The organism is Flavobacterium frigidimaris, from assembly GCF_002217275.1.
GTDB lineage: Bacteria > Bacteroidota > Bacteroidia > Flavobacteriales > Flavobacteriaceae > Flavobacterium > Flavobacterium aquidurense.
The window spans coordinates 1-57671 of record NZ_MUGV01000021.1; the positions used below are offsets into that span (position 1 = coordinate 1).

Below are 57671 nucleotides of genomic sequence, written 5' to 3' on the forward strand. Positions count from 1 at the left end.
ACTCTTGTAATATGGTCTAAAGCTACCAAGCGGGTTTTAGAGTTTTGAAGTGAACCTGATTCGTTAAAACCGATATGTCCGTTTCCTCCAATTCCTAAAATCTGTAAATCGATACCGCCCAAAGCTTCAATTTTGGCTTCGTAATCGTGGCAATAGTCGGCAATTTGTTGTTTTGTTAAAAGTCCGTCGGGAACGTGGGCATTTTCAGGTAAAATATCGACATGGTCAAACAGTAATTCTTTCATAAAACGAACATAACTGTTGATAGAGTTGGGTTCCATCGGATAATATTCATCCAGATTGAAACTGATTACATTCTTAAAACTCAATCCTTCTTCTTTATGCAAACGAACTAATTCAGCATACAATCCTTTTGGTGAAGAACCAGTTGCTAGCCCTAATATGCACGATTCGTTATTTTCCTGCTTTGATTTGATAAGTGTTGCGATTTCTCTGGCAACTGCTTTAGATGCATCAATTGAGTTTTCAAAAACAACTGTATTAATGTTTTCAAATCTTTTTTCGAACCCTGTTGCTTTGTCAATTATACTTTTTATCATTTTAATCTCTTTTGAAATTTATACTAATCTTCATTAGATGGTTTTCCGATCGTAGCTAATATTCCACCATCAACATAAACAATATGACCGTTTACAAAATCACTTGCTTTTGAACTTAAAAAGATGGCAGCTCCTTGCAAATCCTCTGGATCACCCCAACGTCCGGCAGGTGTTCTTCCCATAATAAATTCGTTGAACGGATGGCCGTTTACTCTAATTGGTGCTGTTTGGCTTGTAGCAAAATATCCCGGACCAATTCCATTCGTCTGAATATTAAATTTTGCCCATTCGGTTGCCATATTTTTGGTCAGCATTTTTAATCCGCCTTTTGCTGCTGCATAAGCGCTTACCGAATCTCTGCCTAATTCACTCATCATCGAGCACATGTTTATAATTTTTCCACCACCACGCTGAATCATTCCTTTGGCAACGTTTTTAGAAACGATAAATGGGCCTGTTAAATCTACTTTTATTACGGCTTCAAAATCGGCAACTTCCATTTCTATGATTGGTGTTCTTTTGATGATTCCTGCATTGTTGATCAGAATATCTATTGGGCCAACTTCAGCTTCTATTTTGTTAATTGCGGCAATTACAGCGCTTTCATCGGTCACATCAAATAAATAACCGTACGCTTCAATTCCTTCCGATTTATATTCTGCAATTGCATTATTTACTGCTTCCTGTGAGGAATGATCGTTGACTACAATTTTTGCTCCTGCATGTCCAAGTCCTTTGGCCATTGCCATTCCTAATCCATGAACTCCTCCTGTAATAAGAGCAGTTTTCCCTGTTAAATCAAATAAGTTAATTGACATTTTTTTAGTTTATAGTTAATAATTGGTTGGTATTATTTTATGTTTACGATTAACGGATTGTTTATTTGCTGTTGAAAATTGTTCAAATAGTCAAACCATTGTTTTGAATTAGTAATTTTTCCAGCTTTATCCCAGGCAGCACCCGAATAATAGACGATAGGTTCGTTGCTTTTAAGTGTAGTTTTGGCTAGTATTTGTTCTTTATTAACCCACATAGTACTTACAGGAGTAGTTAAGATTGATGCCACACCTGTAGTGCCGTCCTTATCAAAAGTTGGTTCCCAATAGCCTAGAATACCTTGTTGTTCATTTAGTGCTATCACTCCAGCTTTCTCTCTTCTGATGATTCCAACAACAACCTCCAGAGCGTTATTGCCGTCGAAACTGTAAACGTTTTCAATACGGTTTAGTTGAGAACCGGCATCTATAGAAATTGTTTTTACTGCTTTAACTTTTATTCCGCCTGCATTCCAGCTATCAAATGTTAATTGAAAAGTTGAACGCAGCGGACCATTGTCCAACACTTTCCATTGATGATAATTGCCAGAATAACGGATTGTATCTTTTACAAATGGAGCCATATTTCCGGCACCCAATGTATAACCAACATGATAATAATCTAAGCCGTCGCCGTGATCTAAGTGATAGTCATTACGTTTATAGCGTTCGTTCAATACTAATTTATCAGTTCGTTTTACCCATACATCAAAACCGTATGCATCGCCTTCTGTTTTTTCTAAAGCTTTACCATAAGCCCTGAAAGCAATTTTATCATTTTCCCAGGCAAAATCATCAAGGCGCTCCGGTACATAACGAGCATATGTTTTGGCAGTAAATGTTTCCGGTTTCCCTTTTTGAATGAATAGGTTTAAAGATGATTTTGCTTTGATGTCTATCTGAACTAACAAGTTTTGAATAGCAGCGTTTCCATGATGTTCCAACTGATATGGCACTTGTTTTTTTGTATTGGCGTTGATTACTACAAAATTCAATGTATCTATATTTGAATAGGAGGAAAGGACAGTTGCCCATTTTATAGCAAGAACAGTTTCCTTTCGATCGAGAGCCGAATTATTCTGAATAGTTACTGTCGCTTTTGTTTGCGCATTAGAAGAAAATGGTAAACTTAATGCAAGTAAAAAAAGGATTTTAAATATTTTCATAAGGTCTATTTTAAGTTGTAAATGTTGTACTGTTTTATTTTTATTAAAAAAAAACGTTCAATTAAGGCATGATTCGGGCTTCTCACTCCAAAATGAATATTTCATTTGGGTAAGACTATGGCTTTCAAAATTGAAATTTGTAATTGATTTATGGCCGTACTAAAGGCCTTTTTTTAGCTGATTTCTAACTCAATAGAAATAGGATTGTAGTATTGTTATTCTTTTTTTTTGCATTGTATATTAGTTTGTGTTGTTTCAGTTATTCTTTTGTTTCGTCAAGTTTGGCCAAATATTCACTCGGCATACATCCATAATGTTGTTTGAATGCTGTCGAAAAATACGATGGTGAATTAAATCCGCACATATAGGTGATTTGTGCAATGGTGTATCGTTTACTTTGCATCAGTTCAACTGCTTTTTTAAATCGGATTCTCTTTATAAAATCCATCGCAGATTCGCCTGTAATGGCTTTTAGTTTTAAATAAAGATTAGAACGGCTCATTCCGATTTCTCTACTAAATTGGTCTACTGAAAATTCAGAATCCGCCAGATGATCTTCGACAATTTGGATCGCTTGTTTTAGAAATTCTTCATCAAGCACATTAAACGCGATATTTTCAGGTACCATTTCTTTACCAACCGAATAATATTCTTTTAGTCGTTTACGGGAACGTAACAAATTTGTAATTTTTGCCGCTAATAAAGGAGTAGAAAATGGTTTTGTAATATAATCGTCGGCACCCATTTCCAATCCTTTTAGTTGCTGGCTGGTTTCCGTTCTTGCTGTTAAAAGTATAAATGGAATATGTGATGTATTGATATTCTGTTTTACTCTTTTACAAAAGTGTAAACCATCCAGCTCAGGCATCATAACGTCGCTAATTATAAGATCGAAAGGTTGCATTTCTAAAAGATCCAAAGCCATCTGACCGTCAAAAGCCACCGTAACTTCATATATTTTGCTGAAATAATCCTGTAGATAATCTAAGATTTCTTTATTATCATCTACAATTAAAAGCTTGATTGGCTGATCTCTTTCGATTACTTCATTTTCTTCCGGTAACAAAGCATCGTCTGTTTCAAGTTCATTATCAGATATAATCGACAAATCGTAAGCTGATTCTTCAACATGCTGATCGTCTTTATAAACCTGATCAGCCATTGGAATCATTACTGTAAAAGTGCTTCCTTTCTGCATCGTACTTTCTGCAGTAATTTGGCCATGATGTAATTCGACCAAACGTTTTGTGAAGGCCAATCCAACACCGGAACCCAAATTCATCTCGCGATTATTTACCTGATAGAAACGGTCGAAAACCTTAGACAAATCTTCCTCGCTAATTCCGACCCCCGTGTCGGCTACCTTAATTTGTACTTTATCATTTTTCTTAATCAATTCAACATGTATGGTCTGACCAGCTTTGGTGTATTTAAAAGCATTTGACAAAAGATTAAACAGGATTTTTTCCATTGCATCTTTATCAAAATAGAATAACAACTGCGGTTCCTCGGCATGATACGTATAATGAATGCGGTTTTTATCTGAAAGTGGTTTAAATGATTCGAAAATTTCCTGTGTAAAATTCACTATATCACCTTTACCAACTTTAAGTTGTCGCGTTCCCATTTCGGTTTTTCTAAACTCAAATAATTGATCAACCAGGTTGTAAAGTCTTTTGGCGTTAATGAACATTAATTCGTGTTTCTTTTTAAATGTTTTGTCGATAAAAGGCATTTTTAATAACTCTTCTAATGGAGCTAAAATCAGTGTTAAAGGAGTTCTTAATTCATGAGAAACATTTGTAAAAAAGTCCATTTTTACCTGATTGATGTAATTCACTCTTTCTTTATCTATTCTTTCCAGTTTTAATTGTTGAACGGCTTTAATTCTTTCTTTTATGATTCTGTAACCGATGTAAGCCGCTGTACCAATAATAGTTAATAATAGTAATGAGAACCAGATTGTTTTATACCAGGGTGCCAGAATGATAATTTTTAAGCTTCGAACAGCACTCATTTCACCATTAGGTCCAATGGCTTTGATTTGGAAATTGTATTTTCCTGCGGGTAAATTGCTATAACTAACTTTCAATTCATCAGTGCGTTGCCAATCTTTTTCGATTCCTTCTAACTTGTAATAATAATATGTTCGATTGGAAGAAATATAATTAAAAGTGTTAAATAAGATGTTGAACTGCTTGTATTCCGGGCCAATTTCTAATTCATTTGATTGGTCGATGTGTTCTTCCAGAATATCAGTTTCATCACCAACAGCAACAGTTTTATTTAATACTTCGAGTGCCGTAAAACTAAGTTTCAATGGAAGTGGCTGCTGTTTTACCATTGAAGGATAGAAGTAAGAAAGACCTTTAATTCCTCCAAAAAGTAACATTCCGTCTTTTGCTTTATAAAAAGCATAATCGTTGAATTGCTTATTCTGCAAACCATCACTTTCATCAAATGTTTGTATAGAACCTTTGTCAGGGTTGAATTTAATTAAACCGCTGTTGGTAGAAATCCATAAACTTCCATCATCATCCGGAATAATTCCATAAATAGTTTCTTTGACAAAATCTTTTCGGGCATTAAAACTTATGAAAGATTCCTGAGTTTCATCATACAATCGTAATCCTTCTCTGGTTCCAATCCAGATTCTGTGTTTTTGATCTTCAGTAATACAGTTTACGATATCGTCGCTTAGTTTGCCATGTCCAATATTTCCAAATAAAAGAGTATCCGGATAAAAAAGTGTTACGCCATTTGTGGTTCCAATCCAGATTCGGTGTTTGCTATCTTCAAATAAAAATGTAATATCATCAGAAGCCAGACGCTTGCCTGCTTTATCAAGATGAATATGTGTAAAGGTCTTCGTTTCTGGATGGAACTGATCTAATCCGGATCTGGTTCCGACCCAAATACGACCGTTTGAATCTTTTAATATGCTATAAACCAAATCGCCGGCAATGGTGTTGGGATTATTCTCATCATGACGAAAACGCTGCACAGAACCCGTATTTGGATTGAGTAAATTAAGCCCCCCATTATGAGTTCCAATCAATACATTTCCGCTATCATCAAAAGCAATTGCTTTTATATTATTTGAACTTAAGCTATTAGGATTGTTTTCGCTATTCGAAAAATAACTAATTGTGTTCGCGTTTTTGTTCCAGTAATTTATGCCTTTGTCATTACTTCCAATCCAGAAATTACCTTTTGCATCTTGTTTGATAACGCCAATAACTTCGTCATTTAAAGATGGTTTTCCTGAGTTCTGACTTAGAAGATTAAATTTAATATCACTTTTATGATAATAATTTAAACCGCCATAATAAGTTCCTAACCAAATTCCGTTTTGTTTGTCTTTAAAAAAACAACGAACTGAGTTTTGGCTAATTGTATAAGGCTGTGATATTTGATGGTAATAATTGCTGAAAGACTTTGTATTTGGGTTAAAAATACTAAGGCCTCTAAAAGTTCCAAGCCAAATATTTCCGTCGGTATCTTTGCCAACACACCTGATATTATTATCTGCAATACTATTTGTTCCTGAGCTGTGTAATAAGGAAGTAGTTTGGCCATTTTTAGCATCAAAACGAATTACACCATATCCTTCGGTTGCAACCCAAAGTATTTTTTCATCTATATAAACATCGTTGATATAAGGCTTTTTTACACCCAAATCAATTTTAATCAATTGATGATTATTGGATTTTAATTTAAAAAGGCCAACATCTGTTCCTAAAATAATTTGTTTTTGCCAAAGACCGATGTAAGCAATTTTCTTAATTTCATGAGAAGAAGCGTTAAACTTAATCGAGGTAAAATTTTGGGCTTCCGGAACAAGAACGAAAACTTCACCTGTAATAGAAGTTGCCCATATTTTGTGCGCACTATCTTCTGTTATAGCCGAAATATACCATTCGCCAATACTTCTTGGAAGTTTGTAATTTGTAAAACTATCTGTGTCATAATTGTAAACACTAATTCCTTGATTTCCACCAACCCATAATTGTCCTTTATGATCTGTAAATAGGCTTCGAATGTAATAGGATTGCAAACTATTTTTAACATTCTTGATTGGTCTATAAACTTTAAAACCTTTACTGTCATAACGATTTAGTCCGTCCTGAGTTCCAATCCAGATAAAACCCAATGTATCTTGCTGAATGGCAAAAACTGAACTTTGCGACAAGCCTTTATCGACCGAGATATTACGAAAATACCGGTCCTGAACTTGCGCATGGCTTTTAGTTGTGAAAAGAACTATGTAGAAAAGCGCTAAGAGAGCAATCGTTTTCTTCATAAAAGTTTAAATTATTAATTGTTTTTGCCCGGTCTTTTTCTCTAAATTAGAGTAATTCAACTCTAATTTAGAGAAAAAGTAGACATCTTGTTTCTTAATTCTTGTCATATTTAGCAACGTCCGGCAATTCATCGACAGCTTCTTGCCTGTTTACTTTTGAACCCTCCAGTTCTACTAGTACGGAACTACCTTTTATTTTAGGGACATAAGTTTTACCTTGAAAATTAATTGGTAAATCGCCGTAACTAAATAGTGATTGAACTATTTTATTTGAAACCTGTAAAGAGACCGGTTTTTCTCCATCTAATTGTGCTTTTATTTCCCAATCTCCAACTTTTAATTGCGATAAACCATTTTTGTCTGAAACTGTTTTAACCACTTCTGTTTTACCGTCTTTGATTTGGATAATCGTTAAATATCTGAATTTTTGTTTTGGCTCAGAAGTGATTCCGGCATGCCATTGATCTTTAAATTCCTTAATTTGACCTTCGTCATTTGTTACCTTGTTCCAGTTTACGGCAGCTTCAAAGAACTTGTTATGAACCGTCATTTTTAATGGACTATTAGCAAAAACACTGGCAGTTACATTTCCTAAATCTGTTTTTACAATAAAGTTTTGTTGTTTGGCATTCGCCGAATCTTCTCCTTCAATTGTATAATACGGGCAATGAAATTGAGTGGTCCATTTTACGGGAGTTTTTGCTTCTAATTCATCATAAAGCACAATATAGCCACCCTCTAATTGCAGCATATGCCTGCGGTACAAAGTCACTCCTGAATCTCCGTAACCATTTTCTTTGCTTGGTACAACATTGATTTGTTTGAATCTGTCCAGCCAGAAATCACTTTTAATTTCGCCATAAGCATTGCTCGCATCCCCCAAAGCATATTGAATGTGTTTGCCAGAAATAGCTCTCGGAATCCAGCCATAACCTTCTTCTCCAATTTTTTGATTTAAGCTATCGGCCAAAATCGTATTGTACGCTTTTGATGTTCTATAATACAAAAGATTGTGTTTGTCGCTAAAATTGCTGTAATAACCAGTTCCGCCAAAGATTACTTTTCCTTTATAATTGATAGTAAAAGCATTTTGCGAAGCATGACCATGGCCTGAAGAACCAAACGGACTACTGAACAAATAACTGCTTAATGTTTTATTGGCATTAGCCAAATCTTCGTGCATGGCTACAACTCCTACATCTCCAAATTTGCGTGTTTTAGGCAGGTTTTCGGGTGAGGTCGAAGGCAGTTTTCTATTTGGTTTATAATTTAATAATCTAAAAAATAAGAAATCGTCTGTTCCGTGGTAATAAGCTGGATATTCTTTTTTTATACCTTCAACATACCAGTTTAAATACGGATTGTTCATTTTGTAAGTAAGTGCGTCTGCAAACCAGGCTTCGCCCTTTACGATGTAGGGAATGTTTTCCCACATATCACCAATAGCAGTACTTGCAGCACCGTTTGGATGTGTGTACAACATATAGTACGGTAGGTTTTCCATCCATGGTAATTTGAAATAATCCACACCACTGAAATCACCAAACATTTGTGATAAGTATATAATTGATTTAAAATTTACCCTGAAATAACCATTACCTTCATGCCATCCGCCGTCTGTTGTGCCTAATACCGGAAAGCGTGCTGACCAAACTTCATACATATAAGTTAGCCATTCTTTGGCTTCAGGAACATCGTTAATTACCGCTACCGTTGCAATTGCCAGGTTGCGTAACGTGATTTGCCAAACGTGATTATCGCTTACGTGTAATTCAAAACGATTTGGCAAATGCTCATAAACTCTTCGACCTCTAATAGTGATGATGTTTTTGAATGTTTCTTTTTCTTCTGGCGTTAAAAATTCGTAACCCGTGTCATAAAACCAGCCTAAAGCTTCGAGTACTGCACCACTTGTAAAATCATCACCAGTTGCTAATCCATTCGGATTCATATTGGCTATATTTAAAGCTCTGCGCTTTGCGTCTAAAATAAAACGCTTGTCTTTTGTTAATTGGTAGGCGATGCATAAATTGCGAACCGGATTACCTACAGCATCACCAAATCCGTGATACATTCTTTCTATAATTATTTTTTTCTCTAATTTATTTTTTCCTGTTGTATCAATTACCCTCTGTGGTTGCTCTGTCGGAAGAGGGGCCAACATTAGTTTTTCCGCGAAAGCGATAAATTTTTTAGCTTCCGGATTTTCCAGATTATTGCGATAAAAATCTTCGCCAATACGGTTCATGTCCCATAAAAGAGGATGTGAACCTTCGTTTCTTTTGAGAACTTCAGTTATTGGCGGAGATACTTTTTGATCAGCATATTTGGCATCGACCACAAAATCGTAAACAGATGACCATGTCCATTGATTACTGCCTTTTAAAGCGTAAGCATATTTCCAGTACCATTTTCCAGATTTTAGTGCCTGATGCAACGGATAAACCGCCCAACGCTGTTCAGAACTAGTAAGCAAATCTTTAGTAAAATTTATATCGCTTGCCAACATTATTTTATAGCGGACATTGCCAATATTGGGATCTTCAGGAACTTCACTACCACTTTCCATTGGTTTTACCATTTCCTTACCATTTGTTGCGGGCCAAAGCAGGGCAGGAGCATTGGTTGGCACCGTAATTCCGTTTACAGGATAAGGCCATTCACGCACTCTTGAATGTAGTTTTTCTGCAGTCAGTTTTATTGTAGCAGAAGTTTGCTGACCGAAAGTATGAAGCGTTATAATGGATAAGAATAAGACAAATATATTTTTATTGATCATGATATTTTTTCTTTTAATCGGATTATAATCCTGAATTGAATGTGTCTCCATTGTTTTTGCACCATTGTTTTAGATAACGACGCATACTAATGAGCTTCTTTTTATAAGTTTTGTCTACCGCAAGATTGGTTATTTCACCAGGATCTTTGCTCAAATCAAAAAGCTGTTCTTTAATAACGCCTTTGTTGTAAACTATATATTTGAAATCTTTGGTAATTACAGAACGCCCGCTGATACCTAAAAGGTCTTCATTATCGGCAAAATCAGTTTCGATCACCAAAGTATCCCGTAATTTTTCTTGGGGATTTTCTATTTTTTTGCTGATGTCAATTCCTTTTAAATATGCTGGTTTTGGAACTCCGGTAAAACCGCAAATAGTTGGAATGATATCTGTTCCGTTGCAAACTAACAAATCATCAGTTCTTGGTTTCCATTCGCCAATTTTCGAAATGATGAAAGGTATTCTGGCCGATTCTTCGTATAAAATTTGCTTCTGGTTCCAACTATGTCCTGCATAACCATCACCATGATCTGCAGTAAAAATGATAATGGTGTTTTTTTCGATACCATACTTTTTAAGCGATGCCAGTACCATTTCTATATAACTGTCTACTTTTTCAACTAATCGGTTATAAGCCCAACGATATTGACGCCATTTTTCAGGTGAATAATTTACAGAAGGATAGGTGCGCAGGCCAACTGTTTTTTGCTGATCGCGAACAATTTTAGGTTCATTAGCAGGAATTTGCCAGTTTGCAGGCAGTGCCGGACATTGATCTGGAGGCGGTGCATCTTTTAAAATATCCATTTTTAAATCTTCATCGCGGGCCCATTCGCAAATATCATGCGGATTTAAAAAAGAAGCTACAAGAAGAAAAGGGGTATTTTTATTTTCTTTAATAAAGCGAGCGCAAAAAGAAGGCGTCGCTGCATCATTATAATCCAGAAAATTGGTATTTTCAATGAATTCAAAACCATGTTGGCTTTTCTTAGTTGTGGGAACAGGTAAATGCCATTTACCAACATAACCGGTTTTATAACCTCCGTTTTGAAAAATTTTCCCCACCATTAGGAGATCTTCCGGCCATTGACCGTCTTTTTCCGGTGCATTGCCAATAAAACCTGTTTCAAAAGGCATTTTTCCACTCATTATGGCAGAACGCGATGGCGAACATAATGGCTGCGCACAATAAGCTTTTGTAAAACGAACTCCGTTTTGTGCCAGTTTATCCATTGCAGGTGTATGCAAATCTTTGTTACCGGCAATACTCATGGCATCAGCAGTTTGCTGATCGGTCATGATTATAAGGATATTAGGACGAGAATTGGTTTGTGCACTGGTTAATAACGGAGTATTAAATAAGCTCAACAGACACAAAATCAATATGTTTTTTTGAAACATCATAGCTACCTAATTTTAATAAATTGTTTTCGGTTGGTAAAGGATATAAATTCAAAACGAATGTAATCATCAATATTTTTGTAGAGTTTTGAATTTGTTCAAAATGATATTAATTTTAGCTAAAACCTTTAGTAACGGTTGATTTGAGCGCTATTATTCAAGTATTTAAAGTAATAGATTTATAATTGATAAGATAATTCTTTCAAAGTTTAATTGTATTGAAAATCTAAACTTTAAATTTTTGAAAAGCAATGGCGCAAGCACCTAACAATCCGGCTTTGTTGCCTAAATCTGCCGCTACTATAGTACTGTGGGCAAAAGCAACAGGAATAGCAAAGGTTTTTACTCTTTTTGTTAGTTCATCAATATAAAACTGACCCGCTTCACTAATTCCTCCACCAATAATTACTTTTTGAGGACTAAATATATTTACAAAGTTTACAATACCGGCAGCTAAATAATCAAAATGATGTTGCATGGTGTTGAGGGCATGATCTTCTCCTGACAGATATTTTTCGATGATAGTTTTGCCGTCAATGTTTTCTTCTGATGAAGGATTTTGAGTTTTGTAATAATTGATTAATGCTGTAACCGATGCATAAGTTTCCAGACAACCTCGTCCACCACAATTGCACAACATGCCATTTTGCTGAATTACAGTATGTCCTAATTCACCGCCACGATTTTTATAGCCGCTATAAAGTTTTTTATTAATCATAATAGCGCCGCCAATACCTGTACCAATGGTTAGAAAAACAGCATCAGTACTATCTTTGGCTGCGCCGTAAATTAATTCGGCAAGTCCCATTAGGTTGGCATCGTTATCAATTACAATATTATGCCCGGTTAAATCTTTTAGAATTTTACCCAATGGCAATTGTTCAAAACCAGGCAAATTCACGCCTCCACCAATAATAACATCCTCTTCAATAAGACCAGGAAAACCAATTCCGATACCTACAATAGGTTTTTTTAATTGATCTGTACATTGTGTTATCGCGTTGACCATTAAGCTTATAATTTCAGCTTCGGTTTTGGCATCTTTTAAGGATACTATAAAGGAAAATAAGATTTCTCCCAGTTCATCAACAACACCACATTTAAGTGAAGTACCACCAATATCTATTCCGATTGCGTATGATTTTGAAATTGGTGTATCGTTTAAAGTAATCATAATGGTAATTTATTTTATTATTTCTTTCTCTTATAAACAGTTAATGCAGAACATAGTTCTGCATTAATGTCCATAAACTTATTCAATTCTAAATAATATTCAATCATTTATTTTGTTTCTTTTAAATGACAACTATTATTATTTCGTTTTATCACTCAAAGATTTTCCAAAATCACGCCATGTTTGAAATTGTGCAGGCGTTAAAATTGCTTTTTCTTTTGCAGTAATATCTTTTTTCCAGGTTGCTAATTTTTCTTGTCTTTGATCATAAAATAGTGCAGGATCATCTTTAATAGCCTTTTGACCTTTTCCGTTTTCAGCAATCAGGTCGTGCATTTTTTGTCTGTTGACCTTGCTTAGTTTCATTACTGTAAAGATTGAATCTCGTAGTACTTTCATGTCTTTAGGTTTGTCCTGTGCAAACGTAGTGGTAGCTATTAATAGTAAACTGAATACTAATACTATCTTCTTCATAATTTTGGTTTTTTCGTTTTAAAAAAATTAAAATGCAAAAGCTAGGGCAGCTGTTTGTTTGCCGATTAACTCTTTGGGTACTTCTACAATAATAGTATCTCCTTCCTGTTTCCAGTTTACGTTTTTACCAGAAGAAATCAGTTTTATTTTTTTTCCTTTTACAGGCACATTTCCTTTCCATTGTATTGTTACGGGTATAGTTGTTCCCTCTTTAATACAACAAATAGCATATTTAGTTTTGCTGTCTTTTGATTGTGTAAACCAGGTTGAACCGCTGTTATAGTTTTCTGTAATTCGTGTCCCATAAATTGCTTCACCATTTAGTTTTAGCCAGTCACCAATTTCTTGCAATGGTTTATTTACATACTCCGGAAATTCTCCTTCTGGTGTTGGTCCGAAGCCTAAAAGCAAATTCCCTCCTTTTGCGACTACTTCAACTAAAGTTTGTACAATCCAAGTACCTGATTTTATCGGCGTCTTTTTTGTATAACCCCATCCTTTTGCTAAGGTTAGACAGGTTTCCCAAGGGTCTTTTAGCTGTTCCTTTGGTATGGTCAACTCTGGTGTACGATAGTTTTCGTAAGGTCCGTGAACGGTTCTGTCGACAACCAGAATTCCAGGTTGTTTTTCTCTCGCCATTTTGGCAATACGTGACATATCAACATCTTGTGGATATGGCGGATAATAAGATTTATTACTTTGAACGTACGCTTTTTCCATTTCTCCTGGCTGGGGATTACGTATCCAGCCGCCATCTAACCATAAAATATCAACTTTACCATAGTTGCTTAAAACTTCCCCAATTTGATTATAGGTGAAATCTTTAAATTTTTGCCATTGTTTGGGAAATTCGATAGTATTGTAATTTACATTACGGTTTACAGTTGCAAAACGCGGCCACCAAAAACATTCAGAATGCCAATCGGGTTTTGAAAAGTAGGCACCAATCATCATTCCTTGTTTACGATAAGCTTCAAATATATACTTCGTTACATCGGCTTTCGGATTGTTAGCAAATGGACCATTAGTAATTTTGAAATCATTTTCTTTGGTATCGAACATTGAAAAACCTTCATGATGTTTCGTTGTAAAAACCAAGTATTTCATTCCGGCATCTTTTGAAATCTCAGCCCATTTCTCCGGATTAAACTTTACCGGATTAAATTTTTTAGATTGGTCCCAATACCATTTTTTATATTCTTCATATGTTTTTGTTGTGTCTCTTCGTTTCCAAAGTTCATTAACCAATGGCCAGGATTCGTTCATTGCATTTTGACTGTAAAGTCCCCAATGTAAAATAACGCCAAATTTTAAATCCTGCCATTTGTCTAATTTCTCGCGAACTAATGGATCAGTAGGGTACTCATATTCTGAGGATGCATTATGTACGTCTACTTGAGCCTGGATGAAAGCGGGGAGAGACAAAATGATGAATAGAACTAGTTTTTTTAGCATAAGATAAAAAATTAATATTTTGGATTCTGACGTGTAATCGACTTGTTTACATCAGTTTCATTTTGCGGAAAAGGATATAATTCATGTTTGCCTGCCACAAAATTGGCAATTGACGGATAAAAATAATTGGAACGAATAAGTTTTACAGCCGCGTTTGTTTCGATTATTTTATCAGATAATATTCCCCATCGAATTAAATCGGCTCTGCGCATACCTTCTCCGGAAAGTTCCCAGGCTCTTTCTTGTTGAATTGCCTTAAGAAAATCAATTTTACTCAGTCCTGTTGGCAAATTCATTTCGGCAGCCGTAGGTTTAGGTAAAATTCGTGCTACTGCTGTTGCTCCGGAACCTTTACCGTCTGTAGTTGTAATAGTTACTGTTGGTACAGAAGTATAACCATCTCCAGAACGTAACATCGTAATTGCGCTAATACCACCACTTGCAAGCGTTACCACCGCTGCAGATGCATCGCTACCACCACCGCCGGTAATTTGTATAACAACATTAGCAGCATTGGCATATCCGGTGCCTTTATTTACAATGTCAACAGCAATTCTGCTGCCCGCGATATCTGCTCCAAAACCTCTTTTTCGTACTTGGTTGACAGCGTCATAAGCAACTGGATTTGGACCTTCGTTTAACTCGTTTTCAACTTCAGCACGCATCAATAATAAATCAGAATAGCGCATTACTACCCAATTGATATGAGTATAACTTCTTTCCACAGTAGAATTAGTTTGGTATTCACGACTCCATTTGGCCGCTGTCCAGGCTTCATCTTGTCTGGCAGTTACAAGTGGCAATTTATTTCCAACATTATTGATAGAATAAGTTGCAATAGAAAAATCTCTTCGCTGATCGCCTGTTTTAAAAGTATTATAAAATGGTTTAGGAACTAAACATCTCCCTATTGAATTTGGATATATACCAGCAGCAGTAAGCGGTCCATTAAAATAACCAACCCATGAACCATTCCCCATAGTTCCTGCCGGATTGTAAAAAGCTACCTGAAAGATGTTTTCAGTAGGTTCTAAAACATGTTGACATTGGTTTTTAAAAACTTTAGCATAGGACGTATTCAGCTTGTATGGATTTTGGGCCATAACCTCATTTATTTTTTCCTGTGCCAATTTGTAATACTCTTTGTAATTAGCAGGACGTTTCATAGTTCCGTCCGGACTTAAAGAATATCCTCCGGCAAACAATGCAATTCTGGCTAACATGGCTTTGGCAGCCCATTTATTAATGCGTTCATCGGAAGGTGTTTCTGCCGGTAATACAACAGCAGCTTCCTCCATATCTTTTATAATCTGGGTGTATATTTCCTGACGATCTACTAAACCACCTTTTAGATTATCTCCAGATTGTGAGCTTTTTGTTTTGAATGGAACATCTCCCCAAAGACGGACAAGTTCAGAATAATAGAAACCACGTAGAAATTTTGCTTCACCAATAAATCGGTTCAATTGCTCTTGTTGCGTTTGGGTTCCGTTTTTGTACAATTCCATTTGAGGAATTCTTTCAATCACAACATTTGCTCTGTCGATTCCTTCGTATAATTTACTCCAAACGTTGTAAAATATTGCGGTTTGAGAAATTCCCTGATAATGTGCAATCAAACGCCATTCATCAGCACCCACACCACTCAATTGACTAATATCAGTATCAGCATCAAAAATTAAAGGGATGTTATAACCATAAGTATCAAGAGACGACATTGATTCATATACTCCTAAAGTGGCCATATTAGCTTCTTCTGAATTAGAAAAAAAGTTGGCTGTTGTAAAGTAGGAGTAGGGTGTAACTTCTAATTCTTTATCACAGGAATTAAGAGGCAATAAGAGACAGGCAATACCAGCTGCAATAAGGACTCTGCGGGAAAATATATATTTTTTCATTTTTCGAAACTTTAAAATTATAGTGAAATATTTAAGCCTGTAACAAAAGATTTACTTCTTGGATAAGCACTAAAGTCAACTCCTCTTGTTATGGCGTTATTAAGAACACTTACTTCCGGATCGTAACCAGTATACTTGGTAAACGTATATAAATTATAAGCTGTAAAATAGATTCTCAAATTTGAGATTTTAGATTTTTTCAGCCATTCTTTCGGTAATGTATAACCAAGACTTATATTGTTGATTCTCAAAAATGAACCGTCTTCAATAATATCACTATATAAACGACCAGTTGCATTACCATTATAAACCGGATTGGTTTTACCCACATTTAAAGCTGCCAATTCATCAGGATTTGTTACACGTTGTCCGGCTGCATTAACAGTAGTCCATCTGTCAGCATAGATGGATAATGAATTTAGGTTTTCAAAATTAAGTCTTGAGTTGTTCAGCGTGTTTGCATTGTAAATATCATTTCCTACCGTAAAATCAAGGAATACACTTAGATCTATTCCTTTATAACTAAAAGTATTGTTTAAACCTCCTGTGTATTTCGGATTTGCATCTCCAATAGTTGTTCTGTCTAAATCATTGATCACGCCATCAGGCACTCCATTTGGACCATTTATATCTTTAAATTTTATAAATCCGGGTTGCACGACAAGATTGTCGCTAACTACGCCTGATTTTAAAGTATAAGTGTTAAGTGTCGAATTATAATCAAAATCGCTTACCTGATATAAACCATCACGAACATAACCATACATCGTTCCTACTGGTTTTCCTACCTGTAAAATGTAATCGCTTTTATCTGTATAGCTATTGGTTATTAATGACGTTTCGCCTTCACTTAAGCTAAGTACTTTTGTTTTATTAAAAGCAATATTAAAAGTGGTATTCCAAATAAAATTATCATTTTTGATATTCACCGTATTTAAAGTGAATTCAATTCCTTTGTTAGAAGTTGAGCCAATATTCTGAAATTGTTTTTTGAAACCTGAACTTGCCGGAACACGCGTGTTATAAAGTAAATCTTTAGAACGGTTGTCATACAATTCTGTTGTGAGGGAAATTCTTTGCTTAAAGAATCCTAAATCAAAACCAATATTGGTCGATTTTGTAGCTTCCCATTTCAAGTATGGATTAGGTAGGGTATTTTGAAAAGCGGTAATATTTACCTGATTGTTTAGCGGATAAGATCCGGAATTGAAAATACCTAATGCAGCATAATTGGCAATTCGGTTGTTTCCGGCTTCACCATAACTCAAACGAAGTTTCAAATCAGAGAAAGCAGGTACACTTCTCATGAAATTTTCCTCAATTATACGCCAGGCGGCAGAGACAGAAGGGAAATATCCCCATTGATTTTCAGTTCCGAATTTAGAAGATCCATCAGCTCTTAAACTGGCAGAGAATAAATACCTGTTTTTAAAGGAATAATTTGCTTTTCCGAAAAATGACAGCAATTTATCATCTTCAGCAAATGTTGTCGGAATTCCGGCAATAGTTCCCAGTTGTAATTTGTCCCAACCTAAATTAACGCCGGGAAAAGCAGAAGCTGTGGCTGTAATTCCTTCAGCATAATTATAAATATACTCCTGTCCAACCGTTGCATCAAATTTGTGGTCTGCTCCAAAAGCTTTGCTGTACGTTAAAACGTTATTGTAATTTAAACGGGTCGAAATATTGTGTGTAACTCCTCCGTTTGGTCCCCCGCTTCTGATCGCCTGAATACCGGTAGCATCGTTAAAATATTTGCTTTTATCGCTATTGTCAGTGTAACTAACTAAACCACGATAAACTAAGTCCGGGGTAATGTTATATTGCAACTGCATGCTCATATTAAGAGATCGGTTAACAGCTTCTCTTTTTTGACTTTCAATCGTAATAAGCGGACTTTGAAATGTTGGGGAAGATTGATTGTCTAAAGGATCTACCACTAAATATTTAAGATCTTCATCAGATCCATTTTTTCCAATTGTTGGTCTGTACTGAAGTAAATTCTGCAACATGTTCAATCTGGTATTTCCGCCTTCCTGGGTAGATAAACCTGTTATTTTTTGACTTGAATAATTGACAATGGCAGTTACAGTAAATTTTTTGCTTACATTGTTTGTTACAGCTAGTTTTGCAATGTTTTTTACAGAACCACTTCCTATCATAATCCCCTGATCATTGTTAACAGAATAAAAAGCGTTGTATTTAGTATCGCTCTCTCCACCACTAATACTAATTTTATGATATTGGCTTTCTACTGCATTTCCAAAAACTTCATCTTGCCAATTAACTCCTGCTCTGTTTTTATAAAGTCCTTCCAGTTCATTAAATGTCCCAAAATTATTCTCAAATTTCTGTAATCTTGCCGGATCATCAAGTACGCCTTCGTACATTAACTGAACATATTGATATGGATTCATAACCGGAATCTCTTTAGCAATGGTTTTGATACCACCATACGTATCATAACTTAAAGTAAGTTTTCCTCCTTTTGGTTTTTTAGTAGTAACCAAAATAACTCCATTTGCTCCCTGAGCACCATAAATAGAGGTAGATGATGCATCTTTTAATACATCCATAGACTCAATATCCATTCCATCTAAAAAAGCTAAACCGCCCGTTTGTGCTACACCGTCAACTACGTACAAAGGTTCGTTGCTTTGAGTGATTGAAGTTCCTCCTCTAATTCTCAATGAAGGTTGAGCGCCCGGAGTTCCGTCAGGCATTGTCACCTGCATACCGGCGATACGACCCTGCAAAGCCTGAGCAACGTTTTGAACCGGAATTTTTGCCAATTCATCCCCTTTTATAGAAGATATCGCTCCAGTAAGGTTTTTTCTCGTTTTGGTACCGTAACCCACTACAACTACCTCATCCAGATTATTGGTGTCGTCCAGTAATTTTGTGTCTATAGTTGTTCGGCCTTTAATCTGTTCTTCTTTCGATTTTGTTCCCAGGTAAGAGAATACCAATGTAGCATTAGATTTTAGTTTGATTTGATATTCACCATCTATCGAAGTAGTAGTACTGTTTTTAGTTCCTTTTTCAGAAACTGTTGCTCCTGGCATTGGCATGTTTTGCGCATCAGTTACTACACCCTTTATGGTAATAATATCCTGACCATACATAACTGTACAAGCGGTAAGCAGTAAAAATAAAAATATAGTCCTTTTCATAATTTTTTTTAAATTGAAATAAGTGCGATCTTATTCCTAATTGATATTATTTAAGTTTAGTTTTCGTCTTGTCAAATAAATTGTCCGCTTTCTTGTTGTATTACCAAATGATATTGATCAAATGATTCCGGCAAGATTATGAGCTAAATTTCAAAACTATTTTTGAAATAGAATTGATAAAATGGTACTTGTCATTTTCATTTTATCAATTGTTCAATTTTGTTAGCGGAGAAAATTATAACAATAAATTAACTTGCAAAAGGGGCTGGGGAATTTTTCGTCTCGTAAACAAAAAAAGATTCTGTTCTGTTCGGTTCATTTTTTTTGGATTGGTCATGTTTTTTTTGATTTTAATAAAAACAAATATATAAATCGGCTCTGCAGAAGAGTTTTGAAAACGTCCAAATAACTATTGATTTTGATTAATAATGCTTTAATAATTATTAAAACCCCCTTTGAAATCAGGCTTTTGTGCTGTTTTGTTGGTTTGTTTTTTATAAAGAAAGTGTTGTTTTTACTGAGCTGTTCTGAAATATTTTGTGTTTGATAAAAGTTAAATTAAAGCCAGTACATTGTTAACGAAAACGATGTAATTTTTGATGAAATAAGGTCCGAAAAGTATATGTTCCTTTTTTCTTTTTCAGATAAAACTGATAAAATTAAAGTTGAAATTGCCAAGTGGATTTTAAACTAATTGAAATGAAGTACAGAAAAGCAATCTTTAAATCTGGTTAAGAGAATTTGATGATAAAAAAAGACGCCTAAAAGAAAACTTTTAGGCGTCTGTAGTAACTGTAGAAGAAAAATTACTTACTCTTTCAGTGTCGCTTTTATGTCACTTTTTTTGCCATCAATGATAATGTTTAAACTAATAATTCCGTTTTCAAAATCATTATCTGTATTTGGTTTAATGCTTATTTCTGGCGCTTTATTTCCGTTAAATGGATATAGTACAGTTATGAATTGTTGTGTTGTAGGGTCGCTTTTTGTTTTTTCGAAAACAAAAGCAGGTCTGGCGATTTCTTTCGCATAGGCATACGATACTTTTCCTTCTTCTTCATTCAGTGTTACTTTATCCGAATTTAAAGATTGAATCAAAAGATTATTACCGTCTGCATAAGTCGTATAAACTTTATTATTGGCTTTGTCAAAAACGGGCTTACTGTCTTCTTTTAATTGAAAATGAACACCCAGATTTCCTGTCGCAGAACCAATGGCTTTGTCAATAATCACAAAATATTTCTCATCAATAAAAAGAACAGAACGCTGGTGATTCAAATTCGTATAACTTGGATTTGTATAGGTAAGTAGATCCAGATTTTTACTGGTTTTCCACTTGTTTTGCTCCGCTTTGGTAATGACCATATTCTGATTGTCCAATGTCAATGTCGAGTGACCTTTCGTCTGACGGAACCAATTTCTCATCTTAGTTACTTCGGCATCACCACTATAAATGTAGCAACCTGTATCTGGTGTAAAATTGCGGCCTTTCACAAACAGTTCAAAAGTACCATTATCAGGTTGCGCATGAAATTCACCCGGAGGGCTGGCTTTTAAAATTAATACAGTCGATTTAGCATCCCATCCGTTACGGAAAGTGTAGAAACCTGCGTCTGGCAATGCTGTTGATAAGAAATCAATTGCACCTTCTTTACCGTCTGTAGCAAAATATTTTATAATCTGATTATTTGGAAACACATTTGACCAGCTTTGAAATTGCTTTAACCTCGAAGATTTTTCCTGCACCCAGGAATCACCAAACATAGGATTGTTGTAATCAGGAAAAGATATTTTTGTTATTGCCACCATCATATTTTCGATCGTTTTAACATAACTGTCCGGAAATTCTTTTTCAACGCCAGCGAGTTTTGCCGAATTGTAGGCTTTTAGAAAAATATCGATACTAGCTACGTGGTATACTGGCGAAAGTTCAAACTGAACACCATCAGGATAAACTTGTTTTTTTATTTCTGTAGTAAGTATTTCGATACCACTTTTACGCCAGTTTTCGGCCAGTTTAAACTCAGGGAAAATAGCTCCGGCACCCAAAACGCGTTGTGCTTCAAATAACAAATGATTACCATCTTTGGTATAATGTTGTGTAATATAAGCAACCTGTTTGTTGTACAGGTTTAAAAAGTCAAGCAAAAAGGACGGCGTAAAATTTGGTGAATTCACAAATAGATTAAAGGTACCCGGGAGGCTCTGTATACGATCAGAAACTTCTAGCGGACGCCAGGCGTAGCTGTCGTTTTCTTGCGATTTACCCAATGGATTTTTGGCTTCCCAATCGCTAAATTGAAAAATCCATTCTTTCGCATATTTTTCGTCGCCTGTACTGCGATACGCTATTCCCATTGGCTGCCACCATGTTACACGATGAAGTTGCCAGCGTACCTCATTGTCTTTTACAGGCCAGTATTCCCAGTTAATATTTTTACCATAATCGTAAAAACCATACCCTTTTTGAGGCTGAAATTTATGTAATAAGGCATTGTCAGCTTTTTCCTGATTGGCTTTTCCAATATCTTTTCCTTTAAAACTGGCCTCGTCACCTATGTTAAATTCAGGATGTTTGATGTTTTTTCTATTTCGATAATAGTCTAATAATGTTTTTGCTGCATCCTCGTATTTACCGGACGTATAGAGTTTGTTCACTTTTTCTAAACCAGGGTAATTAAGATTGATAGCATCAAAACTTTCTTTTTTTATTTTTGCTTCTTGTGCTTTGGTCAGACAAACCGTCATTAGCATAAAAAGTAATACTGAAGTTGTTTTTAGATTGATCATTAGATGTTAATTAAAATATAGTATATGTTTTTTTATATAAACAAGAAGCTATTTTTGATATCAAAAATAGCTTCTTAAGTCTTTATGTGTTCGTTAAAACAGTAAAAATTGCATTACTGTTTAACTAATTTAATTGTTTTTGTATTGGTTCCGTTATGTATTTCTGCAAGATATATTCCCGGACTTAGCTTAGCGTCTAATGCTATAGACGATGTGTAATTTGATTTCACTGTATTTATTTTTCTTCCTAAAATATCAAATATATTGATGAGAATATCTTCACTATTATCTCCTCCCATAATGTTTATTTGAAATTCGGTTCTCGTTGGATTGGGCGCTGCAAGTACTATAAAATCTTCAATTTGTTTTGTTATTGAAGCATTGTTTATCTTGCCTGAGCCTAAAGTACTTTCACAATCACCCAAATAACAACCATGAGCTAAATGCGCTGAAACAGCATTAGTCGAAATACAAAGACTGTTATTATTATGGCATATCGTTACTTTTTTAGAAGCACAAGAAACAGTAACAACTTTTATTTGTTTTGTAATTGAAGCTGAACAGCCTAAAGCATCTGTAATTACAACATTGTAATCGTGAATTCCTGCTGTTGATGGATTTACTGAAATCGTATTTGTTGTCGCTCCGTTGCTCCATAAATAGGTAAAGGGGCTTGTTCCGTTTGAAGGTGTAGCTTTTAGTGTTAATGAAGAAGGACCATAACCTAAATAAATTGTATTTGCATTTCCACCTGGATTTACGGCATATACATCGGCAATGCTAACAGAAATTATATTGTTAATGGTAACTGTAGTTATAGCGGTATTACTATTTCCCGAGTTGTCAGTTACTGTCCATATTATTGTAGACGTTCCTACATTAAAATTTCCGCTTGCATCCAATCCATTTCCGCTTCTTGTGGTTGCGCCTGTAATTACGTAAGCAATAGTAGTCATAGCGCAATTATCTGTGGCTGTTGCCAAAGGAATTGTATAATTCCCGCTTGCTTCATAACAAAGAATAACAGATGCAGTTGAGTTTATTGTTGGAGTTTCTGTATCAGTTACAGTTACTGTTTGTGGAGTTGTAGCTGTGTTCCCATTTTCATCTGTAGCGGTCCAGGTTACGGTTGTTGTACCATTAGGGAATAAAGCAGGAGCATTGTTAGTAATACTTGCCACAGCGCAGTTATCAATAACTATTGGTTGAGGTAAAACTACTGCAGCACCACACTGATTTTTATCATTACTGACTGTGATTGGAGTTGGTGCAGTAAAGACTGGCTTTTCAATATCAGTAACGGTAACCGTATACGAAGTAGAACTGCTGCCACATGCGTCGGTTGCTGTACAGGTAACTGTGGTAACCCCTTTATTAAAGATTTTATTTGCTAATGAACCTGTTGCGGTAGCTGTTGTCGCGCCGCTTAACACATAACTGTACGCAATGTTGTCGCAGTTGTCGGTAGCCGTTGCATCAAATTCATTGCCTTGTACAGTATAAGTACAAACGGCATTATCTGTATTTTTTGCTACATTGTTTTTTGTCTGTATTTTCAAGTTTGATTCTACCGCCAAAACACTACCATTAAAAGCGAAATTGTCAATCCCTACAAGAGTGCCAGCAGTAGTAGCTCCATACCAATACATCCTAAAAGTTACTTCGGAGTTTGTCGAAATATTAGCCAGATCATAAATAGAGTTATTTCCAAAATTACTTGTATTAGCAGCATCATCGCTTACAGTAACCGGTGCTGAAATATTGCTGGTAAAATTGTCGAGACTGGAGCGCAATACGTAAGTGTTGGAATTTGTAGCGCCTGCGGTTCTCCAATTAAATGTCATGCTTTTAAGGGTAAGCTGGTAGCCTGGTTTTGGAGCGATTTTAAATTCATAATACTGAGTAGGATCAAACGGGCTGGGCGTAGCAGCTGAACCTGTTGCCCATCCACCCAATAAATATCTGCCACTAAGGATAGCGCCGCCGGCGGGCGTTAGTGTGTTACGGGAAAAATCTGAGCTGGGCGAAGTGCTGTTAGATACTACATTGGCTGTCACGACATCGTTACTAGGAGAATATGGGGCCGGCAGATAAGCCGGATTATTGTCTGTAATAGTGTTATTCCAAAGAGCGGTAGCAGTACTGGTATTGTTAAGCTCAAACACTTTTATATTGTCATGATGGGCTGTAAAAGTAAGTGTAGTATTACCTTCTAATGACTCTCCGGGGTTTCCGGCTCGCGTATAAACTCCCCATTTTAAGTAGCCAATATTTCCTGCCGATTGGCTCACAAAAGTTACAATGTTTTCAGACTGGTCTTTAAGGCTATAATCCTGCTCTCCCGGTAGTTTTGTATATATCTTGATGTAACCGGTAGCATTGGTAGTCCACTTTACATCAATGCGTAAGTGGATCCAATCATTTGCATAATTGCGAAAATCATCCACTAATGGAGTAGAAGTTGTTATCGCATCGCCATTGGCATTTCGTATATCTCTTTTGCTTTCAATGCCGTTTCGCTGCGCAATCACCCTTAACGGTTCGCCCACACCATCGCTCATTTTTAGCTGAAATAGAACTACGCCGTAAAGCGGATCTGTAGAAGTCCAGGCAGGCCAGTCCTTCATTTTAAAGCTTACTTCATAGCGTCGTTCTTCTCCGGGAAAAAATTGATATGCGTCAACAGTAGAAGATTCACTGCGTTGACCACCGTCAGATTCGTAGGCAGGGTTTCCCATTTTTACAGTATGCCCTATGCCGTAGGTACTAGTATACCCGGGCACCATAAAAGCAGCATCTGGTGCGGTAGCGTGTGTAACATCAATACCCGTGAAGCCGGAATTCGTAGCTCCGTTTTCATAATTAACATTAAGAATTGTACCAGTGACAGTAGGCGGAGGTGGCGGAGGTGTAGCAATTAAAAAATTGGAATAACTGATATCATCAAGATACAGTACAGGTGCTGATGAACCCGGTGCGACATTCAGTAAATTCATTCCGTTAATGCTAGTTCCTATTGGGAGCAAACCTGCTCCGGGATCAGCATTGGCCAGCACTTTTACATTGTCGATCCAGATATCAAAAGTTCCTGCGGGAAGGCTATGTGTTGTTGCCGTTGTGCCACTTCCCGTGATATAGGATGCTGTACTGGAACTGTTGTTCATAAAAAACTTCAGTGTGTAAACCTGATTTTTATTAAGTGTAGTTTGAGAAAGTCCGGTTGTTGTATAGTTGGGACTTGTAGCGGATGAAAGCCATTCGAGACTAACAGCAGTAGAAGTAGGAGATAATCGTAATGCGGCAAATGTTTGTGGTAAACTTAATCCGCTAGCACTGGTAAAATTGCTGCCGTTACCAAAATACAATAAGAATCTGCCGTTAGTTCCGGAGCTGATATTGATCTTGCATTCAAAAGTGGCAACGGTAGTAGCTGTAAAAGAAGCCAACCCAAATTTTGCACCCGATACGGTAGAACCACTGGTCATTTTAAGTTCGGCTCCGGTGCCGCCGGCTAAACCGGAAGAGATTAGTTCGATAAAGCCTTCGGTAGCTGATGAAGCCCTTATACCCGCATTTCCGCCACCAGTCGATGGTGCGGGCAAGTAAGTAGAACTATAAGTAGCAGATGTGTATGGCGCGGCGAGGTTAGTGCCAAAGTCATATACCCAATTGGAATTTTGTGCCTTTGCTTCTAACAAAGAAAGTACACAGAGCAAAGCAAGTAAACTTTTTTTCATAATTACTGGATATTTACGGTTTTTGGTTAAGGTAGCAAGTCAGCAATTTTTTGGCTGGATGGTAATTGCCAGCCAAAAAAAGCTGGTGGTTTTCTCTATAATAAATGTGTTTTAATGTTCGTATTTAATTTAACTGGGTTTCCACTTTTTTAAAGTTCAATTTTTTTGATTTCGGCATATCTTTTTAAAGCTTCCAGATAATAATAATCGGCATAGTCAAGCGGAGTATCAATTTCAGAATTGTATAAAAAAGCACCGACACTATGTTTTAAAAGGAAATAATGATTTTCGTCTGGTTTAGCCAAATAAGCATCTGACGATAAGGATTTTAATAGTGTCTCTGCATAATCAACATATTTTTGACCGTCTTTTACCTGTGTACTCAAATCTAATAAGGCAGAAGCTATAACGGCTGCGGCTGAGGCGTCTCTTGGAGCAAGCTCATCCGTTTCTAATGCATTATGAACATCATAATCCCAAACGGGAACTTTATCTTTAGGAGTTCTGGGATTGTTCATAATGAATTTGGCAATATTTTCAGCCTGTTGTAAAAACTTCGGATTTTTGCTGTTTTCGTAACATACCGTATAGCCATATAATCCCCACGCTTGCCCGCGTGCCCAAGCTGATTCATCTGTTAAACCCTGATGAGTAGCTTTACGCAAAACTTTTCCGGTTGCAGGGTCATAATCGACTACATGATAAGAACTGAAGTCTTTTCTGTAATGATTTTTCATGGTTGTTAAGGCATGAGTATCTGCCGCATTTGTATATTCTGGTTTATTGAATTGTTTCGCTCCCCAATATAAATATTCGAGATTCATCATATTGTCAATAATTACAGGATAATGCCACCAGGGAAAATCCCAGGAACGAATTACTCCAATTTTTGGATTGAATCGGGCATAAAGGTTTGCTGCTCCGTCCTTCAACGCTGGGAGATAGATTTCTTCCTTTGTAATTCGGTAAGCATTTCCATAAGAGCAGTACAACATGAAACCAACATCATGTGTGTTTTTTATATTACGGATAGAATCAAGTGCCAATGTGAATTTTTTAGCTTCCTCTGCTAATTTTTTGTCGCCTGTAAGTTCATAACCATACCACAGACTTCCGGGGAAGAATCCCGTTGTCCAATCTGTTAAACCGGCCAATCGTACCGTTCCGTTCGGATTTACAGAACGTGGATTTTTTCCCGGCTTATAGGTTTGGGCGGCTTTGTTTAACTGGAAATGAATTACTTCTGTTGTTTTCTTAAACCAATCATAAGTTGGGTCTCCCTGATTGGATTTTGCAAAAGAGCTTAGAGTAATAGTAGAAATAGCTAGAAATAGGCTGAAGGTTTTTTTCATAGTTTAATCGTTTTATCCGTATTCAGTTTTGGTGAATATTTTATAAAGCGAAGTTAAACGGGAGGTTGAAAACGGTATTTCAAATTCATTTATAAATGTTTTGAATTTGTGTAAACCACTATTTTATGTATTGATAAAAGATTAAATACTGCTTTAAATATCCTTTTAATTTAATTTGGAATAAAAAAAAAGACGGTCTGTTTTTAGACCGTCTTCTTAAACTTATAGTTTTGATTTATTTTTGCTCCGTAATGGTGGAGTGATTAAGTTTAATAACCCTGATTTTTTTATTAGTGTTATCCGATAAAAAAATGCGATCATTTAATTGGGCTGTACTAACGATCGTACCAAAAGGATTTGCTCCCATAATATCATTAGCATTAATCCTTGGAGTATAATTTTTATTCATAAATTCCTCTTTTGGATAAAGACGTAAGTAGTTTAAGCTTCCAACAGTTTCTGTGGTAATAGCCCAATCTTCACTAAAAGAAATCGCGATAGGTTTTGCATCAGTAAAAGGAGCGGTTACTGGTTTTATTGGCTCTGTTAGCGAACTTGCAGCATTTGCTTTAATATCGGCAATGTTGTAGTACAAATAGCTTTTTGCATCTCTTCCCGCAACAACTAAATTTCCTGAAGCAATATCCAAAGAGTAGATTTGATCAAAACCGTTTAAGGTATTCAATTTGGCAATTGGCTTTAGATTCCAGTCACTGGATTCGGTAATTTGTGAGGTCTCAAAAACTTTAATAGAGGTTTCTTTTTCTTTCACAAATACCAATCCGTCTTTTACGACAACAGCAAAAACGTGTACAAAAGTATTCCACCATTGACCATTTCCTACCGTGCTAATTCCGGTATTTGTACTTTCATCAAATACAAAAAGCCTTGAATCAACACTTCCTACGTAGATTCTGCCATTGTCAATACAAACAGACGAAAGTTTAGTAAGGGCAATTGTCGTAGTTCCTTTGGTATAATTTGCAATTGTTTTGATGTATTTTAAAGTTGTCGCATCAAAAATTTCTAATACATCACCATTACAGATATAAAGTTTGTTATTTGCTACCGCAATCCCTTTTGGGTCAAGTGCTCCAGTTCCGGCTCCAATTGCACTCGCTGTAATTGTTGCTTCATCGGTCGGATAGTAATATTTATAGATTGTACCGTTGTTTTCTCCGTCAGCATCTTTACTGCAACTAGTAAAAAGACAAAGTAATAATAGGATAAAAGGTATTTTATTCATGTTTATTTTATTTTTTAGTTCCATTTTCCTTCTCCTTTATACTTTAATAAAAATGGATTTTTTGGGTCGATTGTAAACACTGGTTTTTTATAAGTACCTGTCAGATAGCTTGTTTTTGTATACGTTTTAAGTATCTCCGGATCTGTAAACGGAAGATCATTTAAATAAATCAAATATTTATAAAAATGGGTTAACATTTCCTGTTGTCCGCCACCTTCACCACTATTGGCTAAATTACTACTATGGCTGTAGCCACTATGATGTGAATATTCGTGTGACCAAACAGACATTTCTCCCTTCCAATGTCCGGTAACATAACCAGATTCCCATTGAGAAGCTAAGGCACCACCGCCCCAGGCAGAACCACCGCCAACCATAGCGATATTAAGTTGTCGTTTATCAATATAGGTTGTATAAGCTTGTTCAATTTGAACTTTAGTTAAATAATCATAAACACCATCTACATCATCAGCATTGCCATGCCAGTTAAGCGCACCATTTACAGCAGTGCCGGCGGTTGCAGCTTGCTCTCGCTTGTATCGGTCAAAATTAATAAAAGTGTCATAGTATAAAGGATGACTGATTGCGTACGAAAAATTAAGAATCATAGCAATGGCTTCTTTGGCCAAAACCGGATTCATCGGCAAATATTTTTTAGGATCATCTACGGGATTATTTAAATGATAAGAATCGCTGAACCCAACTAAACGGGAAGATTTTATTTTTTTGAATTTTGCAAACAAAGGATCACTTGACTCAACTGAAAATTCAATACCGCCTGAAGAAAATCCGTCAATCTTATCTATCGTAACAGGACTTCCGGTTTCAGATAAATAATCATTTTTTCCGGCAGTTAATGGAATTTGATGGAAAGAGCGATGAAAAGCGGGGATTTTTGAAAAGGTATAAATTACAAATCGCTTATCGTAGTTAGGCAATTTAGCATAAATTTTTACATCTGTAAGTCCAACAGGAGAGTATAAGGATATTTGAACAGAATCTTTTCCTTTTTGAATAATTTGCAAAGGTTCGTTGACTCTAAACCAACGATCGTTTTTATCGTACATTTTAGAAGAACTTTCTGCGTCTTCAAACATGGTCATGGGTTTATTTCCTGCAGGCAAATTTGTAGCGTCTATAGTTGCCTGATAATTTGGTTTGTAGTTTTCGTCATCATTTCCATTTTCGCAGCTTGCAAAAAAGACGAAATTGGCTAATAGCAAAATGCTAAAGAGCCCTTTTTTGGTTTTCTTGTTCATGTAGGTTAGTTTAAAATTGTTTTTTTGTTTTTTTGGGGATCTATTTTCAAAAACACAAATGTCATAAAAATTCTGTTAAATAAAAAATTGGCTGAAAGATTAAAAAAACAGGTGTATTCTGGCGCAGGCTAAGAAAGTTACTATTGAAAATGTTTTACCTCAATTTTTCTAATAGAAAATGACTTCAAATGAGCAATGTGATTTTGATAAAACAAAATTAAAACTCAAAGTAAGTGTTAGCCTTCAGTTTTAATTATAAATGTTTTGAATTTGTGTAAAAAGGTCTTTATAAGCTACCGTGTGGACATAAGTATAAAATAAACACCAATTTAACTAATTGCCACTAATTTTCGTTCGTAAAATTAATTTCACAAATTAAGCTAAGTATTAAAATTAGTGCAAATCCGTGTAATAGGTGTTTAAAATTGATCTGTACTATTTGTGTCCAGACGGTAGCTTTATAAGCCTTCTTTCATATTTAATTTTTTCAGAAGTTTAATCAATAGCAAAACCATTATATAAAGCAAAAACCTGCAAATCCGGGGATTGGCAGGTTTTTACAAGTTTTAGTTTTTTTAAAATATTAACAAAGTACCTTTAAATTAAACGACCATTTTTTAAATGGTTTTTACAGATAAATAAAGGTTAACTTGTTTGTAATGATGCTATTAATTAATTTATTTTAACCAAATGCGCTTCAATAGCAGCTCTGTCTGACTCATATTGTTCAGGAAGTTTTAAGTTTTTACCTAATTCTTCTAAACTTTCATCTACTGTAAAACCAGGGTTTTCTGTCGCGATTTCAAATAAAACACCTCCCGGTTCTCTAAAATATAGAGAGTGGAAATAATTTCTATCAATCTGTGGTGTAATAGACAATCCGTATTCCTCGATTTTTTCACGGAAGTGCATTAAAATTTCATCATTTTGCACTCTAAATGCTACGTGATGCACAGATCCGTTGGCTACATGTCCGCGTTTTTCTTCTGCCAATTCTACAAGGTCAACAATTGCTGCATTTTCTACAGTATCAGTTGCATAACGGTAACGGTTTACATCCTGATCGATCAATTTGTAACCAAATATTTCAGTTAATATTGCAGCAGTAGCTTTAATACTGTTTAAGGTCAAAGTAATGTTATGAAAACCTCTTGTTGCCACATCAGCTTTTACTTCATCGGTTTCCCACGGTTTTCTGTCGTCACCTGTTTTAGATTCTATTAATTCTAATTTTAAACCGTCCGGATCTAAGAAAGTAAGATATTTTTCTCCAAACTTTTCAGCTGGTTTGTTGTAAATTACATTGTATTTTTCAAAACGTTTCTGCCAGAAATCAAGACTTCCTTTTGGAACAGAATATCCAATTTCTGTTGCCATTCCAGAACCTTTTCTTCCTTGTTGAATTCCTTCTCCCCAAGGGAAAAAAGTTAAGATCGTTCCGGCACTTCCAACTTCATCACCAAAGTAAAAATGGTATGTTCCCGGGTCATCAAAATTTACCGTTTTTTTAATAAAACGTAATCCTAATATATTGGAGTAAAAGTTGAAATTACGTTTAGCGTCACCTGCAATTGCAGTAATATGGTGTAAGCCTAAAATTTTATTTTCCATGGTATTTTTATTTATTTAGTTGTTATTGATTTTCTTATACAAATTTACTTCAGTTATGGCTGTGCATCGATTAACCTAGATTAAGAAATAAAAAAGCAATATTTTTTTGCTGGTAATCAATAGCCAAAAAACATTCCTTTCTTTTACATGCGTTATATATAAGGTGTTAGTTTGTTGTTTATGCCTTTTGATTATACGATATGTCGTAATTTTATGAAATGAAAATGTTGTATTTAGAAAAATCAGTACTGTTTAATTAAGGCTATTTCTTAAATTTAGCCTATTCGCTTTTTAAAATAGCGGTCCACTTACTGTTTATGGCAAAACTGGTAGATCAGACTGTAGTTATTTTGAATAGATTGCAGGAAAGAGAAAAAGAACAAATACTTATTTTGTCAATTTACTTGGCGCAGTTGGGTAGGTAAAAATAAAGCGTGAAGGCTAAATAAGAAGTCGATTCTTGTTTTTAAATAAACTAAAAAGAGCTGTACCATTTTTACCTTATGAACAATATAATGCACAAATCTTTTAGTTCCCTGAAATGGTTATCGACTTATCTTATTCTCCGAAGGCAGCGCAATGTTTTAAATCAATATATTTACTATTTAAGTTCCTTTTTAAAACACAACTTCACTGTTATACCATTTTCATTCTCCAGGAACAAATCTCCTTCAAGAGTATCGCTCAAGCCTTGAATAAGTACCATTCCGAAGGAGTTGCTGTTTTGCAGGTCCGATACGTTTGAAATACCAATTCCATTATCGGAAATAATTAATATATAGCAGTTATGCGTAACTTCTAGAAGTGAAATGTTGATGATACAATTGGTTTTATCCGGGAACGCATATTTTATAGCGTTAGTGACAACTTCGTTCATGATTAACCCAAGTGGAATTGCCTGTGAAATATCAAGTTCTATTGGATCTACCTGCATTTTAAAATTAATATACTGTGTTTCACTAAAAGAATCTTTTAAATATTCGACCAATTCATTACAATAGTCAGGCATATTTATGGTAGACAAATTATCTCCCAGATATAATTTCTGATGAATAAGGGACATGGCATGTATTCTGTTCTGACTATTTTTAATAGTAGAAATTGCTAGATCATCTTTTAAATAAGCTGATTGAGAATTAAGCAGGCTAATTATAGTCTGAAGGTTGTTTTTTACACGATGATGGATTTCTTTCAAAAGCCATTCTTTTTCATCTACTAAATGCTGCAGTTTTAAATTTTTTAGATTAATTTCTTTTTCTTTAATTTCTAATCTATTAGTGTTTCGTTGCTTAATTTTAGATCTGTTGTACAATAAACCAATAACAATCAGTAATAAAACTAATGAACTTATTGAAATTGTGTTTAAAAGAATTGAAGTGTTTAATTTGCTTTTCTGCTCTTTAGCTTGTTTTTTTAAAGATCTGATATTGTATTCTTTATTCGCCGTTTCGTATCTAAATTTTAGATTTTCAAATTCTTTATTTTTAGCAAGATTAAACATTGAATCCTGAATTTTATGATAATTTGCAGCATGTTTAATGGCCGAATAATAATCTCCGGAAAGCGAATCAATTTTGAATAGGGAAAGCTCAAGATTATTAGGGTTAAATCCGTGTTTATTTGCTTTGGTAAGTTCAATTATTTTATCTGTAATAGCCCTCGCTTTATCTACTTTATTGATTTTAGTGTAAAATAATGCCATGAAAGAATAATGAGTTGCAACATCTTTTATTGTTTCTAGCGTATTTAACTTTTGAGCATAATAAGCCATTTTTTCATAAGTAGATTCCGCTTCTTTCATTCTTCCTAAATGTTCTAAGCAATAAGCTTTAATCTCATGAAGAATCATGTTATCTAGGTCATTTCTTGGAGGATATTTTTTGGACGTAGTTTCCAGATAAGTTAAGGCTTCAGAAAACTTTCCTCTTTCAGTAAGAGAATCTACGGCACTAAAAAAGTTTTTATACCAAGCACCGCCGTTAAGTTCTCTTTGATTGTAACTAATTCCTTTCTCATAAAATTTAATAGCTTGTTCATAATAGCGCATTCGGTTATAAATATTACCTAAACGCATGTAAAAACTATCTGCATATAGATAGTCTTTGGTGTTCTCCATTGAATTTATACTCTGTAAAGCATAATAAAGTGCATTTTTTACATTGTCATTCATAATTTCGATATATGCAATAGTTGTTTCAGTATACTGGGTATAGCTAAAACCTATTTTCTTCTGAAGTGCCAGACTTTGTAAACATTCTTCTTTGGCGAGTTTAATGTTTCCTGTCCAGAAATGAACTGTAATTATTTTCATCAAAGTTTCAATTTCTTTTTCCGTACGACTTGATTTTTTATAAAGATCCATTGCTTCTTTTAAGACAACTGCTTTTTCAGGATTTTCATTTGGCATAAAAGTTCCTTGGTTATCAATTGCTTCAGCAATCAGCATAGGATCATTTGTTTTTCTACTTTCTTCTGTAATCTTCTCGAAAATAGTTTTGCTTACTGCTTTATTTCCCGTTTGAAAATAATATTTTGCCAAAAGAAGTTTAATTTGAAAATTCCATTTTTGATTTTTTGTTTTTTTTACAAGTTTCTCAGCTTTAGTTATGTAAAAAAAGGCATTATCAAGATCAGCCTTTTTTGTACCTGATTTAAAAAGGTAGAAATTGGACAATTGAAAGTTTAATTTTATTTGATCTGTCAATTCTAATTTTGAAAGCAATTTTTCGGCACCACGAATATTACCATTACTGATTAAATCATTTCCGGGAAAGTAAGATCCGTCATTATAGCCTTCGTCATTCACTAATGTGTAAGGAATTTTAGTGGCTTTACAAACTAAAACCATTGCACTGTCTATATCAATAAGTCCTTGATTTATACTGTATGCATAAATACCCATGTTTTGAATCATCAATCGGTTTTTTTGCAGTTTTAAATTCTCAGCTTTTTGGTTCTGGCCAAAAGATTTTAAAGTAAAAAGGAATAAAAGACTTAAAATGATAGCTTTTTTCATGGTTTAATTTTGATTAGGTAAAGCTAGTGGTTTGTAAAGTTTATAAAATTATTTTGAAGTAGAAATTATAGTTGTTTTTCGAAACATAAGACCAATACGTAAGGTTTTCAAATAGAAAAAGCGGTCTAAGGAGACCGCTTTTAACACCAAATAATTAAGGAGTATTGCATCCATAGTAATGTAGTTTGTGTACTGTATTATAATTGCATTTTGAATTAATTTTAACTAAATGATCTTCAATTTTGAATCTGTCAGCCTCATGTGGTTGTAAATAAGTGATTTGACTTCTATTTGTGCCTTTTGATTATACGATATGTCGTAATTTTATGAAATCAAAATGTTGTATTTAGAAAAAATCCATAGTGTTTTAATTAAGGCTATTTCTTAAATTTACGCTATTACCGTTTTAAAATACCACACCACTTATTGTTTATGGAAAAATCGATAGATCAGACCGCAGTCATTATGAATAGATTGCAGGAAAGAGAAAAAGAACAAATACTTATTTTGTCAATTTGCAGTGCACTTGCGCAGGTTTTATCTAAAGAGAAATTTAATACTATTGTTGGTGGTTTATTAAAAGAACACTTGCATTTTGATGATTTTATCTTTGCTTCATCAAATGAAAATGAAACAGAGTATCACATTTTTTACCAATTTTCACAGAAAGCACCAGATGGAAAAGGTTATGCTATAAACGATGGTTTTTTTAATATATGTCTGGATTCTGCTGATACATTAATATTTGATTTAAAAGAAAAAAAACAACTCCCGAATTATATTAATATACCGCAGGAAAAAGGTTTCAAATACGGAGTCGGAATTTGCCTTCCTTATATAGAAGGAAATCGAAACGTAGTTTTTCTGTTCTTTAAAAATGCAACAACTTTTAGCAGAGAATGCAGCCGGATCATTCGGGGTATTGCTATGCAGCTTTCTATTAGTGTCAGTAATATTAGAAGGGCAGAGGATTATGATAATAAAATTGCCGAATTGAATATTTTGAAAAGAAATTTAAGCGAAACAAAGACAGAAAATTTACATGTAAAAATGGAAGGTTTTTGCGGAATTGTAGGCAATAGCGATGCCATGCAGAAGGTTTACAAATTAATTAATCAGGTCGCTCTGTCGCAATCAACGGTTTTGATTTTTGGTGAAACCGGAACCGGAAAAGAGTTGGCAGCAAGCGCCATTCATAATTTATCATCGGTTTCAAATAAAAAAATGATTAAAGTAAATTGTGCTTCAATACCTGTGAATCTTATTGAAAGTGAATTATTCGGTCACGAAAAAGGAGCTTTTACCGGAGCTACAGAAATAAGAATTGGCAAATTTGAACAAGCCGAAAACAGTACGATTTTTTTGGATGAAATAGGGGAGTTGCCTTTAGAGTTACAAGGGAAACTACTTCGTGTTTTGCAAGAAAAAGAAATTGAAAGAATAGGCGGAAAAGGCACCATAAAGGTAAATGCAAGAGTTATAACAGCTACAAATAGATTGCTTGAAAAAGAAGTTGCAGAAGGACGTTTTAGAAGTGATTTGTATTACAGATTAAATGTTTATCCAATTTCTTTGCCTGCTTTACGTGATCGTCAGGAAGATATTGAGGCTCTTGGGAATTTTTTCATAGAAAAACATGCTAAGAAAATCGGAAAAAAAATGAAAGGTTTTTCTAAAAAAGTACTTAAAGGCATGATTGCAAATGCATGGCCGGGAAATGTGAGAGAATTAGAGAATATGGTGGAAAGAAGTATATTGTTTTCTAAAGATGAGGTTATTAAAGAAATGATTTTTTCTCCAATTTTTAAAACAGAATCTCATACTTCTGAAGTTGAATTTTATCCGAAAACATTACAGGAAATAGAAAAAGAACACATTTTGAAAGTAGTAAAAAAATGTAATGGAAGAATTTCAGGTCCGCAAGGCGCGGCAGTTTTATTAGATTTACCGGCAACAACCTTAATTTCTAAAATGCAAAAATTGGGAATTAAAAAAAGTATTTTTTAAACCGATTCTATTCCTGAATAACATTTATTTTTCCTGAAGAAAGAGCCCAAAAAATCAATAAAATCATGCAAATTGCCAGAGCAACCGCAGGCAATTCAAAAGAAATTCCAAACGCAATTAAATACGTTGGAAGCCCATATAAATAATTATTTCTGATTTTTTTGATTGCCAGACTTGTAATTCCCGGACGCAAAAGCTTTTTGTCACTACTGGCAATAAACCACAAAAGATTGTACGAAATGTTGATGAGCACAAAAATTCCTGTATAAATTGCCACTGCAATACCAGAAGCTTCGCCATTAAAGAAACGCGCTAATAAAGCTGTTGGATACGACACGGCTGAAACCAGAAAAAGAATTAATCCGTTTGCAAACATAATCGCCGTATTACGACTGTAAATTTGTTTAAAAATTTTGTGGTGATTGACCCACATAATAAAAATACTGAAAAACGAAAGTGTAAAAGCAAGATACGAAGTCCATTGCTGTTTTAGATAAACTAAAAGAGCTGCACTATTTTTCACCACATTTGCATCGGGAACATGAAGATCTAATACCAAAAGCGTAATGGCAATCGCAAAAACAGCATCGCTGAAATTCTCGATTCGTACGGTTTCTTTTTCCATTTTATCATTTTGAGTAATTAATTTTTAACCACAAAGTTCACAAAGACTTTTAACCAATTTTAGTTTGAAAGGCACAAGGTTCGCAAAGCGATTTCAATACAAAGCTTTGCGAGCTTTGTGTTTTTATAAGAAGAGATAGTAAAAATCCTTGCGCACTTTGCGGTTAAATTTTGTTTCTTTAAGTTATAATTTTATAAATATTGATTTTCGCAATTTCGTTTCAATATTTTTAGTTTTGTGTCCTTTTCCGGTCGTATCTTCTACCAACAAAATAGAACCGGTGTTAAATGTTCTTTTTTCTCCCAATGAAGTTTCGATTACGACGCCACCTTCTAATAAAACAATGTATTGTCGGTCTGGTGCATTATGAAAATCATAATCATAAGAAGGTTTGACCTCTCTAAAAACAATTGATTTTACGGGTTCATCATCAGATAAAAAACCGATATCACCATTGTTTTTCAACGGAACTTCGAAATCCTCAAAATGACTTTCGCCATTTGCATCGCTGTAAACCCGGGTTATCGTAATCATTATTTTTTATTGAAAACCAATGCGTTTGCACAATCTACCTCGTCCTGACTTATAGTATGTCCCATATTTGAGTAAATTTTCTTGGTTACATCTGCGCCCATTTTTTGAAGCAGGGCTTCGGTTTCATTTACTCTTTCAACCGGAACATGAAAATCAGGATCGCTTGTTCCAATGAAAACAGGAGTGTTTTCGAAGTTTCCGGCATAATGATCTTCATAAACTTTATCCCCTATAAGTCCACCGGTAAAAGCAACAACACCGCCGTATTTTGCAGCATTTCTGGCTGTAAATTCTAAGGCAAGACAAGCTCCCTGCGAAAATCCAAGGAAATAGATATTCTCTTTTTCAATTCCGTTTTGCTGAATGGCGACCACAACCTGATGAATTGCTTCTAATGATTTTGAAAAAGAAGGTTCATTTTCGTCAAGAGGCACTAAAAACGAATAGGGATACCAGGTTCTGTTTTCTGCCTGGGGTGCGACCAATGCAAAATCATCAACCTTAAGATGTTTTGCAATAGAAAGAATATCATGGGCACCTGCACCACGTCCGTGTATCATAATCAAGGCCTTTTTGGCTTCATTTAAAGGGATACCGTCTGTTAAGGTTTCTATATTCATATATTTTATTTTAAATTAATATATTGGGTAATGCGAATTTTTCACGCAGATTTACAAAGATTTAAGCAGATATGCACAGATAATTACTATACTTATCAAAAAATATAGCTGCCTAAATCTATAGAATTCGCGTGAAAAAATCTTTTCAATCCATCGCTATTATTTTTTCCAAATATCCTGATATTCCGCAGGGTGTCTTTTGAATTGTGCATGCACGTACGGGCAAAGTGGTAAAACCATCATATGATTGGCACGTACATAAGCAACCATTTCTTCCAGAAGTTTTTTTGCATAGCCTTTTCCTTCAGCTTCTGGTTCAACTCCGGTGTGGTAAACAGTCAATACATCATCTTTAATGCTTACTGTCATTTCGCCTAATTTTTTATCATCAACATAGAGATTAAAAGCGCCATGTTTTTTCTCGTCTAATTCTAGTTTTATTGTTTCCATATCTATTAATTATATCCTTGTTTTATGTCTAGTTTTTTCATTTTTGAAAACAAAGTCTGTGGTTGCATTTTAAGTAGCTCTGCGGCTCCTCCCGGGCCAGAAACTTTACCATCGCAAATTTTAAGCGCATTTATGATATGTTCCTTTTCCATTTCTTCCATCGACTTTATTTTGCCATTATTCAGTTCTAACGGATTTGAATTATTTACCGGAAGATCAAATTTTTCGATTTCATTTGTTTTAGCCAGAAGTACATTTCTTTCTATTAAATGTTCTAATTCCCTAATATTTCCCGGCCAGTTGTATTGCATTAATTGTTCTAAAGCAGAGGTACCAATACTGTTAACATTTTTTCTTGATGCTGTTGCAAATTTCTTTAAAAAATAGTGTGCCAAAGCTTCAATATCTTCCCTGCGTTCTTTTAAAGTTGGCAATTGTATCGGGAATACATTTAGTCTGTAGTACAAATCAAGTCTAAAACGGCCTTCTGCCACTTCTTTTTCTAAAGATCTGTTGGTTGCGGCAACGATACGAACATTAATTTTGATGGTTTTATTTCCTCCAAGTCTTTGAATTTCTTTTTCCTGCAAAACGCGCAATAATTTTACCTGAGATTCCAGTGGTAATTCGCCAATTTCATCAAGAAAAATAGTGCCGTTATTCGCTTGTTCAAATTTCCCTATTCGTAAAGTGTTTGCTCCTGTAAAAGCTCCTTTTTCATGACCAAAAAGCTCTGATTCTATGAGCGAATGAGGTAAAGCAGCACAATTAACTACCACAATTGGTTTTAATTTATGCGCCGAAAGATCGTGTATAGCATGTGCAACTCTTTCTTTACCTGTTCCGCTTTCGCCGAGAATCAATACAAAAGTTTCAGCCGGAGCTACAATTTTTATTTTTTCAATTACTTCTTTTAAAAGTTGGCTTTCGCCGATAATTCCATCAATTTCCTGATTTTCTGTTTCAATTTTAATTGTTGTCAATGATCCTTTTTCCTGTTCAAATCGATATCGGGCAATGTCGAGCATTACGATAAGATCTCTTTCCCGAAAGGGTTTTACCATAAAGCCATAAGGATGTGTGGCTTTTACGGCTTCAAGTGTTGTTTGGTTCGTATTTGCCGAAATATAAAGAAACGGAAGCTGCAGTTCCCGCAGTTCCCAGGCCAGATCAATTCCGGTTAAATCGCCTTTGAGCATAATATCTAATAATACCCAATCCGGTTTTTTACTTTCAATTAATTTGCGTGCCTGCACCACAGAAGAAGCAATACCGGTAATTTGATAACCCGCTTTAACCAACATGATTTTTAAATCATTTGCCACTATAAATTCGTCTTCAACAATTAAAATTTTCTCCTGCATTACCTATAGTTATATAATTTAAGAATTTTCAGTAGCTCCTTCAAATTCTGTATTTCTGGTAAATATAATTTTGATTTTTAGTCCGTTATCATTTTTCATCTCAAAAGTTCCGTCAATTTGGTCGCTTAATCCAATCATCAGATTCATACCAAGTGAATTCCTCTCTGTATCTTCAAAATTTTCTGGAACTCCCACACCATTATCGTCTATTATAAGCTGATATTTGTCTTTTTCTGTATTCTTAAGCGAAATAAGCACTTCACCTTTTCTGTCTAAAGGAAATGCATATTTAACTGCATTATTTATCGCCTCATTTATAATTAATCCCAGAGGAACTGCTTGAGCAACATCAAGATATACTTTTTCTGTGTCTAAAACAAAATTGATTTTTTGATCCGTATCAAAACATTCTCTCATGTAATTGATTAACTCATAAATATACCACGACATATCTATATTTGACAGATTATCAGACTGATATAATTTTTGATGAATGAGCGACATCGCGTGCATCCTGTGTTGGCTATTTTGTATGGCCATCAAGGCATCTTCATTATCTAAATAAGCCGATTGTGTATTTAATAAACTAATGACAATCTGAAGGTTATTTTTTACACGATGGTGAATTTCTTTTAAAAGCCATTCTTTCTCGATCAGCATTTTTTTGTTCAGTTCGTTTTGTTCATTAATTTGCTGGCGGTTGATTTCTAACGCTTCATTTTTCTTCTTTTTTAGCCTGAATCCGTTGTACAAAAGCACCAGAAAAAGAATCAAAACCACAACACTTCCTATAAAAACGTATTGAACAACCGTATCTTTTTGAATTTGAATTTGCTGAACTTTTGCTTGTTGCTTGAGCAAATCTATATTTTTGTCTTTTTTCTCGCTTTCATACTCAATCTGAAGACTGGTAATCTGTTTGCTTTTTTCTCCTTTATAAATAGTATCCAAAAGGTATTTGTAGAGCTGATAATGCTTAATCGCATCCAGGTACTTTCCTCTTGAAGAGTCTGCTTTAAACCTAATAAGATAACTGTCAGATAGCAATATAGGATTGTTCGAAGCTGTCGCGAGCGAATCCAGGCGTTTAAGTATTGGGTATAAAGCAGTATAGTTTTTTAACTGATAATGGTAACGGGCAAAACCCCTCAGAATCTGCATTCTGTGTTCGGCTTTTTTTTCAGCATTTTTACCATAATAAGCTACCAGTTTATTGTAATATACTGTGGCTTTTTCGTTATTATTTAGAAGTCTGTAAACACTAAGAAAAAAATAATTCTCTTTTATCTGCCTCTCCATACTAGACGAAGGAAAATTAACCTGCATTTCTTTTAAAAATTGTAGAGCCTCTTTTCCTTTGTTGCTTAAAATAAGCGACGAGCAAAGATTGTCGCCAATTACTCTGATATATTCTGTATCCTTATGCTTTTTGGCTACTTCCAAACCCTTGTTAAAATATTCCAGTGAACTATTTCTTTGTTGAAGGTTAAGGTACGCCATTCCAACATGATTGTAAATAGAACTGAGCTGTAGTGAATTATCACCAACTCTAAGGGCAGTTTTTTCTGCTAAGAGAGCATATTTCAATGATTCTAGAAAATTGCCTGTTTGGGTATAAGCTTCAGAAAGTAGATTATATACACCTTGCAAATGAGGAAATTTTATCGCTTTATACAGCGAAAGTGATTCTTTTAAAAGAATGATTCCTTTTTCCTGATTTTCCTGCATTAGATATAATTCACCCAGTTCCTTTATAACTTCTGCCTGTTTTTCTATGCTTCCAATTTTTTTTAAAATTGGTATTGCCATCTTTTTGTGTTTGATTCTCTCGTTAAGATTCGAACCATACATAGCCTCCTCCAAGTAAGCATTTGCCTGCAGTTCTATTAAATTATTTCGTAGCGCATAAGCAAGCGTTTGTTTTGCCTTTTCCAGACCATTTTCCATATCCCCTTTTTCACGACAAATTTTTGCATCAAGAAGCATTGCTTTGCCGGTTCCCGCTTTATAGGCTAAATAATCACTCAAAAATTTTGCCCGCTTGTTTGTATTTTCAGCCTTATCTAAATCTTCCTTAATTTCGCCGTCTTTATTTAAATAAAAGCCACTTAAAGTCAGCAATAATTCCACTTTATTCCGATCATTTTTCGCTACGGATATTTCATTGTTTAACTCCTGGGGACTTTTTTTTGGCTGTGCGTATACCTGCGTGTTAAACAGAAAAAATAAAAGTATTGCACAGGTAAAGTAAGTGTGATTTTTAAAGGCGTTTAAGGGATTATAATTCATTTTTTAAAGATAATATATTATCAGAAATCGGCAAATCAAGAACCCATCTTTATTGTTATTTTCGGTGGTATATATAGCATATTATCATTGCTGTCCCTGGCAAAATTAAAGTTCCTAATCCGAAAAATTTTCCGGCAACAGCACCTAAAAAGCAACCTACAAGGAATCCCATTATAGTAACTAATTGTTTTTTAAAACTTAACAGGATTTCAGGGTCTTTTACTCCATTTTTCAACAAGTTTCCTAAGTCAAGTGAAGCCTGAGTTACATTACCTGTCATCATGGTTGTTGGCCCGTGTGTTTCTTTGGCATACAATTTTCCAAAAGCATTTTGAAGACCCATAGCAAAAACGGTTGTCATTGCAACAGTGTAGGTTGTCCATTGCGAAATAATTTCGAAAAAGCCAAAAGTATAAACAGCAATTCCGCTTAAAACCAATATGAGACCTTCCCAAAATAAGATCGTATAACGATTTGTGGCTTTTAAAGCAATTCTTCCTCCCACAATGACGGCAAAGATAAAAACAGGAAAAGTCAATAATTTTACCCAGGCATGTAAGTCAGATCCTTTAATAATCTGATAAGCAAAGACAATAAAGTTGCCCGTAACGTGCGCCGAAAAAATAGAATCTGCGGCAACAAATGTCACGGTATCGCAATACCCTGCTATCATGGTGAGGAGCAGGGTTACGTACCAAATGTTTTTTTGTATTTCCATAATTTAATTATTTCAAGTGCGCGCGAAGCATCCAGGCCATTTTTTCATGATTTTCAAGAAGTCCCGTGATATAATCACTCGTTCCGGCATCGTGCAATTCAGCTGCAAAATTGTTGATGTTTTCACGCAAGTGAATTAAAATACTTTCATGGTCAGCCAGTAATTCTTTAATATAACCGGCGCTGTCATTTTTCTCTCTTGATTCTTCGGTAAGATGAGTTAGCGCCAAATATTCTTTTAGCGTTCCGGGTGCATAATGTCCTAACGTTCTAATTCTTTCTGCAACAGCATCGACAACTTCGTCAAGCGCTTCGTATTGCTGCTCAAAAAAGATATGTTTGTTGTAAAAATCCGGACCTTCAACATTCCAGTGCGCCTTTTTTGTTTTGGTATATAATACAAATTCGTCAGCCAGAACTTTAGTTAATACATCTACTACTTTTGTAATGCTTTCTTGTTTAATTCCGATGTTTGCTTTCATTTTAAGTTAGGTTTAATAGATAATAATCAAGTGAATATTTTCCGGCGCCAAGTGCCAGAATTAATAATAGGGATAAGGTGTACATATAAGGAACGTCGCGTACTTCGAGTGAATCTTTTCTGTGTACGACAAAATATCCTACAGCGGTAACACCAATTGTGGGCAACACGACTAGTCGGGTTCCGATACCTAAAATAATAAGAAACGGAACTACAGTATCTGAAAAAGTAGCCACTAATCCGTTTAGTTTTTCAGGTAAATGGAAAGGATTCGGAACATGTTCTCTTTGTCCGTTCTCCACTCTGAATTTTTTCATTCCATGCACTCTAAAAAGTTCTACAGCCAGCAAAACCCTGAAAATTAACAATGCAGCATTATTGAATGATGTTCCTAAATCAGAATAAAGGATTTGGTTTATAATTTCTATCATTTTATTTGAAATTTAAAATGCAAAACAAGAACAGCCAAGCGCTCCCCAAAATGCATTATAATTATTTATCGGAATGTTGCTCAATCGGGCAACATCATGACTATGTGCGTGAACATCGCAGCTTCCGCTACAGCTGTGTATTTGAGATGTTAAACCTGGTTTTGCCGTTTCTTTAGCCTTTTTTTCGATGGCATTCTGCAAATTACTTCTAACCGGATATCCATTGTAAATATTGGTTGGAGACCAGTCTGGTAAAATCGGAATATGTGGTGGCGAAAAGGAGGAGAAATCTCCATTGGCATACACAATTTTTCCATCGACAATTGTCAAATCAGATTCAATTTTTTTAATGTCTTCGTCGTCAATATTGAAATAATCACGATCTAAAACCACTAAATCGGCAAACATTCCGGTTTTGATATCTCCTTTTTTGGCTTGCTCCTGAGAGAACCATGCGCTACCTCTGGTGTATAATTCTAAAGCAGTTTCTCGACTTAATCTGCTTTCATTGTACAATTGCAAACCTCCAACTGTTTTTCCAACCGTCATCCAATACATAGAAACCCACGGATTGTAACTGCTTACTCTTGTAGCATCAGATCCACCTCCAACAGGAACTTCCATTTCAAGCATTTTTTTTATTGGTGGCGTATTTTCGGCTGCTTTTGCGCCATATCGATCTGTAAAATATTCTCCCTGATAGGCCATTCTGCTTTGTACAGCGATTCCACCACCAAGAATTTTAACACGCTCGATATTTCGCTCGTCAATTGTTTCGGCATGATCAAATATCCACGGAAGTCCGTTAAACGGAATGTCCTGATTTACTTTTTCAAATACATTCAGAAATCTCGTAATACTTTCATTATAGGTAGCATGAAGCCTGAACGGCCAGCGGTTTTCTACCAAAAGACGCACTACTTTTTCCAGATCCGCCTCCATGTTTTCAGGAAGATCAGGTCTTGGCTGCAAAAAATCTTCAAAATCAGCAGCAGAAAAAACGAGCATTTCACCGGCACCATTATGGCGGTACATATCATCTCCCTGATACAATTTTACAGTGTCAATCCAATCTTCAAAATCTTCAAATTCGTGTTTTGGTTTTTGAGTAAAAAGATTATAAGCAATTCTTACGGTAAGCTGTTTCTTTTCATTCAATTCATTGACTACTTTATAATCGTCGGGAAAATTCTGGAAACCTCCTCCGGCATCAATAACACTCGTAATGCCAAAACGGTTCAATTCTTTCATGAAATGACGGGTTGAATTGATTTGATGTTCGTACGAAAGTGTCGGTCCTTTTGCTAAAGTCGAATATAAAATCATCGCATTTGGCGTTGCAATAATAAGTCCGGTTGGTTCGCCGTTCGAATCACGTTCAATTTGTCCTCCCGGTGGCGCAGGCGTATTTTTGGTATAACCAACGGCTTTTAGTGCCGCTCTGTTCATAATCGCTCTGTCATACAAATGCAGAATAAAAACGGGAGTTTCCGGAGCAATGGCATTTATTTCTTCCAGAGTTGGCATTCTGCGTTCTGCAAATTGAAACTCAGACCAACCACCAACCACACGAACCCATTGCGGATTTGGTGTACGATCTACTTGCTCTTTTAGCATTCTTAGTGCATCTGCCAAAGAAGGAACGCCATCCCAGCGCAATTCTAAATTGTAATTCAATCCGCCACGGATAAGATGAATGTGCGAATCGTTAATTCCGGGCACAACTCTTCTGTTGTGAAGATCGATTATTTTGGTAGTTTCAGATGCAAATTCCATTACATTGCTATCATTTCCAACAGCAATAAACTTTCCGTCTTTGATTGCCACGGCAGTTATATTGGGAGTTTCAGTATTGAAACTATGAATTTTGCCATTGAATAAAATTAGATCTGCTTTCATAATTCAATTATTTATAGTTAAGCCTCAACAATTAGTGTTTTAACATATTGTGCGCATAATGAATTCCTAAACCATAAGAACCACCATATTTTTTCATCAGGTTTGTTACCGGAACATACGTTTCCTGACGTGCCCAATCTCTTTGAAGTTCTAATAAATACTGAATTGAAGTTATTGGTTTTGCACCAACTTGTATCATTCTTTGAATAGCACGTTCGTGCGCTTCTTTGCTTACATCTCCACAAGCATCTGTAATTACATAAACTTCATAACCTTCGTCAATTGCAGACAAGGCAGGACCAACGATACAAACACCTGTCCACAATCCTGCAAGAACTAATTTTTGTTTTTTTGTTCCCGTAATTGCTTTATAAGCGTTTTCATCTTCCCAGGTATTCATGGTGGTACGGTCAATATATCCTGAAGTTGCCATAGGATAAAATTCTTCAACTTCGGGAAAAACAGGTCCTGAAAAACTTTCTTCGGCTACCGTTGTAACAATGGTTGGCACATTAAAGATTTTTGATGCACCGCTAATAATTGCAACGTTAGTACGTAATTCACTTAACGGAATGCTTGTTGTGGCAAATGCCATTTGTCCTTCAAAGTCAATTAAGACTAAAGCGTGGTTATCTGGGGATAATAAATTTTTTGATGGTTTCATGATGTTATTTTTTAGTGAGTTGATAATTTTTTAATCATTTCGGCAGAAACAGCGTCTGCATAGATGCCAAAAGCGCTTGTTAAAACACCTTTTATATTATAAATTTCAGATTGTATGCCGTACACTATATCTTCGTCTCCGGGATCTGTATCGCCTTCAAAGCGAAATAGATATTTGATTTTGAATTCTTCAGGAGACATGGTTTGTGAATTGTTATTGTAGCGAATACAATTTTCGTCAAGATTAAAATTTTCTGTAAAACCCTGCTGATTAAGCCATTGTAATGCTTCAGTAACCGTGTCAAAAGAAGGTTGTTGTGCGGAATTCGAATTCATAATTGAAGAATTAAACTGCCTTTAAAAGCGGACTATTTCAGGCAGTTTTGATTGATATTAGTAACGTACTTATGATTTAATAAAAGCCAGAATATCGTTGTTGATTGTCTCAGCTTCTGTAGTTGGCATACCATGAGGAAATCCCGGATACGAAATTAATTTTCCGTTTTTCAAAAGTGCTGCAGCTCTTGGTGCCTGAGCATAAGGTACAATTTGATCATCTTCGCCGTGTAATACAAGTACCGGAATATCTAAACTCTTAAGATCTTCTGTAAAATCTGATTCAGAGAAAGCTTTTATTCCTTCATAATGTGCTAAAACGGATCCCATCATTCCCTGACGCCACCAATTGTGTTTAATACCTTCCTGAACGGTTTGTCCTTCGCGGTTCCATCCGTAAAAAGGAATAGGGAAATCATAAAAATACTGCGCTCTGCTAAATCCTGTACCTTGTCTTATTTCATCAAAAACAGATAATGGCACACCTTCAGGATTTGCATCATTTTTAATCATTATTGGCGTTACAGCACTAATTATGATCGCTTTTGCAACACGTTCTTTTCCGTATTTTGCTGCATAGCGTATTACTTCACCACCTCCGGTTGAGTGACCTACGTGAATAGCATTTTTTAGATCAAGAGCCGCTGTCAATTCAGCTACATCTGATGCATATGTTTCCATATTGTTTCCTTCAGCACTTTGACCAGAACGACCGTGTCCACGTCGATCATGTGCAATAACTCTGTATCCTTGTTTTAGGAAAAACATCATTTGTGCATCCCAGTCATCACCAGATAAAGGCCATCCGTGGTGAAAAACAATTGGTTGCCCGTTTCCCCAATCTTTGTAATAAATTTCTGTTCCGTCTTTTACTGTAAATGTGCTCATTTTTTTATGGTTTTAGATTATTGAATTTTAGATATAATTTTTCAATTTTAAATTAAATCTGTCTTTTTGTATGTTATTTTGTTAAATGTTTAAATTTTCATTTGCTACAGTACAAACTTATAATAGAAAGTGCGGTGCTTCGATTAATCTAGATTAAGAAATAAAAATTTTGCACTGGCTTATTAAATTTTAAAAAGAAAATAAATAGCTAAACAGTATTCAAATAACATGCCTTAAGGGTTAAGTTGTTGATTTGTAAAGATTTGCTATTTTTTGGATTGTTTTTAATTTACGCTATTTCGTTAATTTATTAACGGAATAATTGTAATGAAAGAATTAGTACTGCTTATTTACTTAAAAAGCAATACATTCAATTTCAATTGAAGCATTTTAGTAGAGAAACTATTTGAATTGTATTTGAAGTTGCTAATTAAATAAAAGGCCTGCCTTTAAAAGGCAAACCTCTTATTGTGTTTTTATTATTTTTTAATAAAATTCAATAGCTCCGTATTAAATTTTGTTAACTCTTCAATAAATAAGGCATGTCCGCTTTTTTCTAAAGGAATTAATGTTGAGTTTTTAATGTTCGCATGCATTTGTTCCGCTAATTCATAAGAACAGATTTTATCTAATTTGCCATGAAGAATCAAGGTTGGAACATTGATCTTTTTTAAATCTTCGCGTAAGTCAGTATCTCTTAATGCTTTTAAACATTCGGCTGTAGCGTAAAAAGACGATTGTCCTTGAATTGCACCTAACCAATTTCCTAATCCGGGAGATACACTGGTTTCATTTGCAGGGAATATTTTTCCGAAATTATCGAATAATTGAGGTCTGTTGGTATTATTTAATTCAATAAGACCATTCACATCTTCTTTAGTCCAAAACCCAAAGTTAAAGTCCGCTCTTTTAGTCCAAATTGGTGCTGCGGCTCCAAATAAAGCCAATTTTGAGATGTGTGCTGCATTGTATTTTGCTGTATAATGTATAACGATTCCGCCACCCATTGAAAAACCGCCTAATGTGGCATTTTCGATTTTTAGTTTGTCGAGAACTACTTTAATATCATCTGCAAAAACATCATAATCGTACTTTCCGGCCGGTTTATCAGACAATCCGTATCCACGTAGCGTAATTCCAATTACACGATATCCCTGTTCAATAAAAAAAGCATATTGATATTGGTACATGGCATCACTTAATGGCCAGCCTTGAATAAGTACAATTGGCTGTCCCGTTCCAAGATCAGTTACATGAAGGCGAACATTCTTTTCGACCTCAATATATTCTTCTCTTCCTAAAGCTGCGGGAGTTCTCTTTGTCTGCGAAAATCCCTGAGTACCCGGTAGGAATACTATAATCAGTCCGATTGTTAAAAGTAATTTTTTCATTTGTTAAAAATTTAAAGGGTTATTAATTGTTTGTTAGGGATTATATTAATCGTGCCAGTTACTATCCAAAGAATATACCTTAGTGCTTAACGCGTTTGTTTACGGATGTTTAGGTGCTATGTAATGATTTTTAATTTTACGGTATTTCGTAAATTTATTGCTGCGCTAATTGATCTGCTCAACGTGTAGTGATTTATATACACCCTAATTTTGAGTGTCTTTTTTGAAGTTTAGATCTGTGTGTTAAATCATTCTAATCAATAAAGGTGATATAAGGCTTGAGTTCTTCCATTCACAAGAAGTATTTTATTTCAAATCCTGCAACTACAAATATCCAAAATGTTACTATTTGTAAACTTTTACAAAATTGTCTTTTTTGTCTTCTTGCTAAATATTTTCCGTGAAAACCATTGTAGTCTAATTCATTTGTACTCTCCCTTAACAATTTACTTACCTAAGATTAATGCCATGTTAAGAATTTCTTAAAATACAAAAGTTTACTAATGATAAAAATTAAACCATTTTTGCATCGATTAATTTACTAATACTAATAATTTAATTCAGGGTTGAAAAAATAAGCATTTAGAAAGCGGCGAGGGTTGAATTCATAAAAAGCGCTTTTTAAATCTGTTTTGATAAAATGGGTTTCATCTTGATCAGGTAAAATGTTTTATCCCTTGTTTCACATTTTTTGTAAATAATAAATTAATACTGATACCCCACTTAAAAAGCAAAATGAATTTAAAAAAAGAAAAAAAATGAGTTTAAAAAAGTTAGGAAAAGGGCTATTGTTGTTTTTCGTATTGGGATGTAATACGGTCTTTGCGCAAACCTTGTTCAAAGGGCAGGTTACAGATGAGCTCAATCAGCCAATGCTACAAGTAAGTATTCAGGTTGTAGGCTCTGGTAATAGTGTTGTCACTGATTTGGATGGGAAATTCTCCATACAAGCCAATAGCGGCCAATCACTTTTATTTAAATTTTTGGGATATAAGTCTCAAAAAGTCCTGCTGACAAATCAGCTTGAATTAGCTATTAACATGGCACCTGAACAGGAAATGTTAACAGAAGTAGTAGTAACGGCTCTTGGAGTTAAAAAAGAAGTGAAAAAATTAGGGTATTCTCAATCACAGATTAAAGGAGAGGATCTTACTTTAGGTCGTGATGCTAACCCTATTAATTCGTTAGCAGGAAAAGTTGCGGGACTGCAAATTGGTGCAAGCTCAGAGTTTTATGGCGCGCCAACAGTGGTGTTGCGTGGTAGTAAAGATGTTTTGTATGTTGTAGACGGTCAACCTGTAAATTCAGATTCGTATAATTTTAATGCGGATGACGTTGAAACCTATACAGTACTTAAAGGTCCAAATGCCGCCGCATTGTATGGCTCAAGAGGAATTAACGGGGCAATTGTAATCACCACAAAAAAGGGTACAAAAACTAGTGGTGGCTGGCAGATCGATTTTAATAGTACAACGGAGTTGGATAAAGGATTTATTGTATTGCCAGAAAGTCAGACAGAATATGGTCGAGGCAGTAATTATCAATATACCTACGGGAATGTGTTGTATGACAATAAACAACGTTTGCCGGAATGGGGACCACGTTTTAATAGTGGTTTTGAAACGCAACAATACGATAGCCCTTATGATCCGGCAACAGGAATTAGACAAAAAACACCCTGGTTGAATCGTGGAGCTGATAACTTTAACAAGTTTGTACAGAACGGTTACGTAAGTACCAACAGCATTGGACTTTCGGCAAGTGGTGAAAAGTACAATCTTCGTGCATCATACGGACATACCTACCAAAAGGGGATTTTTCCAAATACGAAATTAGATATAGATAACTTTAAAATTAATTGGGGGTATAATATCAACGATAAATTGCGAGTTGAGGCAGATTTGAATTTAAACCTACAATATTCTCCAAATGTACCTGACGTACAATATAGCCCTAACAGTTATGTGTATATGTTTAAAGTTTACGGCTCGGCAGATTATGATATTAATGATTTAAAGGATTACTATAAAGGACCGCAAGGTGTTCCCGGATTGACTCAATATGCGCCAGAATACGGAAGGCTGAACAATGCCTGGTTTATGGCCAATGAATGGTTAAAAGGAAGACAGAAAACAGATGTTTACGGGTCTTTGAAAGCTATTTATAAATTTAATAATGATTTTGATTTGTCGTTGAGACAATCTATAAACACGTACAATCAGCTTAATACAGAAGATGTTCCGGCTTCGGCCAATTTAAATTTGTATTTGCCATGGTATAGTTTTGGCTGGTACGGGGATTATAGGAGAGATCAAAGAAATTTAATGGAGAACAACACCGATTTAATTTTAAACTATAAACATAAGTTTGGTGACTGGGATATTAGTGCTTTAGTTGGAGCAAACCAACGTTCTTTTACTTATGATTCTTCATGGGAAACCACTCAGGGTTTATCGCTTCCGGGAGTTTATAATATGAATAATTCAGCAGCTAAACCGTATAGTTATAATTTCGGTTCTAAAATGCAGGTGTATAGTGGTTTTTATTCGTTCGATATTGGATATAAAAATTATTTCAATATTAATACTACTAGCCGTGTAGATAAACTATCCACTTTACCAAAGGGTAAAGACACGTATTTTTATCCTTCAGTAGCGATAAGTTCTGCGATTTCAGACTATGTTAAATTACCAGAGGTTATTTCATTCCTAAAAGTACGTGCTTCGTACGCCGATGTTAAAGGTGGTTTGACCGCTACAACAATTGGTACTTCTTATAATGCTTTAAATTCTACAGCATTAGGTACAGGTTGGAACAGCAAACCTGTATTTGGATTACTTGGTTACGGAACAGAGAATTATACACCTTACAACGGTCCGACTTATGTGAATGAATCGCCAGTGGCTTCAGGAACTTTTTATAACGGAACGCCATCAATTACGTTATCAAACACTATTGCTAACGAAAATATAAAACCATTTAACGTAGAGTCAATTGAGGCAGGATTTGATGTGAAATTTTTCTCTAATCGATTGGGCTTAAATGCTACTTATTTTACAACAACCAATGGTCCTAATATTTTTCAATTACCGGTTTCGACTGCAACTGCCTCAAACAATCAATTGATTAACGGAGTAACTACGCTTAAAAAAGGTATAGAACTTGAATTAATGGGATCAGTCTTGAGAAATCCAGCAGGCTTAAATTGGGATGTTAATTTAAATTACTCTTCTTATAAAGAAACACTTAAAGAAATTTATGGCGATCAGCAGTATTTACAACAAAACGGCCACAACTTTGTAGTTGGAGACAGGCTTGACGCTATTTACGGAACCAAATTCGTAAGAGACGGAAGTGGTAATATTGTCAACGGAAGTGGTGGATTGCCTTTGCAATCGCCTGGAGGTATTGCCAATAATGGCTTTTTGGGACATGCAAATCCAGACTTTTCTTTTGGTATAACCAATACTTTCAAATATAAAGGATACAGTTTAAGCTTTCAATTTGATGGTCGTATAGGTGGTAAAATGTATGATTTCGTTTATTATCATGCAATGAATGGTGGTACAGATTTAGAAACTGCTACTGGTGATTTTGGTGCGGCCCGTTTAGCAGAGTGGAACAGTACTGCCAATGGTACAAAAGCGGCAACACCTTCCTATGTTGGTCCAGGAGTTAAAATTACATCAGGTACACCTCACTTTAGCAATGGACAAATTGATAATTTAAATGATTTAACTTTTGCTCAGAATGATTTACCAGTCTCTGTACAAAGTTATATTTCAAGTGGTATCGGTGCTAATGCTGATGAATATTATATGATTAGCCGTTCTTATGCAAAACTTAGAGAAGTTTCTTTTGGATATAGTTTGCCGGCAAAATTCCTGGCTCGTTCCTTCATCAAAAAAGCAACTTTTTCTTTGGTAGGCCGAAACTTACTGTATTTCGCCGCGCGCAAAGATATCGATTTGGATCAATTCGCATCAGGTTATAATGCTTCTGACAGAGCTTTGGTTGGAGGTAGCGCAGGAAGCGACCTTTCTAGTCCAACTGTTCGTCGTTATGGTTTCAATATTAATTTAACTTTTTAATCTTTCTATTTCCATGAAATTAAGAAATATAATTTTCAGCTTATTAAGCATCAGTTGTTTAGGTTTTTTCTCTTGCCAGGAAGGTGATTTGGTTGATAACCCTAACGTAGCAAATGCAGATGCAATTATTCCAAGAACTTTGCTGTTGAATCACTTAACAGCTACAATGATACGTACTGATGAGCAACCCTGGGCTTTGTCTGCTGGTGGTGCACAGTATAATATATCTAATTATCAATATTACAGATTTAATAATAACTACAATTATGGTAATACCAGCGATAGTTATGATATTCTAAAATATGCCTTAAGCTTAGAAACACAAGCTGTTAAACAATCCGGTAATAACACCAATGTTTACTTTGCGTTGTCACAATTTTTTAAAGCGTATTCAGGTATTTGGTTGACACAAAGAGTAGGGGATATTCCATTTTCGCAAGCAGGAGATTCTAAGAACTTAACGCCGGCTTATGACAATCAGAAAGAGGTTTATAAAAGTTCGCTGCTTATGCTGGACAATGCTAATACATTATTGAAAAACTTAATCGCAGCAACACCAACGTTAGCTTCTACAAAAGTAGATGCAGGCGGTGATATTTTTAACTTTAGCTATTTGCAGTGGCAAAAATTAATTAATACTTATACTTTACGTGTTTTAGTTAGTTTAAGTAAAAGAGCGCAGGACAATGCAGACTTGCAAGTCGTTCAAAAGTTTGCCAATATCATCAACAATCCGGCGCAATACCCAATAATGGCTGGAAATGCTGATAATATGGTTTATGTTTATAATGCCGTAAACCGTTATCCTATTTATTCTTTGCAATTAAATGCATATAATAATTTCTCAAACCCTGGTGCTACGTACTTAAACATAGGGTCACAAACACAGGATCCAAGAATTCTTGTTACGTCGACTCCGGCACCTGCTCAGGTAACAGGAGGAAAAGCGGTTAGTGATTTTTCTGCTTTCGTAGGTTCTGATCCCAATTTATCGCAGGCAAGTTTGCTAACCAATTCGGATAATGGTATGTACTCTTTTGCTAACTATAATCGTTATTATGTTTCTCAAACCGGAGCAAGTGCGGAGCCTTTTATCTTTATAGGTTATTCTGAGATGTGCTTTAATATTGCTGAGGCAATTAACAGAGGCTGGATAACAGGGCAAAATGCTAAAGATTGGTACCTAAAAGGAATTAATGCTTCACTGGCAACTTATAGTTTAACGGAAGGGCAAGCTGTTAGTATCAATTTCCCAATTAGTTCTTCTAATGTTAAAGTGAATCCTAAAGGTCTAAAGCAAGGAGATGTTTGGGGAACCGCTACTGTTAATATTGCTCAATTCCTGACAAATGTGGCTTATGCAGGCGATAATGCAACAGGTTTAAATCAAATCTTAACGCAAAAATACATGGCGATGTTTAACAATTCCGGATGGGAAGCTTTCTATAACTATCGTCGTACAGGAGTACCGGCATTGTTAAGCGGAGGTGCTGGAATTGGTACCGCAAATGGTGTTTTGCCACGCAGATGGATGTATATGGCAACAGAGTCTGCATACAATCCACAAAACTATCAAAAAGCAATACAAGATCAATTTGGAGGAACAGATGATCCATTAAAGGATGCCTGGTTGACAAAATAAAGATTTTAAATTCAAAATCTTGAAATTCCAATTTTTTGAAATTCCAAATTCCAAATCGCAATATTTTGTAATTTTAGTATAATAGAAAAAGCCAGAATCTAAATTGATTCTGGCTTTTTTATTGAAACATGAAACATGAAACATAAAACATGAAACATGAAACATAAAACATTTGTAATTCAGGATTTGGAATTTCAAAAAATTGGAATTTTTAAAATTTTATTGTCGAATCCCAACTCTATAATGTTCTCCTGATTTGGCAGATTCAAAAGCTTCCGGTAGTTCTTCTAGCAGAAATTCTTTTCCAACGAGTTCTTCAAAAGGATATTTTGAATGATTTTTAGCAATAAAATCAACAGCAAAACCCAGATCGTTTGGTGTGTAATTGTGAAGACCTTTTATAGTGATGAGGTTTCGCACAATCATTTCGGCATTTATTTTTGTATCAGGTTGATTAAAAACGGCTCCAATCCAGACTGCGATACCACCAATATTAAGGGTTTCGATTCCCAGCTCCATTACAGCAGGAATCCCCGTTGTATCGATAATGACATCAATTTTTTCTTTTGGATAAAGTTTTCTAATTTCATCAGCAGATAAATTAGCATCAACCAACTTATTCGCACCAAATTTTTTAGCATATACCAAACGTTCCGGATTAATATCCATGGCAAATACATTTTTAGCGCCGCTTTCCCTGGCCATTGCACAGGCCGAAAGTCCTAACATACCAGTTCCGGTAATCATTACATTTTTGTTTTCAAGATAACCCGCTACGCGCAACGCTCCTGCAATTGTAGCATGCGTGCAATTTATCGGGGCTGCCTGCTTATAACTTAAAAAATCAGGTAGTTTAAAAATGGCAGTTCCTTTTTTCAATACACAATGCGTAGCAAATCCGCCATTCAGTCCGCCATTTAATCCATCATCGGGCTTAAATTGGTGATGCCCGTATTTGTAGAGACCTTCAGATTTTTGAGGTATTCCTTTTTTAGCCATTTCACTCGTCTTGTCAAAAGCATACACGCACCAGGTAACCAGATCTCCAACACTTAAGAGGTGACCATTAAAATCGCAGTTTATTTTTTTTCCTTTGGCTATAATTTCTCCAATAATTTCATGTCCTAAAACACAAGGACAAGCTAGAGATCTCTTTCCTGTAAACGTATGAATATCGCTGGTGCATATCGTTGTATAAAGAATACGAACGAGTACTTCGTTATGGTCTATTTCGTTTAAAATTACTTGTTGGTTTTCGAATGGCTGGCCTACTTCAGAAAAAACCATTGCCGTTGCTTTGATTGTCATTATGATTTAATTTGTTTACTATTTGTAATATTTTGTTTAAAAAAAATACTCAGAATAAAAATGTTGCTGAATATTTATTTGTTTTTCCCTTAGACCCGGTTATTCTCTTTGTTGTGGCTAAGTGTGTAATTGGTAAATCGTTGTTAACCATAGGTTTTATTGTGCTTTTCAAAAATACTATCTTTTTTATTTTTACGAAACAATATTTACTATTTGTAAACTTTAATAACTATTATTTTACATTTAGATAATATTTATGTTTGATTAGAGGTTTACTTTTGCTAAAAATTAATATCATTAGCATGTTTCAAAAAAGCAAAAAATTTACAAATAGTAAAAAAATATCTACCTTTGCAATTGTGGTTGCAGTGTTTGTATGTTACACTGGAATGTATGCGGTGCGCAAATCATTTTTGGCAGGTCAATACCTTTCGCTTGCTTTTGGCTACGGGCTAGATGCTAAAACAATACTAGTACTAAGTCAGGTTTTGGGTTATATGGTTTCAAAATTTATAGGAATAAAAATTATTTCTGAAATGCCGAAGTCAAAAAGAGCAAAATGGCTAATTGCCTTTATTTCTTTTGGTTTATTGATGTTGGGCTTGTTTGCTATTGTTCCGGGAAAATGGAAAATACTGGCATTGTTTTTAAATGGCTTGCCTCTGGGAATGGTGTTCGGTATCGTCTTTTCTTATATTGAAGGAAGAAAAAATACCGAAATGTTAGCGGCTGCACTAAGTGCCACATTTATATTCTCAACCGGACTGGTAAAAACGGTCGGATTGCTGCTTATGAGAGACTTTAATGCAGATGAATATACGATGCCATTTTATACAGGTTTGTTGTTTTTTCCTTTATTCCTTTTGTCCGTTTGGATTCTTAATAAAAACCAGGATCCGGATGAAAGCGACATCAAGGCAAGATCAGAGCGAGTACCTATGTATAGTGAGCAACGCAAAAAATTTATTAGAGATAATGGAGTAGGCTATTTTGCTTTGGTCGGTATTTATGTCATTCTTACTATTGTTAGGGATTTTAGGGACAATTTTATGGTGGAGTTTTGGGCAGAGAAAGGATATTCGGGATCTCCGCAAATTGTGACCCTTACAGAAATTCCGGTGGCTGTAATTGTTCTTGCTATAGCGGCAGCGGGTGTGTTGATCCGAAATAATAAAAAGGCTTTTAGTGTAGGTATGTATCTTACTGCTGGCGGAGCAATTGTAATTATGCTTTTTACCTTGTTGTTTAAAGAAGGACTTATATCTCCTGTCATTTGGATGATTACGACCGGAATAGGAGTTTATCTTCCTTACATATTATTTCATTGCCTTGTCTTTGAAAGATTAGTTGCGGTAATGAAGTTTAAAGGTAACGTTGGTTTCTTATTTTATATCGCTGATGCTATGGGGTATTTGGGTAGTGTTATTGTGCTTTTGCTTAAAGAAGTAATAGGTTTTAAGCAAACCTGGAGTCATTTTTTTATATGGCTAAATCTGGAATCGGCAGCATTATTATTACTGCTCGCAATAGGTTCTTTATGGTATTTTAACAAGCGGGTTCATGAAAAAAGCAAGAAACAGGTAGTTGCTTTTCCTTAAACATAAAAGATAAATTGAATGGATAAAAAATATGATTTGATAGTTATTGGAGGAGGAGTCTTAGGAACTTTTCATGCCTATCATGCTTTGCAAAAAGGAATGTCAGTTGCTATTCTGGAGAAAAACA

38 protein-coding genes (1 of these 38 running past the window's edge) are annotated in these 57671 nt (G+C 35.2%); 5 read left to right on the forward strand and 33 right to left on the reverse strand.

Annotated elements, in window-relative coordinates:
• The 18 genes from B0A65_RS13240 to B0A65_RS13325 form a co-directional block, all read right to left on the reverse strand.
• Nucleotides 1-560, reverse strand: a 560-nt coding sequence (locus B0A65_RS13240; protein WP_207556433.1) for a 6-phosphogluconolactonase, incomplete at its 3' end; no start/stop codon positions are given.
• Nucleotides 561-583: 23 nt separating this feature from the next.
• Nucleotides 584-1378, reverse strand: coding sequence for a gluconate 5-dehydrogenase (locus tag B0A65_RS13245; RefSeq protein ID WP_074663108.1), 795 nt, complete (start codon nucleotides 1376-1378; stop codon nucleotides 584-586).
• 32 nt (nucleotides 1379-1410) lie between these two features.
• Complete coding sequence (locus B0A65_RS13250; protein ID WP_074663105.1) at nucleotides 1411-2541, reverse strand: DUF4861 family protein; 1131 nt, start codon at nucleotides 2539-2541, stop codon at nucleotides 1411-1413.
• 259 nt (nucleotides 2542-2800) lie between these two features.
• A complete protein-coding gene (locus B0A65_RS13255) occupies nucleotides 2801-6844 on the reverse strand; it encodes a hybrid sensor histidine kinase/response regulator transcription factor (RefSeq protein ID WP_074663102.1) in 4044 nt (1347 codons plus the stop codon).
• Nucleotides 6845-6938: 94 nt separating this feature from the next.
• Nucleotides 6939-9674, reverse strand: a complete 2736-nt coding sequence (locus tag B0A65_RS13260) for a DUF4962 domain-containing protein (RefSeq protein WP_242670280.1) — start codon at nucleotides 9672-9674, stop codon at nucleotides 6939-6941.
• A complete protein-coding gene (locus B0A65_RS13265; protein ID WP_074663100.1) occupies nucleotides 9646-11028 on the reverse strand; it encodes a sulfatase family protein in 1383 nt (460 codons plus the stop codon). Before B0A65_RS13265 ends, B0A65_RS13260 begins: the two co-directional genes overlap by 29 nt.
• A 223-nt stretch (nucleotides 11029-11251) precedes the next feature.
• Nucleotides 11252-12199 carry an ROK family protein gene (locus B0A65_RS13270; protein WP_083370515.1) on the reverse strand — a complete coding sequence of 316 codons (948 nt, stop codon included), beginning with the start codon at nucleotides 12197-12199 and terminating at the stop codon, nucleotides 11252-11254.
• Between the two features lie 138 nt (nucleotides 12200-12337).
• Nucleotides 12338-12673: a hypothetical protein gene (locus B0A65_RS13275; RefSeq protein WP_074663097.1), complete on the reverse strand. Its 336-nt coding sequence runs from the start codon at nucleotides 12671-12673 to the stop codon at nucleotides 12338-12340.
• Between the two features lie 27 nt (nucleotides 12674-12700).
• Nucleotides 12701-14128, reverse strand: coding sequence for an alpha-L-fucosidase (locus tag B0A65_RS13280; protein WP_074663094.1), 1428 nt, complete (start codon nucleotides 14126-14128; stop codon nucleotides 12701-12703).
• Nucleotides 14129-14139: 11 nt separating this feature from the next.
• Entirely contained in the window at nucleotides 14140-16026 is a 1887-nt protein-coding gene (locus tag B0A65_RS13285; protein WP_074663091.1) for a RagB/SusD family nutrient uptake outer membrane protein, read from the reverse strand.
• 17 nt (nucleotides 16027-16043) lie between these two features.
• Nucleotides 16044-19199: a SusC/RagA family TonB-linked outer membrane protein gene (locus tag B0A65_RS13290; protein ID WP_074663089.1), complete on the reverse strand. Its 3156-nt coding sequence runs from the start codon at nucleotides 19197-19199 to the stop codon at nucleotides 16044-16046.
• Between the two features lie 810 nt (nucleotides 19200-20009).
• Nucleotides 20010-21989 (reverse strand): heparin-sulfate lyase HepC, encoded by a 1980-nt coding sequence (gene hepC / locus B0A65_RS13295; RefSeq protein WP_074663087.1) that lies wholly within the window; start codon nucleotides 21987-21989, stop codon nucleotides 20010-20012.
• 113 nt (nucleotides 21990-22102) lie between these two features.
• Entirely contained in the window at nucleotides 22103-25726 is a 3624-nt protein-coding gene (locus B0A65_RS13300; protein WP_074663085.1) for a heparin lyase I family protein, read from the reverse strand.
• Between the two features lie 149 nt (nucleotides 25727-25875).
• Entirely contained in the window at nucleotides 25876-27078 is a 1203-nt protein-coding gene (locus B0A65_RS13305) for a glycoside hydrolase family 88 protein (protein ID WP_074663082.1), read from the reverse strand.
• A gap of 235 nt (nucleotides 27079-27313) precedes the next feature.
• A complete protein-coding gene (locus B0A65_RS13310; RefSeq protein WP_242670281.1) occupies nucleotides 27314-28324 on the reverse strand; it encodes a YncE family protein in 1011 nt (336 codons plus the stop codon).
• A 14-nt stretch (nucleotides 28325-28338) separates the two neighbouring features.
• Nucleotides 28339-29583: a hypothetical protein gene (locus B0A65_RS13315; RefSeq protein WP_074663077.1), complete on the reverse strand. Its 1245-nt coding sequence runs from the start codon at nucleotides 29581-29583 to the stop codon at nucleotides 28339-28341.
• Between the two features lie 672 nt (nucleotides 29584-30255).
• Entirely contained in the window at nucleotides 30256-31194 is a 939-nt protein-coding gene (locus B0A65_RS13320; protein WP_074663074.1) for a ring-cleaving dioxygenase, read from the reverse strand.
• A gap of 601 nt (nucleotides 31195-31795) precedes the next feature.
• Nucleotides 31796-34210, reverse strand: coding sequence for a sensor histidine kinase (locus B0A65_RS13325; protein WP_074663071.1), 2415 nt, complete (start codon nucleotides 34208-34210; stop codon nucleotides 31796-31798).
• A gap of 432 nt (nucleotides 34211-34642) precedes the next feature.
• Between B0A65_RS13325 and B0A65_RS13330 the strand changes: the two genes are divergently transcribed.
• The gene (locus tag B0A65_RS13330; RefSeq protein WP_074663068.1) at nucleotides 34643-36217 is read left to right on the forward strand and encodes a sigma-54-dependent transcriptional regulator; all 1575 of its coding nucleotides are present in this window, start codon (nucleotides 34643-34645) and stop codon (nucleotides 36215-36217) included.
• 7 nt (nucleotides 36218-36224) lie between these two features.
• Here B0A65_RS13330 and B0A65_RS13335 read toward each other — a convergent pair whose 3' ends face one another.
• The 14 genes from B0A65_RS13335 to B0A65_RS13400 all read right to left on the reverse strand — a co-directional run bounded on the left by B0A65_RS13335 (nucleotide 36225) and on the right by B0A65_RS13400 (nucleotide 48905).
• Complete coding sequence (locus B0A65_RS13335) at nucleotides 36225-36842, reverse strand: TMEM175 family protein (RefSeq protein ID WP_074663064.1); 618 nt, start codon at nucleotides 36840-36842, stop codon at nucleotides 36225-36227.
• A gap of 183 nt (nucleotides 36843-37025) precedes the next feature.
• Nucleotides 37026-37376, reverse strand: coding sequence for a cupin domain-containing protein (locus B0A65_RS13340; RefSeq protein WP_074663060.1), 351 nt, complete (start codon nucleotides 37374-37376; stop codon nucleotides 37026-37028).
• On the reverse strand, nucleotides 37376-37996 hold the full coding sequence (locus B0A65_RS13345; RefSeq protein ID WP_074663057.1) for an alpha/beta hydrolase: 621 nt from the start codon (nucleotides 37994-37996) through the stop codon (nucleotides 37376-37378). The genes B0A65_RS13340 and B0A65_RS13345 overlap by 1 nt, the downstream gene beginning before the upstream one ends.
• 159 nt (nucleotides 37997-38155) lie before the next feature.
• Nucleotides 38156-38446: a GNAT family N-acetyltransferase gene (locus B0A65_RS13350; protein ID WP_074663054.1), complete on the reverse strand. Its 291-nt coding sequence runs from the start codon at nucleotides 38444-38446 to the stop codon at nucleotides 38156-38158.
• Between the two features lie 5 nt (nucleotides 38447-38451).
• On the reverse strand, nucleotides 38452-39810 hold the full coding sequence (locus B0A65_RS13355; RefSeq protein ID WP_074663051.1) for a sigma-54-dependent transcriptional regulator: 1359 nt from the start codon (nucleotides 39808-39810) through the stop codon (nucleotides 38452-38454).
• Nucleotides 39811-39828: 18 nt separating this feature from the next.
• Nucleotides 39829-42099 carry a histidine kinase dimerization/phosphoacceptor domain -containing protein gene (locus tag B0A65_RS13360; RefSeq protein ID WP_074663048.1) on the reverse strand — a complete coding sequence of 757 codons (2271 nt, stop codon included), beginning with the start codon at nucleotides 42097-42099 and terminating at the stop codon, nucleotides 39829-39831.
• 55 nt (nucleotides 42100-42154) lie between these two features.
• Entirely contained in the window at nucleotides 42155-42817 is a 663-nt protein-coding gene (locus B0A65_RS13365; protein WP_074663046.1) for a YoaK family protein, read from the reverse strand.
• Nucleotides 42818-42824: 7 nt separating this feature from the next.
• Nucleotides 42825-43298 (reverse strand): Dps family protein, encoded by a 474-nt coding sequence (locus B0A65_RS13370; RefSeq protein WP_074663043.1) that lies wholly within the window; start codon nucleotides 43296-43298, stop codon nucleotides 42825-42827.
• 1 nt (nucleotide 43299) lies between these two features.
• Nucleotides 43300-43728, reverse strand: coding sequence for a DoxX family protein (locus B0A65_RS13375; protein WP_074663040.1), 429 nt, complete (start codon nucleotides 43726-43728; stop codon nucleotides 43300-43302).
• A 12-nt stretch (nucleotides 43729-43740) separates the two neighbouring features.
• Nucleotides 43741-45627: an amidohydrolase gene (locus tag B0A65_RS13380; RefSeq protein ID WP_074663037.1), complete on the reverse strand. Its 1887-nt coding sequence runs from the start codon at nucleotides 45625-45627 to the stop codon at nucleotides 43741-43743.
• 31 nt (nucleotides 45628-45658) lie between these two features.
• Nucleotides 45659-46291, reverse strand: a complete 633-nt coding sequence (locus tag B0A65_RS13385; RefSeq protein ID WP_074663034.1) for a hydrolase — start codon at nucleotides 46289-46291, stop codon at nucleotides 45659-45661.
• Between the two features lie 11 nt (nucleotides 46292-46302).
• Nucleotides 46303-46626, reverse strand: coding sequence for a phosphoribosylpyrophosphate synthetase (locus B0A65_RS13390; RefSeq protein ID WP_074663031.1), 324 nt, complete (start codon nucleotides 46624-46626; stop codon nucleotides 46303-46305).
• 69 nt (nucleotides 46627-46695) lie between these two features.
• Nucleotides 46696-47514 (reverse strand): alpha/beta fold hydrolase, encoded by an 819-nt coding sequence (locus B0A65_RS13395; protein ID WP_074663028.1) that lies wholly within the window; start codon nucleotides 47512-47514, stop codon nucleotides 46696-46698.
• Nucleotides 47515-47993: 479 nt separating this feature from the next.
• A complete protein-coding gene (locus tag B0A65_RS13400) occupies nucleotides 47994-48905 on the reverse strand; it encodes an alpha/beta fold hydrolase (RefSeq protein WP_074663025.1) in 912 nt (303 codons plus the stop codon).
• 758 nt (nucleotides 48906-49663) lie between these two features.
• On the opposite strand from B0A65_RS13400, the gene B0A65_RS13405 reads away from it, so the two are divergent.
• Both B0A65_RS13405 and B0A65_RS13410 read left to right on the forward strand, forming a co-directional pair.
• A complete protein-coding gene (locus B0A65_RS13405; protein ID WP_074663022.1) occupies nucleotides 49664-52996 on the forward strand; it encodes a SusC/RagA family TonB-linked outer membrane protein in 3333 nt (1110 codons plus the stop codon).
• 13 nt (nucleotides 52997-53009) lie between these two features.
• Complete coding sequence (locus B0A65_RS13410; protein ID WP_074663020.1) at nucleotides 53010-54638, forward strand: SusD/RagB family nutrient-binding outer membrane lipoprotein; 1629 nt, start codon at nucleotides 53010-53012, stop codon at nucleotides 54636-54638.
• Between the two features lie 219 nt (nucleotides 54639-54857).
• Here B0A65_RS13410 and B0A65_RS13420 read toward each other — a convergent pair whose 3' ends face one another.
• The gene (locus tag B0A65_RS13420; RefSeq protein WP_074663014.1) at nucleotides 54858-55946 is read right to left on the reverse strand and encodes a zinc-binding dehydrogenase; all 1089 of its coding nucleotides are present in this window, start codon (nucleotides 55944-55946) and stop codon (nucleotides 54858-54860) included.
• 302 nt (nucleotides 55947-56248) lie between these two features.
• On the opposite strand from B0A65_RS13420, the gene B0A65_RS13425 reads away from it, so the two are divergent.
• Nucleotides 56249-57544 carry a DUF5690 family protein gene (locus B0A65_RS13425; RefSeq protein WP_074663011.1) on the forward strand — a complete coding sequence of 432 codons (1296 nt, stop codon included), beginning with the start codon at nucleotides 56249-56251 and terminating at the stop codon, nucleotides 57542-57544.
• Between the two features lie 18 nt (nucleotides 57545-57562).
• Nucleotides 57563-57671 carry the 5' end (the start) of a TIGR03364 family FAD-dependent oxidoreductase gene (locus B0A65_RS13430; RefSeq protein ID WP_074663008.1) on the forward strand. It continues 1049 nt past the right edge of the window, so only the first 109 of its 1158 coding nucleotides appear in the window; the start codon lies at nucleotides 57563-57565; its stop codon lies off the right edge, out of view.

Excerpts from the sequence above, each read along its gene's own strand:
- B0A65_RS13315 (WP_074663077.1), bottom strand. The coding sequence starts at position 29,583 with ATGAACAAGAAAACCAAAAAAGGGCTCTTTAGCATTTTGCTATTAGCC.
- B0A65_RS13260 (WP_242670280.1), bottom strand. The coding sequence starts at position 9,674 with ATGGAGACACATTCAATTCAGGATTATAATCCGATTAAAAGAAAAAAT.
- B0A65_RS13255 (WP_074663102.1), bottom strand. The coding sequence starts at position 6,844 with ATGAAGAAAACGATTGCTCTCTTAGCGCTTTTCTACATAGTTCTTTTC.
- B0A65_RS13370 (WP_074663043.1), bottom strand. The coding sequence starts at position 43,298 with ATGAAAGCAAACATCGGAATTAAACAAGAAAGCATTACAAAAGTAGTA.
- B0A65_RS13285 (WP_074663091.1), bottom strand. The coding sequence starts at position 16,026 with ATGAAAAAATATATATTTTCCCGCAGAGTCCTTATTGCAGCTGGTATT.
- B0A65_RS13310 (WP_242670281.1), bottom strand. The coding sequence starts at position 28,324 with ATGAATAAAATACCTTTTATCCTATTATTACTTTGTCTTTTTACTAGT.
- B0A65_RS13280 (WP_074663094.1), bottom strand. The coding sequence starts at position 14,128 with ATGCTAAAAAAACTAGTTCTATTCATCATTTTGTCTCTCCCCGCTTTC.
- B0A65_RS13405 (WP_074663022.1), top strand. The coding sequence starts at position 49,664 with ATGAGTTTAAAAAAGTTAGGAAAAGGGCTATTGTTGTTTTTCGTATTG.
- B0A65_RS13290 (WP_074663089.1), bottom strand. The coding sequence starts at position 19,199 with ATGAAAAGGACTATATTTTTATTTTTACTGCTTACCGCTTGTACAGTT.
- B0A65_RS13395 (WP_074663028.1), bottom strand. The coding sequence starts at position 47,514 with ATGAGCACATTTACAGTAAAAGACGGAACAGAAATTTATTACAAAGAT.
- B0A65_RS13345 (WP_074663057.1), bottom strand. The coding sequence starts at position 37,996 with ATGAATATAGAAACCTTAACAGACGGTATCCCTTTAAATGAAGCCAAA.
- B0A65_RS13275 (WP_074663097.1), bottom strand. The coding sequence starts at position 12,673 with ATGAAGAAGATAGTATTAGTATTCAGTTTACTATTAATAGCTACCACT.
- B0A65_RS13270 (WP_083370515.1), bottom strand. The coding sequence starts at position 12,199 with ATGATTACTTTAAACGATACACCAATTTCAAAATCATACGCAATCGGA.
- B0A65_RS13305 (WP_074663082.1), bottom strand. The coding sequence starts at position 27,078 with ATGAAAAAAACCTTCAGCCTATTTCTAGCTATTTCTACTATTACTCTA.
- B0A65_RS13410 (WP_074663020.1), top strand. The coding sequence starts at position 53,010 with ATGAAATTAAGAAATATAATTTTCAGCTTATTAAGCATCAGTTGTTTA.
- B0A65_RS13400 (WP_074663025.1), bottom strand. The coding sequence starts at position 48,905 with ATGAAAAAATTACTTTTAACAATCGGACTGATTATAGTATTCCTACCG.
- B0A65_RS13350 (WP_074663054.1), bottom strand. The coding sequence starts at position 38,446 with ATGGAAACAATAAAACTAGAATTAGACGAGAAAAAACATGGCGCTTTT.
- B0A65_RS13365 (WP_074663046.1), bottom strand. The coding sequence starts at position 42,817 with ATGGAAATACAAAAAAACATTTGGTACGTAACCCTGCTCCTCACCATG.
- B0A65_RS13300 (WP_074663085.1), bottom strand. The coding sequence starts at position 25,726 with ATGAAAAAAAGTTTACTTGCTTTGCTCTGTGTACTTTCTTTGTTAGAA.
- B0A65_RS13245 (WP_074663108.1), bottom strand. The coding sequence starts at position 1,378 with ATGTCAATTAACTTATTTGATTTAACAGGGAAAACTGCTCTTATTACA.
- B0A65_RS13325 (WP_074663071.1), bottom strand. The coding sequence starts at position 34,210 with ATGAAAAAAGCTATCATTTTAAGTCTTTTATTCCTTTTTACTTTAAAA.
- B0A65_RS13330 (WP_074663068.1), top strand. The coding sequence starts at position 34,643 with ATGGAAAAATCGATAGATCAGACCGCAGTCATTATGAATAGATTGCAG.
- B0A65_RS13250 (WP_074663105.1), bottom strand. The coding sequence starts at position 2,541 with ATGAAAATATTTAAAATCCTTTTTTTACTTGCATTAAGTTTACCATTT.
- B0A65_RS13355 (WP_074663051.1), bottom strand. The coding sequence starts at position 39,810 with ATGCAGGAGAAAATTTTAATTGTTGAAGACGAATTTATAGTGGCAAAT.
- B0A65_RS13320 (WP_074663074.1), bottom strand. The coding sequence starts at position 31,194 with ATGGAAAATAAAATTTTAGGCTTACACCATATTACTGCAATTGCAGGT.
- B0A65_RS13265 (WP_074663100.1), bottom strand. The coding sequence starts at position 11,028 with ATGATGTTTCAAAAAAACATATTGATTTTGTGTCTGTTGAGCTTATTT.
- B0A65_RS13390 (WP_074663031.1), bottom strand. The coding sequence starts at position 46,626 with ATGAATTCGAATTCCGCACAACAACCTTCTTTTGACACGGTTACTGAA.
- B0A65_RS13360 (WP_074663048.1), bottom strand. The coding sequence starts at position 42,099 with ATGAATTATAATCCCTTAAACGCCTTTAAAAATCACACTTACTTTACC.
- B0A65_RS13385 (WP_074663034.1), bottom strand. The coding sequence starts at position 46,291 with ATGAAACCATCAAAAAATTTATTATCCCCAGATAACCACGCTTTAGTC.
- hepC (WP_074663087.1), bottom strand. The coding sequence starts at position 21,989 with ATGATCAATCTAAAAACAACTTCAGTATTACTTTTTATGCTAATGACG.
- B0A65_RS13375 (WP_074663040.1), bottom strand. The coding sequence starts at position 43,728 with ATGATAGAAATTATAAACCAAATCCTTTATTCTGATTTAGGAACATCA.
- B0A65_RS13425 (WP_074663011.1), top strand. The coding sequence starts at position 56,249 with ATGTTTCAAAAAAGCAAAAAATTTACAAATAGTAAAAAAATATCTACC.
- B0A65_RS13420 (WP_074663014.1), bottom strand. The coding sequence starts at position 55,946 with ATGACAATCAAAGCAACGGCAATGGTTTTTTCTGAAGTAGGCCAGCCA.
- B0A65_RS13340 (WP_074663060.1), bottom strand. The coding sequence starts at position 37,376 with ATGATTACGATAACCCGGGTTTACAGCGATGCAAATGGCGAAAGTCAT.
- B0A65_RS13380 (WP_074663037.1), bottom strand. The coding sequence starts at position 45,627 with ATGAAAGCAGATCTAATTTTATTCAATGGCAAAATTCATAGTTTCAAT.
- B0A65_RS13335 (WP_074663064.1), bottom strand. The coding sequence starts at position 36,842 with ATGGAAAAAGAAACCGTACGAATCGAGAATTTCAGCGATGCTGTTTTT.